General features: G+C 69.1%; 54 protein-coding genes and 1 pseudogene (1 of these 55 running past the window's edge). 30 read left to right on the top strand and 25 right to left on the bottom strand.

Going from position 1 to position 55,766, the window contains the following annotated elements:
• The 13 genes from AC1D2E_RS09585 to AC1D2E_RS09525 all read left to right on the top strand — a co-directional run.
• On the top strand, positions 1-376 hold the 3' portion of the coding sequence (locus AC1D2E_RS09585; protein ID WP_478197191.1) for an SRPBCC family protein. It extends 284 nt beyond the left edge of the window; the window shows 376 of its 660 coding nt (coding positions 285-660); its start codon lies beyond the left edge, outside the window; it ends in the stop codon at positions 374-376.
• Between the two features lie 7 nt (positions 377-383).
• A complete protein-coding gene (locus AC1D2E_RS09580) occupies positions 384-1,301 on the top strand; it encodes an AAA family ATPase (RefSeq protein WP_478197190.1) in 918 nt (305 codons plus the stop codon).
• Positions 1,298-2,464, top strand: a complete 1,167-nt coding sequence (locus AC1D2E_RS09575) for a vWA domain-containing protein (protein ID WP_478197189.1) — start codon at positions 1,298-1,300, stop codon at positions 2,462-2,464. Before AC1D2E_RS09580 ends, AC1D2E_RS09575 begins: the two co-directional genes overlap by 4 nt.
• A 32-nt stretch (positions 2,465-2,496) precedes the next feature.
• The gene (locus AC1D2E_RS09570) at positions 2,497-3,384 is read left to right on the top strand and encodes an XdhC family protein (RefSeq protein ID WP_478197188.1); all 888 of its coding nucleotides are present in this window, start codon (positions 2,497-2,499) and stop codon (positions 3,382-3,384) included.
• A gap of 1 nt (position 3,385) precedes the next feature.
• Complete coding sequence (locus AC1D2E_RS09565) at positions 3,386-4,057, top strand: nucleotidyltransferase family protein (protein WP_478197187.1); 672 nt, start codon at positions 3,386-3,388, stop codon at positions 4,055-4,057.
• A gap of 15 nt (positions 4,058-4,072) precedes the next feature.
• Complete coding sequence (locus AC1D2E_RS09560) at positions 4,073-4,468, top strand: NAD(P)-binding domain-containing protein (protein WP_478197186.1); 396 nt, start codon at positions 4,073-4,075, stop codon at positions 4,466-4,468.
• 112 nt (positions 4,469-4,580) lie between these two features.
• Positions 4,581-4,745 (top strand): FmdB family zinc ribbon protein, encoded by a 165-nt coding sequence (locus AC1D2E_RS09555; protein WP_478175966.1) that lies wholly within the window; start codon positions 4,581-4,583, stop codon positions 4,743-4,745.
• 186 nt (positions 4,746-4,931) lie between these two features.
• Complete coding sequence (locus tag AC1D2E_RS09550; protein ID WP_478197185.1) at positions 4,932-5,591, top strand: redoxin domain-containing protein; 660 nt, start codon at positions 4,932-4,934, stop codon at positions 5,589-5,591.
• Positions 5,592-5,741: 150 nt separating this feature from the next.
• The gene (locus AC1D2E_RS09545) at positions 5,742-6,395 is read left to right on the top strand and encodes a hydrolase (RefSeq protein WP_478197184.1); all 654 of its coding nucleotides are present in this window, start codon (positions 5,742-5,744) and stop codon (positions 6,393-6,395) included.
• Positions 6,396-6,410: 15 nt separating this feature from the next.
• Positions 6,411-6,710 carry a XapX domain-containing protein gene (locus AC1D2E_RS09540; RefSeq protein WP_478197183.1) on the top strand — a complete coding sequence of 100 codons (300 nt, stop codon included), beginning with the start codon at positions 6,411-6,413 and terminating at the stop codon, positions 6,708-6,710.
• Complete coding sequence (locus tag AC1D2E_RS09535; protein WP_478197182.1) at positions 6,703-8,586, top strand: amidohydrolase; 1,884 nt, start codon at positions 6,703-6,705, stop codon at positions 8,584-8,586. Before AC1D2E_RS09540 ends, AC1D2E_RS09535 begins: the two co-directional genes overlap by 8 nt.
• Positions 8,587-8,588: 2 nt before the next feature.
• Positions 8,589-8,996 carry a DoxX family protein gene (locus tag AC1D2E_RS09530; RefSeq protein ID WP_478197181.1) on the top strand — a complete coding sequence of 136 codons (408 nt, stop codon included), beginning with the start codon at positions 8,589-8,591 and terminating at the stop codon, positions 8,994-8,996.
• Positions 8,986-10,593 carry an MFS transporter gene (locus AC1D2E_RS09525; protein WP_478197180.1) on the top strand — a complete coding sequence of 536 codons (1,608 nt, stop codon included), beginning with the start codon at positions 8,986-8,988 and terminating at the stop codon, positions 10,591-10,593. Before AC1D2E_RS09530 ends, AC1D2E_RS09525 begins: the two co-directional genes overlap by 11 nt.
• Before the next feature lie 45 nt (positions 10,594-10,638).
• Here the strand turns inward: AC1D2E_RS09525 and AC1D2E_RS09520 are convergent, their stop codons facing one another.
• Complete coding sequence (locus AC1D2E_RS09520) at positions 10,639-11,574, bottom strand: LysR substrate-binding domain-containing protein (RefSeq protein ID WP_478197179.1); 936 nt, start codon at positions 11,572-11,574, stop codon at positions 10,639-10,641.
• A gap of 112 nt (positions 11,575-11,686) precedes the next feature.
• Between AC1D2E_RS09520 and AC1D2E_RS09515 the strand changes: the two genes are divergently transcribed.
• The 3 genes and pseudogenes from AC1D2E_RS09515 to AC1D2E_RS09505 all read left to right on the top strand — a co-directional run bounded on the left by AC1D2E_RS09515 (position 11,687) and on the right by AC1D2E_RS09505 (position 13,914).
• Positions 11,687-12,775 (top strand): tartrate dehydrogenase, encoded by a 1,089-nt coding sequence (locus tag AC1D2E_RS09515; RefSeq protein WP_478197178.1) that lies wholly within the window; start codon positions 11,687-11,689, stop codon positions 12,773-12,775.
• 49 nt (positions 12,776-12,824) lie between these two features.
• Positions 12,825-12,917, top strand: a pseudogene (locus AC1D2E_RS09510) (hypothetical protein); the annotation flags it as partial.
• 19 nt (positions 12,918-12,936) lie between these two features.
• Positions 12,937-13,914, top strand: a complete 978-nt coding sequence (locus AC1D2E_RS09505; protein WP_478197177.1) for a Bug family tripartite tricarboxylate transporter substrate binding protein — start codon at positions 12,937-12,939, stop codon at positions 13,912-13,914.
• 54 nt (positions 13,915-13,968) lie between these two features.
• On the opposite strand, the gene AC1D2E_RS09500 is transcribed toward AC1D2E_RS09505, so the two are convergent.
• Positions 13,969-14,958 (bottom strand): helix-turn-helix domain-containing protein, encoded by a 990-nt coding sequence (locus AC1D2E_RS09500; protein WP_478197176.1) that lies wholly within the window; start codon positions 14,956-14,958, stop codon positions 13,969-13,971.
• A gap of 301 nt (positions 14,959-15,259) precedes the next feature.
• On the opposite strand from AC1D2E_RS09500, the gene AC1D2E_RS09495 reads away from it, so the two are divergent.
• The gene (locus tag AC1D2E_RS09495) at positions 15,260-15,826 is read left to right on the top strand and encodes a hypothetical protein (RefSeq protein ID WP_478197175.1); all 567 of its coding nucleotides are present in this window, start codon (positions 15,260-15,262) and stop codon (positions 15,824-15,826) included.
• Positions 15,827-15,885: 59 nt separating this feature from the next.
• On the opposite strand, the gene AC1D2E_RS09490 is transcribed toward AC1D2E_RS09495, so the two are convergent.
• The 4 genes from AC1D2E_RS09490 to AC1D2E_RS09475 all read right to left on the bottom strand — a co-directional run bounded on the left by AC1D2E_RS09490 (position 15,886) and on the right by AC1D2E_RS09475 (position 19,467).
• Positions 15,886-16,173 carry an acylphosphatase gene (locus AC1D2E_RS09490; RefSeq protein WP_478197174.1) on the bottom strand — a complete coding sequence of 96 codons (288 nt, stop codon included), beginning with the start codon at positions 16,171-16,173 and terminating at the stop codon, positions 15,886-15,888.
• A 39-nt stretch (positions 16,174-16,212) separates the two neighbouring features.
• A complete protein-coding gene (locus tag AC1D2E_RS09485; protein ID WP_478197173.1) occupies positions 16,213-17,268 on the bottom strand; it encodes an RNA methyltransferase in 1,056 nt (351 codons plus the stop codon).
• Positions 17,269-17,291: 23 nt separating this feature from the next.
• A complete protein-coding gene (locus AC1D2E_RS09480) occupies positions 17,292-18,191 on the bottom strand; it encodes a dienelactone hydrolase family protein (protein WP_478197212.1) in 900 nt (299 codons plus the stop codon).
• Positions 18,192-18,747: 556 nt separating this feature from the next.
• Positions 18,748-19,467 carry a pirin family protein gene (locus tag AC1D2E_RS09475; RefSeq protein WP_478197172.1) on the bottom strand — a complete coding sequence of 240 codons (720 nt, stop codon included), beginning with the start codon at positions 19,465-19,467 and terminating at the stop codon, positions 18,748-18,750.
• Positions 19,468-19,609: 142 nt separating this feature from the next.
• Between AC1D2E_RS09475 and AC1D2E_RS09470 the strand changes: the two genes are divergently transcribed.
• Positions 19,610-20,515, top strand: coding sequence for a LysR family transcriptional regulator (locus AC1D2E_RS09470; RefSeq protein ID WP_478197171.1), 906 nt, complete (start codon positions 19,610-19,612; stop codon positions 20,513-20,515).
• 137 nt (positions 20,516-20,652) lie between these two features.
• On the opposite strand, the gene AC1D2E_RS09465 is transcribed toward AC1D2E_RS09470, so the two are convergent.
• Genes AC1D2E_RS09465 through AC1D2E_RS09455 form a run of 3 tightly spaced genes read right to left on the bottom strand, consistent with a single transcriptional unit; the run spans position 20,653 to position 23,688 of the window.
• Positions 20,653-21,558, bottom strand: coding sequence for a helix-turn-helix domain-containing protein (locus tag AC1D2E_RS09465; RefSeq protein WP_478197170.1), 906 nt, complete (start codon positions 21,556-21,558; stop codon positions 20,653-20,655).
• 28 nt (positions 21,559-21,586) lie between these two features.
• On the bottom strand, positions 21,587-22,675 hold the full coding sequence (locus AC1D2E_RS09460) for a maleylacetate reductase (protein WP_478197169.1): 1,089 nt from the start codon (positions 22,673-22,675) through the stop codon (positions 21,587-21,589).
• The gene (locus AC1D2E_RS09455; protein WP_478197168.1) at positions 22,672-23,688 is read right to left on the bottom strand and encodes a tripartite tricarboxylate transporter substrate binding protein; all 1,017 of its coding nucleotides are present in this window, start codon (positions 23,686-23,688) and stop codon (positions 22,672-22,674) included. Before AC1D2E_RS09455 ends, AC1D2E_RS09460 begins: the two co-directional genes overlap by 4 nt.
• 113 nt (positions 23,689-23,801) lie before the next feature.
• On the opposite strand from AC1D2E_RS09455, the gene AC1D2E_RS09450 reads away from it, so the two are divergent.
• A complete protein-coding gene (locus AC1D2E_RS09450) occupies positions 23,802-24,734 on the top strand; it encodes a LysR family transcriptional regulator (RefSeq protein WP_478197167.1) in 933 nt (310 codons plus the stop codon).
• A gap of 27 nt (positions 24,735-24,761) precedes the next feature.
• Here the strand turns inward: AC1D2E_RS09450 and aptA are convergent, their stop codons facing one another.
• Positions 24,762-26,114 carry an omega-aminotransferase AptA gene (aptA, locus tag AC1D2E_RS09445; RefSeq protein ID WP_478197166.1) on the bottom strand — a complete coding sequence of 451 codons (1,353 nt, stop codon included), beginning with the start codon at positions 26,112-26,114 and terminating at the stop codon, positions 24,762-24,764.
• A gap of 106 nt (positions 26,115-26,220) precedes the next feature.
• Between aptA and AC1D2E_RS09440 the strand changes: the two genes are divergently transcribed.
• Positions 26,221-27,162 carry a LysR family transcriptional regulator gene (locus AC1D2E_RS09440; protein WP_478197165.1) on the top strand — a complete coding sequence of 314 codons (942 nt, stop codon included), beginning with the start codon at positions 26,221-26,223 and terminating at the stop codon, positions 27,160-27,162.
• Positions 27,163-27,196: 34 nt separating this feature from the next.
• Here the strand turns inward: AC1D2E_RS09440 and AC1D2E_RS09435 are convergent, their stop codons facing one another.
• On the bottom strand, positions 27,197-29,332 hold the full coding sequence (locus AC1D2E_RS09435) for a putative bifunctional diguanylate cyclase/phosphodiesterase (protein WP_478197164.1): 2,136 nt from the start codon (positions 29,330-29,332) through the stop codon (positions 27,197-27,199).
• A gap of 102 nt (positions 29,333-29,434) precedes the next feature.
• The gene (locus AC1D2E_RS09430; protein ID WP_478197163.1) at positions 29,435-29,698 is read right to left on the bottom strand and encodes a hypothetical protein; all 264 of its coding nucleotides are present in this window, start codon (positions 29,696-29,698) and stop codon (positions 29,435-29,437) included.
• On the opposite strand from AC1D2E_RS09430, the gene AC1D2E_RS09425 reads away from it, so the two are divergent.
• The 3 genes from AC1D2E_RS09425 to AC1D2E_RS09415 are packed head-to-tail and all read left to right on the top strand — an operon-like array spanning position 29,697 to position 31,995.
• Entirely contained in the window at positions 29,697-30,293 is a 597-nt protein-coding gene (locus AC1D2E_RS09425; RefSeq protein ID WP_478197162.1) for a DUF2628 domain-containing protein, read from the top strand. The genes AC1D2E_RS09430 and AC1D2E_RS09425 overlap by 2 nt on opposite strands.
• A 2-nt stretch (positions 30,294-30,295) precedes the next feature.
• A complete protein-coding gene (locus AC1D2E_RS09420) occupies positions 30,296-31,477 on the top strand; it encodes a lipocalin family protein (protein WP_478197161.1) in 1,182 nt (393 codons plus the stop codon).
• Entirely contained in the window at positions 31,474-31,995 is a 522-nt protein-coding gene (locus AC1D2E_RS09415; RefSeq protein WP_478197160.1) for a hypothetical protein, read from the top strand. Before AC1D2E_RS09420 ends, AC1D2E_RS09415 begins: the two co-directional genes overlap by 4 nt.
• A 27-nt stretch (positions 31,996-32,022) precedes the next feature.
• Here the strand turns inward: AC1D2E_RS09415 and AC1D2E_RS09410 are convergent, their stop codons facing one another.
• From AC1D2E_RS09410 to AC1D2E_RS09400, 3 genes are all read right to left on the bottom strand, one after another.
• Positions 32,023-33,348, bottom strand: a complete 1,326-nt coding sequence (locus tag AC1D2E_RS09410; protein WP_478197159.1) for an aspartate aminotransferase family protein — start codon at positions 33,346-33,348, stop codon at positions 32,023-32,025.
• Positions 33,349-33,373: 25 nt separating this feature from the next.
• On the bottom strand, positions 33,374-34,858 hold the full coding sequence (locus AC1D2E_RS09405; RefSeq protein WP_478197211.1) for an amidase: 1,485 nt from the start codon (positions 34,856-34,858) through the stop codon (positions 33,374-33,376).
• 65 nt (positions 34,859-34,923) lie between these two features.
• Complete coding sequence (locus tag AC1D2E_RS09400; protein WP_478197158.1) at positions 34,924-35,910, bottom strand: Bug family tripartite tricarboxylate transporter substrate binding protein; 987 nt, start codon at positions 35,908-35,910, stop codon at positions 34,924-34,926.
• Between the two features lie 146 nt (positions 35,911-36,056).
• Here AC1D2E_RS09400 and AC1D2E_RS09395 point away from each other — a divergent pair, with 146 nt between their 5' ends.
• The 4 genes from AC1D2E_RS09395 to AC1D2E_RS09380 are packed head-to-tail and all read left to right on the top strand — an operon-like array spanning position 36,057 to position 38,666.
• Positions 36,057-36,968: a LysR family transcriptional regulator gene (locus AC1D2E_RS09395; RefSeq protein WP_478197210.1), complete on the top strand. Its 912-nt coding sequence runs from the start codon at positions 36,057-36,059 to the stop codon at positions 36,966-36,968.
• Between the two features lie 9 nt (positions 36,969-36,977).
• Positions 36,978-37,046: an SWIM zinc finger family protein gene (locus AC1D2E_RS09390; RefSeq protein ID WP_478197209.1), complete on the top strand. Its 69-nt coding sequence runs from the start codon at positions 36,978-36,980 to the stop codon at positions 37,044-37,046.
• Between the two features lie 8 nt (positions 37,047-37,054).
• Positions 37,055-37,408: a RidA family protein gene (locus tag AC1D2E_RS09385; protein ID WP_478197157.1), complete on the top strand. Its 354-nt coding sequence runs from the start codon at positions 37,055-37,057 to the stop codon at positions 37,406-37,408.
• A gap of 22 nt (positions 37,409-37,430) precedes the next feature.
• Positions 37,431-38,666 carry an NAD(P)/FAD-dependent oxidoreductase gene (locus tag AC1D2E_RS09380; RefSeq protein ID WP_478197156.1) on the top strand — a complete coding sequence of 412 codons (1,236 nt, stop codon included), beginning with the start codon at positions 37,431-37,433 and terminating at the stop codon, positions 38,664-38,666.
• Positions 38,667-38,681: 15 nt separating this feature from the next.
• Here the strand turns inward: AC1D2E_RS09380 and AC1D2E_RS09375 are convergent, their stop codons facing one another.
• From AC1D2E_RS09375 to AC1D2E_RS09360, 4 genes are all read right to left on the bottom strand, one after another.
• Positions 38,682-38,978 carry a hypothetical protein gene (locus AC1D2E_RS09375; protein ID WP_478197155.1) on the bottom strand — a complete coding sequence of 99 codons (297 nt, stop codon included), beginning with the start codon at positions 38,976-38,978 and terminating at the stop codon, positions 38,682-38,684.
• Between the two features lie 27 nt (positions 38,979-39,005).
• Complete coding sequence (locus tag AC1D2E_RS09370; protein WP_478197154.1) at positions 39,006-39,215, bottom strand: hypothetical protein; 210 nt, start codon at positions 39,213-39,215, stop codon at positions 39,006-39,008.
• A gap of 491 nt (positions 39,216-39,706) precedes the next feature.
• A complete protein-coding gene (locus tag AC1D2E_RS09365) occupies positions 39,707-40,723 on the bottom strand; it encodes a Bug family tripartite tricarboxylate transporter substrate binding protein (RefSeq protein ID WP_478197153.1) in 1,017 nt (338 codons plus the stop codon).
• Between the two features lie 26 nt (positions 40,724-40,749).
• Positions 40,750-41,985: a M20 aminoacylase family protein gene (locus AC1D2E_RS09360; RefSeq protein WP_478197152.1), complete on the bottom strand. Its 1,236-nt coding sequence runs from the start codon at positions 41,983-41,985 to the stop codon at positions 40,750-40,752.
• Positions 41,986-42,132: 147 nt separating this feature from the next.
• Between AC1D2E_RS09360 and AC1D2E_RS09355 the strand changes: the two genes are divergently transcribed.
• Positions 42,133-43,089: a LysR family transcriptional regulator gene (locus AC1D2E_RS09355; RefSeq protein ID WP_478197151.1), complete on the top strand. Its 957-nt coding sequence runs from the start codon at positions 42,133-42,135 to the stop codon at positions 43,087-43,089.
• Positions 43,090-43,122: 33 nt separating this feature from the next.
• Here the strand turns inward: AC1D2E_RS09355 and AC1D2E_RS09350 are convergent, their stop codons facing one another.
• The 3 genes from AC1D2E_RS09350 to AC1D2E_RS09340 form a co-directional block, all read right to left on the bottom strand.
• On the bottom strand, positions 43,123-44,898 hold the full coding sequence (locus AC1D2E_RS09350; protein WP_478197150.1) for a tannase/feruloyl esterase family alpha/beta hydrolase: 1,776 nt from the start codon (positions 44,896-44,898) through the stop codon (positions 43,123-43,125).
• Between the two features lie 42 nt (positions 44,899-44,940).
• Positions 44,941-45,117 (bottom strand): hypothetical protein, encoded by a 177-nt coding sequence (locus tag AC1D2E_RS09345; RefSeq protein ID WP_478197149.1) that lies wholly within the window; start codon positions 45,115-45,117, stop codon positions 44,941-44,943.
• Positions 45,118-45,318: 201 nt separating this feature from the next.
• Positions 45,319-46,044, bottom strand: coding sequence for a response regulator (locus AC1D2E_RS09340; RefSeq protein ID WP_478197148.1), 726 nt, complete (start codon positions 46,042-46,044; stop codon positions 45,319-45,321).
• Between the two features lie 173 nt (positions 46,045-46,217).
• Between AC1D2E_RS09340 and AC1D2E_RS09335 the strand changes: the two genes are divergently transcribed.
• Together AC1D2E_RS09335 and AC1D2E_RS09330 are read left to right on the top strand one after the other, a co-directional pair.
• Positions 46,218-47,708 carry a tetratricopeptide repeat protein gene (locus tag AC1D2E_RS09335; protein ID WP_478197147.1) on the top strand — a complete coding sequence of 497 codons (1,491 nt, stop codon included), beginning with the start codon at positions 46,218-46,220 and terminating at the stop codon, positions 47,706-47,708.
• Positions 47,709-47,710: 2 nt separating this feature from the next.
• On the top strand, positions 47,711-48,673 hold the full coding sequence (locus tag AC1D2E_RS09330; protein WP_478197146.1) for a hypothetical protein: 963 nt from the start codon (positions 47,711-47,713) through the stop codon (positions 48,671-48,673).
• Positions 48,674-48,772: 99 nt separating this feature from the next.
• Here the strand turns inward: AC1D2E_RS09330 and AC1D2E_RS09325 are convergent, their stop codons facing one another.
• The 3 genes from AC1D2E_RS09325 to AC1D2E_RS09315 all read right to left on the bottom strand — a co-directional run.
• Entirely contained in the window at positions 48,773-50,194 is a 1,422-nt protein-coding gene (locus AC1D2E_RS09325) for an FAD-binding oxidoreductase (protein ID WP_478197145.1), read from the bottom strand.
• A gap of 159 nt (positions 50,195-50,353) precedes the next feature.
• Positions 50,354-54,046 carry a PAS domain-containing hybrid sensor histidine kinase/response regulator gene (locus tag AC1D2E_RS09320; RefSeq protein ID WP_478197144.1) on the bottom strand — a complete coding sequence of 1,231 codons (3,693 nt, stop codon included), beginning with the start codon at positions 54,044-54,046 and terminating at the stop codon, positions 50,354-50,356.
• 104 nt (positions 54,047-54,150) lie between these two features.
• Positions 54,151-55,766: hypothetical protein (locus AC1D2E_RS09315; RefSeq protein WP_478197143.1), on the bottom strand; the 1,616-nt coding region annotated here is incomplete at its 5' end.

The raw sequence follows: 55,766 nt of genomic DNA, 5'->3' as shown, positions 1-55,766 counted from the left end.
CCGGGCCACGATCGAGGCCGGCGAGACGGCCGGCAGCTCGGTGCTGGTGGGCCATGCCGAGGTGATCGTCAACGGCAAGTTCGCGCAATTTGGCGGCCGGCTCATGGTGCAGGTGTCCGACATGCTGCTCGGCCAGTTCGTCGACAACTTCCGCGTGGCGGCGGCCGCCTTGCCGGTGCCGCAGGCGGCCGCCGTCGCGACGACCGCGACCGAGGCCGCGACCGAAGCCGCCGCCATGGCACCGGTCGAGCCGCCGGAGTCCTCGGCGGCCGCACCGGCGGCCGCGACGGTCAAGCCGGACGAGATCAATGCGCTCGCGATCTTCTGGCACCTGCTCAAGGGCTGGGTGGCCGGCCTGTTCGGCAAGCGCGCCTGAGCTTGCCATGACCGACGCCGAGCTGCGAGAGTCGCTCCACCGCGCCGGCTACATCGCCGACGAGAGCCTGGCGACCACGCTGTGGCTGGCCGGCGAGCTCGAGCGGCCGCTGCTGATCGAGGGCGACGCCGGTGTCGGCAAGACGGCGCTGGCCGGCGCGCTGGCCCGGGCCCGGGGACAGGCGCTGGTTCGGCTCCAGTGCCACGAAGGCCTCGACCTGTCGCAGGCCGCCTACGAGTGGAACTACRCCCGCCAGCTGCTGGCGATCCGCCTCGGCGAGACCCAGCCCCAGGGCCTGAAGGAGTCCGACCTGTTCGCGCGCGGCTACCTGCTGGAGCGGCCGCTGCTGCAGGCCATCTCGAGCGAGCAGCCCTGCGTGCTGCTGATCGACGAGATCGATCGCGCCGACGAGGCCTTCGAGGCCTTCCTGCTGGAGGTGCTGGCCGACTACCAGATCACGGTGCCCGAGCTCGGCACGCTGCATGCCAGGCACATCCCGCAGGTGGTGCTGACCAGCAACGGCACGCGCGAGCTGTCGGATGCGCTGCGCCGGCGCTGCCTGTACCACTACCTCGACTATCCGAGCCTGGCGCGCGAGATCGAGATCGTGCGCACCACGCTGCCGGAAGCCGAAGGCGCGCTGGTCGAGCAGGCGGTGGCCTTCGTGCAGCGGCTGCGGCGCGAAGACCTGGCCAAGAAGCCCGGCGTGGCCGAGACGCTGGACTGGGTGCGCGCCCTGCATCGCTTGACTTTCAAGGCGCTGCCCGAGGATCCGCACGCGCTCGCGGCCACGCTGGCCTGCCTGCTGAAAACGCGCGAGGACCGCTTCCAGTTCGGCGAGGATCGCGTGCGGCAGTTGATCGAAGGACGGCGCGCGGTCGGCGTCGCAGAGAAGGCGCCGCAATCGACGGCGGCGCCGACATGAACACCGTGGCGAGCCCGCTCGAGAGCATCGCCGGCTTCGCCGCGCTGCTGCGCGACCACGGCATGAAGGTCGGCATTTCCGAGCAGCAGGCCTTCGTGCAGGCGGCGCTGCGCCTGCCGCTGGAGCGGGCGGCGCGACTCGACCCGGCCTGGCGCGCGATCGCCTGCCACGACGCCAACGACTGGCGTCGCTGGCCCGAGCTGTTCGACAGCTACTGGTATCCGCAGCGCGCCAGGGGCCGCGCCAAGGTCGGCGGCCAGACGCGGCCGAGCCGAAGCCTGCAGCAGGTGGTGCAGAGCCTGCACGAGCGCATGGACGGCGCTGCGCCTTCGGCCCGGCCCGGCGCGGCCGACACCGCGCTCGACGCGCCGCCCGTCGTCGACGACCACGCTGCGCTGCAGCGGGCGCAAGGCGGGGCCAGCCGCACCGACGCGCTGCACGACCGCTCGTTGTCGCAATGGCTGCCGCAAGACCTGACGCAGCTGCAGAGCCTGGCCGAGCGGATCGCGCGGCGGCTGCGCAAGCGCTTGACGCGGCGCTGGCACGACGATGCGCGGGGGCGTCGTCTCGACATTCGGCGCACGCTGCGCGCCAGCCTTCGAACCGGCGGACTGCCGATCCATCCGGCATGGCGCGCCGCGCGGCGGGAATGGCCGCGGCTCTTCATCCTGGTGGACGTCAGCCGGTCGATGGAAACCCATGCCCAGCTTTTCCTGCGCATCGCGCGCGCCTTCGTCGCCGCCATGAACGCACGGGTGTTCGTGTTCCACACCCGGCTGGCCGAGGTCACGCCGCTGCTGCGCAGCGATTCGGCCGCGGTGCAGGAGAAGATCAATGCCGTGACGGCCGGCTTCGGCGGCGGCACCCGCATCGCCACCAGCGTGGCGGACTTCCACGCGGTGCATGCGCGTGCACAGCTGCAGCGCAACGCGCGCGTCTGGGTGCTGTCCGATGGCTTCGATGCCGATCCGCCGGAACGGCTGGCGCAGGAACTGGCGCGCGTGCGGGCGCGCGGTGCACGGGTGCACTGGTTTTATCCGTCCGAGGCGCCGCCGGCATCGCAGGCGATGCAGGCGGTGATCGGGAAACGCGAACTTGTGGACGGTTTTTCGCGTCTCAACAGTCTGCGTGATCTTGCCGATCTCGCGAAGCACCTGCGCTGAATCGCGGGCATCCCCCTGAAGGAGAAGATGACATGAACCACGCCGACACCGTCCTCGAGGCCGCGCGCCGGCTGCAGCAGGCCGGTACGCCCTGCGCGCTGGTCAGCGTCGTGAAGGCGCTGCCGCCCGCGTCCGCGCATCCGGGCGACAAGGCGGTCGTCACCGCCGCCGGCGAGATGCATGGCTGGGTCGGCGGCGGCTGCGCGCAGCCGGCGGTAATCCGCACCGTGCGCCAGGCGCTGGCCGACGGCCGCGCGCGGATGATCCGCATCGCGCCGGCCGAGGAGGGCCACGAACGCGACCTGGGCGACGTGCTCGAGTTCGGCATGGCCTGCCACTCCGGCGGCACGCTGGAGCTGTTCGTCGACCCGCTGCTGCCGCGCGCGGAGCTGGTGGTGATCGGCAGCTCGCCGGTGGCCGCGAGCCTGGTGCAGCTCGGGCCGCGCGTCGGCTTCTCGGTGACGCTGGTCGCCCAGGGCGCGAAGGCGGCGGACCATCCCGATGCCTGCCGGGTCATCGACCGCGACGATGCGGCCACCGTGCTGCCGCAGGTCGGCGCCGGCGCCTGGGTCGTCATCGCGACGCAGGGGCGCCGGGACCTGCAGGCGCTGGGACTGGCGCTGTCGTTGAATGCGCGGCAGGTGTCCTTCGTCGCCAGCGCGCGCAAGGCCCAGGTGCTGAAGGATTCGTTGATCACCGCGGGTGCCGATGCGGCCGCCGTGGCTGCGATCGTGGCTCCGGCGGGCTACCCGATTTCGGCGACGACGCCGGAGGAGATCGCGCTGTCGGTGCTGGCGGCGGTGGTGTCGAACCGACGCCGATCCGCCGCGTCGCCTGCGCATCACCCGGAGGGCGAGCTTGCGCTTCCTCGCCCGGCGGTGGCTGCGCTGCCGGCCAGGTCGCCGTGCTGCGGAGACTGACATGGGCTGCATCCTCAAGGGCGGCGGCGGTCTCTATTCGCGGCTCGTGGTGGGCGCCGTGCTACTGGCCGCAGGGGCCGGCAGACGGCTCGGCGGACGGCCCAAGTCGCTGCTCGAACTCGGCGGCGTGCCGCTGATCCGGCGCCAGCTCATCGCGCTGTCGGGCGCGGGCGTCGACGAGGTGGTCGTGGTGCTCGGCCATCACGCCGAGGCGATCGAGGCGGCGGTGCGCGAATTCCCGGTCACGCTGGCGCGCAACCCGGCGCCGGACGACGGCCAGGCCTCGTCGGTGCGCATCGGCCTGCAGGCGCTTTCGGGCCAGCTCGACGCGGTGGTCGTCGCGCTGGCCGACCAGCCGATGCTCAACGCGCAGGACATCACGGCGCTGATCGGCGCCTTCAAGAAGCGTGGCGAGGCGTCGATGGTGGTGCCCCGCGTGGCCGGCGAGCCGGGCAATCCGGTCATCTTCGAGGCCGGATTGCGCGACCAGTGGCTGGCCGGGGAGGTCGATGGCGCCTGCCGCCGCTGGCGCGAAGCCCATCCGGAGCAGGTGCACTGGCTCGACACCGACAACCAGCGCTATCGCGTCGACATCGACACGCCCGAAGACCTCGAGCGCTTCGCCGAGCGAACCGGTCACGTGCTGCGCTGGCCTGCGGCCGCAATGGCTTGAAACCGCACGGGCGAGGTGTGGATCGTCGAGACGCCGGCGGAGACCTTCCGCGCCAGGCATCTGATCAGCGCCACCGGCGCCCACAACCGCCCGTTTGTTCCCGAGCCCGAACGTGAATCCATCGAATTGCGTGAACTGCACTCTTCTCAGCTCCGCGAACCGGCGGATCTGACAGGTCGAGACGTGGTGGTGGTCGGCGGCGGTGCGTCGGCCTATGACTTGCTCGACCTGTGCTTCGAGTACGAAGCCCGCCGCGTCATCTGGGTCTATCGACACGCGCGGTGGATGATGCCGACACTCAAGCCCAAGAGCGTGGCGGGCAGCCCGCGCGGTTTGGCCAGGGCCCAGATGGAAGGCCTCCGGCTCGCCTTTGCTCATCCGGAAGACCAGCCGCTTCCGATTCCGGACTGACGAGATCGTGCAAGAGTTTCCAACTCGGCGGCATCGTCGTAGGATCAACGAGGAGGGGCGCCGGCATTCAAGGTTGCAACTGCGCCTCTCGCAACCGTCATGGAGAAGCGCCATGCCTACGTACCAGTATCGTTGCGTGAAGTGCGGTGAGGTTTTCGACCACATCGAACACGTCGCCGAGCATGAGACTGCCCGCTTGCAATGCCCGAAGTGCGGCAGTGATGCCGTTCAGCACCAGCCGACGCAGTTCTTTGCGAAAACATCCAAGAAGAGCTAGGCCGATACCGGCTGCATGAAGCAATGCTTCGATAGATTGCGAGTGCCTGCGCGACTCGGACGGCAGGTGGCGCGTCACGCGAGGTCGAGCGTTGTGCCGGCCTGCGACAAGTGATACGGTCGGCCTTGCGCTCTTCAACTGGACGACACCCAAAGGAGATGTTCCATGGGAGACCAGAGACGCCCCTTGCAGCCGGGCGAGCTTGCGCCCGCGTTCACGCTTCCCGCGGCCAACATCGAAGGAATGGTCTCCCTGGACAGCTTGCGCGGTCGCCCGTTCCTGATCGGCTTCTATCGCGGGCTGCATTGCCCGTTCTGCCGGCGCCAGGTGCTGCAGCTTGCCGGCGTACAGGCGCCCTTGCGCGCAATGGGGGTCGAGACCTTCGCCGTGATCAACACGCCGGTGGAACACGCCAGCCTGTATTTTCGCCATCGGCCGACGCCGGTCACGCTGCTGTGCGACCCGGATTGCCTCACGCACCGGGCCTTCGGCGTGCCGTATCTCGAGTTCCTGCCCGACGGCAGCAGCGAGCGCCCCGAATGGCCCTATCGCGCAAGCATGGCGCAATTCGAGGCGGCGCGAATCAATCCTGGCGGTGTGTTGCCGGAACCGATGCAGCCGATGGAAGCGAACACCGCACTCAACGCCAAGGACGGGTTCGAGCTTGACGAAACCGACGATGCCGTCTTCGCGAGCCACGGCACTCAGCTGGTCGGACACTTCCTGGTCGACGCGGCCGGCAGGGTCCGCTGGGTGCAGATCGAGGCGCGCGACGGGCCGAACAGCCTTTGCATTTTTCCGGATTCGGCGCAGATCGTCGCCGCCGCCGGCAGCCTTGCAGATTGACCTGCAGCGGACCGTCCGGCGCGTGCGTCGCCCGTCAGCGCACAAACGGTAAAAACGGCGCCACATTGTTCAAGCCGGCGAGGTCTGCGTGCCGTAGCCTCGGGCAACTTCCCATCGCAGACCTGCTCTGCTTCTCGAAAGGACCCCGCCATGCCGATCACCGCCAAGCCCACCCCGGGCGCCAAGCTCCTCACGCCGACCGACCACACGCTGATCATGATCGACTTCCAGTCGCAGATGGCCTTCGCGACGCACTCGATCGATGCCGTCACGCTGCGCAACAATGCGGCGCTGGTGGCGCATTCGGCCGCCGGCTTCGGGGCCTCGACCATCCTCACGACGGTGGCCGAGAAGAGCTTCTCGGGCCCGATGTTCGACGAGATCAAGGCCGCCTTCCCCGAGCAGGCAATGCTCGACCGAACCTCCATGAACACCTGGGAGGACGCCGCCGTGATCCAGAAGGTCAACGAGATCGGCAAGTCGCGCATCGTGCTGTGCGGGCTCTGGACCGGGGTCTGCATCGTCGGCCCGGCGCTGTCGGCGCTCGACCAGGGCTTCGAGGTCTTCGTGATCGCCGACGCCTGCGGCGACGTCTCGGCCGAGGCCCACAACCGGGCGATGGACCGCATGGTGCAGGCCGGCGCCCAGCCCATGACCTCGTTGCAGTACCTGCTGGAGTTGCAGCGCGACTGGGCCCGSACCGGCACCTACGACATGACCACCGGCATCGCGAAGAAGTTCGGCGGCGCCTACGGCCTGGGCATCATCTACGCCAAGACCATGTTCGGCGCCCACGAAGGCTGAACCGGAGCCACGCGAATGAAGCCCTACCTCGTTTCGTTGGCGCTCGGCGTGCTGGTGGGCGTCATCTACGCGCTCTTCAGCGTGCGCTCGCCGGCGCCGCCGATCATCGCGCTGGTCGGCCTGCTGGGCATCCTGGCCGGCGAGCAGCTGCCGCCGCTGGYCAAGCGCCTGTTCGACCGCAGCCCGACATCGACCTCCTGGCTGCAGCACCAGGTCAAGCCGCACATGTTCGGGCGCCTGCCCGAATGCGCCAAGGAAGCGCTCCCGCCGACCGCGGGCGCTGCCGTCGCCAGTGGGGAGCAGGGCCGTGGCTGAGTCGCCGTCGCTGGTCCTCCACAACGGGCGCATCACCACGCTGGACCGTGCCAACCCGGTCGCCAGCGCGGTGGCCGTCACCGACGGCCGCTTCAGCCGTGTCGGCCGCGACGAGGACGTCCTGCCGCTGGCCGGCCCCGCGACCCGCGTGATCGACCTCCAGGGCCGGCCGGTGCTGCCGGGCTTGATCGACAACCACCTGCACATCATCCGCGGCGGCCTCAACTTCAACCTCGAACTGCGCTGGGACGGCGTGCGCAGCCTGGCCGACGCGATGGGCATGCTCAAGCGCCAGGTAGCGATCACGCCGGCGCCGCAATGGGTGCGCGTGGTGGGCGGCTTCAGCGAGCACCAGTTCGCCGAGAAGCGGCTGCCGACCCTCGACGAGCTCAATGCCGTGGCGCCCGACACGCCGGTGTTCCTGCTGCACCTGTACGACCGCGCCCTGCTCAACGGCGCGGCCCTGCGCGCGGTCGGCTACACGCGCGAGACGCCGGCGCCGCCGGGCGGCGAGATCGTGCGCGACAGCGCCGGCAACCCGACCGGGCTGCTGCTGGCCAAGCCGAACGCGAGCATCCTGTATGCGACGCTGGCCAAGGGGCCGAAGCTGCCCTTCGACTACCAGCTCAACTCGACGCGCCACTTCATGCGCGAGCTCAACCGGCTCGGCGTCACCGGCGCCATCGACGCCGGCGGCGGCTTCCAGAACTTCCCCGAGGACTACCAGGTCATCCAGCAGCTGGCCGACGCCGGCCAACTGACCATTCGGCTGGCCTACAACCTGTTCACGCAGAAGCCCAAGCAGGAGAAGCAGGACTTCCTGAACTGGACCGCAATGTCCAACTACAAGCAGGGCGACGACTACTTCCGCCACAACGGCGCCGGCGAGATGCTGGTGTTCTCGGCCGCCGACTTCGAGGACTTCCGCCAGCCGCGTCCCGACATGGGGCCCGAGATGGAGGGCGATCTCGAGGAGGTGGTGCGCGTGCTGGTGCAGAACCGCTGGCCATGGCGCATGCACGCCACCTACGACGAGACCATCGAGCGTGCGCTCGACGTCTTCGAGAAGGTGAACCGCGACACGCCGCTGGCCGGGCTGAACTGGTTCTTCGACCACTGCGAGACCATCTCCGAGAAGTCGATCGACCGCATCGCGGCGCTCGGCGGCGGCATCGCGGTGCAGCACCGCATGGCCTACCAGGGCGAATACTTCGTCGAGCGCTACGGCGCGGCGGCGGCCGAGGCGACGCCGCCGGTCAAGCGCATGCTCGAGAAGGGCGTGAAGGTCTCGGCCGGCACCGACGCCACGCGGGTGGCTTCCTACAACCCCTGGGTGTCGCTGTCGTGGCTGGTCACGGGCAAGACCGTCGGCGGCCTGCAGATCACGCCGCAGCGCAACTGCCTGGACCGCGAGGCGGCGCTGCGCATGTGGACCGAGCACGTGACCTGGTTCTCCAACGAGGTCGGCAAGAAGGGCCGGATCGAGGCCGGGCAGCTGGCCGACCTGATCGTGCCCGACCGCGACTTCTTCGCCTGCCCCGAGTCCGAGATCGCCGACACCACGGCGCTGCTCACGGTGGTGGGCGGCAAGGTGGTCTACGGTGCCGGCGACTTCGCGGTGCACGATGACGGCGCGCCGCCGCCGGCGATGCCGGACTGGTCGCCGGTGCGCCGCTTCGGCGGCTACGCGGGCTGGGGCGATGCCGAGGGCGCGCCGCTGCAGGCCACGCTGCGCCAGGCGGCCCAGGCCTGTGGCTGCGCCAACGACTGCAACGTGCACGGCCATCGGCATGCCACGGCCTGGAGCAGCCGGCTGCCCGTGGCCGACCTCCAGAGCTTCTGGGGCGCGCTCGGCTGCGCCTGCTGGGCGGTTTGAGGATGCAGGCGCTTCGCCGTCTCTTCACCGTGCGGGCCGTGCACTGGCTCGCGCTGTTGTTGCTGTGCGCAGCCTACCTGCAGGGCGCCTTCGACAAAGCCACCGACTTCGCGTCGGCGATCGCCGAGATGCAGCACTTCGGCCTCGCGCCGGCGGCGCCGCTGGCCGTGGCCGTCATCGCCTTCGAGTTCGGCGCCTCGCTGATGATCCTGACCGGCTTCCACCGCTGGCTCGGCGCGCTGGGGCTGGCCGGTTTCACGCTCATGGCCACCTTCGTGGCCAACCGTTTCTGGGAGCTCGGGCCGCCCGATCGCTTCATGGCGGCCAATGCCTTCTTCGAACACTGGGGGCTCGTCGGCGGCTTCCTGCTGGTCGCCTGGCATGATCTGCGGGCACCCGATGCGCACTGACCCATCGACCCCGGCCTCTGCCGCTGCCGCCACGAGCGGCAGCTTCGCACCGCTGCGCCAGCCCGTGTTCGCGGTGCTGTGGGCAGCCACCGTGCTGGGCAACGTCGGCAGCTTCATGCGCGACGTCGCCAGCGCCTGGATGGTCACCGAGCTGTCGGCCAGCCCGACCGCGGTGGCCTTGGTGCAGACCGCCGCCACGCTGCCGATCTTCCTGCTGGCGATTCCGGCCGGCGTGCTGTCGGACATCCTCGACCGGCGCCGCTTCCTGATCTTCATCCAGTTCGCGCTGGCCGCGGTCAGCGGCACGCTGCTGCTGCTCGCGAGCACCAAGGCGCTGACGGTCGAATACCTGATCGCGCTGACTTTCGTCGGCGGCATCGGCGCCGCGCTGATGGGGCCGACCTGGCAGTCGATCGTGCCCGAACTGGTGCCGCGCGCCGACCTCAAGAACGCGGTGGCGCTGAATTCGCTCGGCATCAACATCGCGCGCGCCATCGGCCCGGCCGCCGGCGGCCTGCTGCTGGCGAGTTTCGGCGCCGCCACGGCCTACGGCGCCGATGTGCTGAGCTACGTGTTCGTGATTGCGGCGCTGCTGTGGTGGAAGCGGCCGCCGACGCCCGACAGCGGCCTGACGGAGCAGTTCTTCGGCGCCTTCCGGGCCGGCCTGCGCTACGCCCGCGCCAGCCGCGAGCTGCACGTGGTGCTGCTGCGCGCGGCCGTGTTCTTCCTTTTCGCAAGCTCGGTCTGGGCCTTGCTGCCGCTGGTGGCGCGCCGGATGCTGGGCGGCACGGCCGGCTTCTACGGCCTGATGCTGGGCGCGGTCGGCGTCGGGGCGATCCTCGGTGCCTTGCTGCTGCCCAGGCTGCGCACCAAGCTCGACGCCGACGGCCTGGTGCTGCTCGCATCGCTGCTGTCGGCGCTGGTGATGGCGGTGCTCGCGAGCGCACCGCCGCAATGGCTGGCGGTCCTGCTCATGCTGCTGCTGGGCAGCGGCTGGATCATCGCGCTCACCACGCTCAACGGCGTGGCCCAGGGGGTGCTGCCGAACTGGGTGCGCGGCCGGGGCCTGGCGATCTACCTGACCGTCTTCAACGGCGCCATGGCCGCGGGCAGTCTGGGCTGGGGGCTGGTGGCGCAGACGATCGGCGTGCCGGTCACCTTGCTGGTCGGTGCCGCCGGGTTGACGGCAGTGGCCTTCGCATTCCATCGCATCCGGCTGCCGACCGGCGAGGCCGACCTGCAGGCCTCCAACCACTGGCCCGAACCCTTGCTCGACGAGCCGGTCGCGAACGACCGCGGGCCGGTCATGGTGCAGATCGAATACCGCATCCGCAAGGAAGACCGGCCGGCCTTCCTGCAGGCGCTGAAGGCCCTATCGCTGGAACGCCGGCGCGACGGCGCCTACGCCTGGGGCATCACCGAGCACACCCACGAGCCCGAGCGCCTGATGGAGTGGTTCCTGGTCGAGTCGTGGGCCGAGCACCTGCGCCAGCACCAGCGCGTGTCGAAGGCCGATGCCGACCTGCAGCACGAGGCGGTGCGCTTCCACATCGGGCCCGAGGCGCCGGTGGTCCACCATTTCCTGGCGCTGGACTGAAACCCACCACGGTCCGCCAGGACGGCCGCGGTGCTGTGAGTCTGGCTATGGGCGGGAGGCCGCCGACGCCGCCCGCTGCGTGAACGACAGCGCCAGGAAATCCACGAAGGCCCGCACCCGGGCCGCAAGCTGGTGCCGTTGCGGATACACCGCGTAGATGTCGGCGTCCGGCGTGAAGTACTGCGGCAGCACGTGCACCAGACGGCCGTTGCGAAGGTAGCGTTCGATGTCCCACTCGGCCCGCATCAGGATGCCATGGCCATCAAGGGCCCAGTTCACCGCGATCTCGCCGTCGTTGGTGCTCAGGTTTCCCCGCGTCTTCACCGCTTCGTGGCTCGCATTCCGGCCCCTCCCGCTGGCAAGGCGCCAGACACCGTAAGCCTCCTCGCCTTGGCGGATCCCGATGCAGTTGTGCTTGACCAGATCGCTGGGGACCTTCGGGATTCCGTGCTTCGCCAGGTAGGCCGGCGCCGCGCACAGCAGGCGCCGGTTGGCCGCGATGTGCCTGGCGATCACCCGACTGTCCGGTGGAGCGCCGAAGCGCACGCAGACGTCGAACAGATCCTCGGTCGGAGCGGGCGGGTTGACGGAGAGTTGCAGCTGAACCTCGACTTCGGGGTACTTGCGAACGAAGCTCGAGATCAGCGGCGCCACGTGGCTGCGGCCAAAGCCCAGCGTCGCATTCACCCGCAGCAGGCCCTTGGGCCTCGCCTTCGAAACCCCGAGAAGCTCCTCCATCCCGTCGATCTCGCCAAGGATCCGGCGGGCATGCTCCAGGTACAGCTCGCCTTCAGGCGTCAGGCTCATGCGGCGCGTCGACCGATTGACCAGCAAGACCCCGACCCTCGACTCCATCAAGGCCAGGTGCTTGCTCACGGCAGGGGTGGTGACGCCGAGCTCGCGCGCGGCTGCGCTCAGGCTTCCAGCGCTCGCCAGCGTCGAAAAGAAGCCCAGATCGGCCGGCAGGATGGCGTTGGTCATGGCGGCTCCACTGTTGAACTCAAGTTAACAATGGATTCACTTTAGCGCCGAGCCGGCAGGCCGTCGATTTTCTACATTCACTGCACCCACCCACCACCCACGGAAACACACCATGAAGACATACAAGATCGCAACCATCCCCGGCGATGGCATCGGCAAGGAAGTCGTGCCGGCCGGCCAGCAAGTGCTGGAGGCGCTGGCTTCGACAAGCAGCAGCTTCAAGTTCCAGTTCGAGAACTTCGACTGGGGCGGCGACTACTTCCGCGAGCACGGCGTGATGATGCCGGACGACGGCCTCGACGCCCTGCGCGACAAGGACGCGATCCTGTTCGGCTCGGCCGGCGACCCGCACATCCCCGACCACATCACCCTCTGGGGCCTGCGCCTGAAGATCTGCCAGGGCTTCGACCAGTACGCCAACGTCCGCCCCACGCGCATCCTGCCGGGCATCGACGCCCCGCTGAAGCGCTGCGGCCCGGATGACCTGAACTGGGTCATCGTTCGCGAGAACTCCGAAGGCGAATACTCCGGCGTCGGCGGCCGCGTGCACCAGGGCCACCCGATCGAAGCGGCCACGGACGTCTCGATGATGACCCGCGCCGGCGTCGAGCGCATCATGCGCTTCGCCTTCAAGCTGGCCCAGTCGCGTCCCCGCAAGCTGCTGACCGTCATCACGAAGAGCAACGCCCAGCGCCACGCGATGGTGATGTGGGACGAGATCGCGCTGCAGATCTCCAAGGAGTTCCCGGACGTGACCTGGGACAAGGAACTGGTCGACGCCTCGACCGCGCGCATGATCAACCGGCCGGCTTCGCTGGACACCATCGTGGCGACCAACCTGCATGCCGACATCCTGAGCGACCTGGCCGCCGCACTGGCAGGCAGCCTCGGCATCGCCCCCACCGGCAACATCGATCCCGAGCACCGCTACCCGTCGATGTTCGAGCCGATCCACGGCTCTGCCTTCGACATCATGGGCAAGGGCCTGGCCAACCCGGTCGGCACCTTCTGGTCGGTCGTCATGCTGCTGCAGCACCTGGGCGAGACCGAAGCCGCCAAGCGCGTCATGCAGGCAGTCGAGGCCGTGACGGCCGACACCTCGCTCCACACCCGCGACCTGGGCGGCACCGCCACGACTGCACAGGTCACCAGGGCGGTGTGCGACCAAGTCACCGGCGGCGCCCAGCGCAAGGCGGCCTGAGGGCCGCCGTCCCCCGCCCGCACGCAGCGGCCGCGATCGCAGGCCGGTGTTGCCGCTGCCCATGATGAACATCATCAACGGCGGTGGGCATGCGGACAACAACGTCGACATGCAGGAATTCCTGATCGTGCCAGTCGCGTCACACCCACAAGGAGACAACCGTGAAGACTTCGACATTCCGGCCCCGCATCGCCTCGACGGCGATCGCCCTCGGCTTCGCTGCCTCGCTCGCTGCGGCGCAGGCCTACCCTGCCAAGCCCATCACCTTGGTCGTGCCGTTCCCGCCGGGCGGAAGCTCGGACGCGCTGGCGCGCGCGATCACCACGCCGCTGTCGCAGAGCATCGGTCAGCCGGTGATCGTGGAGAGCAAGCCGGGCGCCGGGGCGACGGTCGGCGCCGACTATGTCGCCAAGGCCAAACCGGACGGCTACACGCTTCTCATGGGGGCCGTGCACCACACGATCGCCACCAGCGTGTACAAGAAGCTGCCTTACGACTTCGAGAAGAGCTTCGCGCCGATCACCACCGTGGCCCTGGTGCCCAACGTGCTGGTGGTCAACGCCAAGTCCCCGGCGACCGACGTCAAGAGCCTTGTGGCGCTCGCCAAGGCTTCGCCGGGAAAGCTGTCGTATGGCTCGAACGGCAACGGCACGGTGCAGCACCTGATCGGCACGCAGTTTTCCGGCACTGCCGGCGTCGAACTCCTGCACGTCCCCTACAAGGGCAGCGCACCGCTGACCACCGACCTGCTCGGCGGGCAGGTCGACATGTCCTTCGATACGCTGACGCCGCTGGTGCAGCACATCAAGGGCGGCAAGCTGCGTGCCTTGGCCGTCACCACGGCCAAGCGGTCGAGCACGCTGCCTGATGTGCCCACCTTGGCCGAGGCGGGCATGAAGGACTTCAACCAGGGGACATGGTTCGGCATCCTGGCGCCGGTGGGAACGCCCAAGGAGGTGGTCGCCAGGCTCAACGCCGAGATGGTGAAGATCATCCAGTCGCCCGAGTTCAGGAAGCGCATGGAAGAGATCGGCGCCGAACCCGTGGGCGACACCCCCGATCAGATGGCCGCGCAGATCAAGGACGACACGACCAGGTACGCAAAGCTGGTCAAGGATGCGAAGGTCGCCATTGATTGAGGGGCGAAGCCGGGCGCTGCGCGCGGTGGAAGCGGCGCAGCTTCGCCGGGCCGCTCACGCCTTGCGGCTCTGCCCGTCGCCGTCCTGCGAACTGGCGCAGGTGCGGCCTCGCATCGTCTGTGACGGCAATTCTCCGAACAGCGCCTTGTACCGTTGAGCAAAGTGGCTCAGATGGCTGAATCCTCTGTCTGCGGCCGCCTGCGCAATGCTCAGGTCTACCGCTCGTGTCGACATCAACTGCCGACGCACGGCGTTCAGCCTCACACAGCGCAGATAGTGCACAGGCGTCGCGTCGGCGACCTGCCTGAAGCTGTTCTGCAAGGTGCGCCGGCTCGTGCGAAGGCGCAGGCACAGTTCCTCTACGCCAGGCGGGGAATCCCCGCTGCCTGCCACCATCCGATGGCATTGCGCGACGATGAAACTGGCCGAAGCGCTCCCGACGGGCTGCCTCGCGTCGGCGGCGCCATCGAACAGTTCGCAAAGCGCTTCGAACACGCCGCGAGACACTGACTGGTCGTTGATCGCTTCCGACTTGCATGGATCGGTTGTCGTCGTCTCATCGAACAACGAAAGCAGGTCGTGCCGCAATCGCTGCATCGCGCGACCCGGGGCTCGCAGCACGGAGCGGGACAGTAGCGCCCGGGCGCCCGGTGCCCACGGCCGTTCGTCAGACAGGCGACGAAATTCGTCGAGCTCGAACGTCACCGCCATCAGTTCCATCCCTTTCGGCCGTTGAAGCGTGAACTCGTCGCCGCCGCGAAGAACGACGACGCTGTCCTCGTGCATTTCGTGCCCTTGCATTCGGGGCGTTCCAGCGAGCTTCCCAAGTGGGATCGCGAAGCAGATCTTGCCGTTGGGCAGACAGCCCTGTTGAATCACCCGCTCACTCATCCACTTGCGAAAGACATGGATGCTGTCCGTCGTCAGCTCGGCGAGCGAACTGTGCATGGCCCCCGGCGATACCTGCAAATAGCGTTGATTCCACTCCGGCGCCGAGGCGCCATGCACGTGGAAGTCGTCGAATACGTCCAGTTTGAGTGTCATGCGGTGTTCGGTGGCGGCGCTGCAGTCGAAGAATAGCCAAGGGCCTGTTTACACTATTTCCGGGGATCGCGGAAATAGTGTGAACAGGCCCTCGACCGGGACGCCGTGTCGCTTTGCCGATTTGGGCTAACGGAGCAGGGCGCTCGCGCTTCACAATTTGCGCACCTTGTCAGGCGAGGACTCTTTCCAGATGTGGACACGACACATTTCGCGCCTCTTGGCGCTCGTGCCGGCGTTGACGCTCGCAGCCTGTGCGTCCGCGACCGACTCGCCCTCCCGCAAACCCGAAGGACGGACCGTCATGAATGTGGAACAGATCAAGGAGGCCCTCGTTGGTGATTGGGTCAGCATCGCCCCGGAGGTCCGCCCGAGCGCCAGCAAGAATCCCGACGGCACGCTGAAGCCGTTCTATCTGAAGCGTGAATTCAAGTACTTGGCCGGGGATCGATTCGAGCTGAACATCGTCAATTCGGCAGACCCGAACGGTGCGGTGCCCATCGCCCGAATCGCCATCCGGGGTCACATGATCTGGCGCGGCCCTCACGCGATCGCTCCAGGGGCGCAAAAGGTGGACTTCGTCGCTGACGAGGGATACGAGGTCGCGCCGCAGATCCAGGGGTTTGCCGATCTGCTGAATCAGGTGGCCGCCACTGGCTACGGAAAGTGGCAAGTCAACGACACGCAAAGTGTGTTCGGCAAGGCGTTTCCCCCGTTCGGGTTGACCGAAGGGAAGAACTTCATGGAATTCGATCTCGTCTACCTGAGCCACGACATGCTGTTCTGGGGCGCGCGCAACGTGGACGGTCGCGGGTTCGACAAGGAAGAGAACAGGCCGACCAACCTGCAGATCCCGCTTGCGCGCAAGTAGGTCTGGAGAACGAAGGTGAGTCTGTCCACTGGGGTCTTGAGCCGATCTCGTGCGTGGCGCTAAGTCGTCGCGCGCTGCTCGAATCCTTCGGGTGCATGCGCATGTCCATGCATCTCCAGAACCTCCACGCGTTCAACTCGCGCCTGCGGCGGGCCGCGGTGTGCCCACGCCACCAGCGCCTCTACCGCCGGGACATCGCCGATGGCAAGGGCCTCCACCGTGCCGTCGCGGCGATTTCGCACCCAACCGCGCACGCCCAGCGCCTCGGCGGCTTGCGCCATCGACCAACGGTAACCCACGCCCTGCACGAGGCCGTGGACGATCAGATGCTTTTGGACGGGCGTCATGCCGGCACTGTAGTGCGGCTGCCCCGCATCTGCAGCGTTCTATGCGCCGGCTGCGGGTGCCCGACGCCCGTCTTGGGCCCTTCGGAGCAGCACGGGTACTTCGGCTGCGCGCGCCCTCAACTGACCGCACCCGCCGTCGACATCCTGGCCGGCGGAATAGCGCAGCTTCGCGAGGATGCCCCGCCGGTGCAGCGTGGCAGCAATCTCTTTGCAGCGCTCCCATGACGGGCGACTGAACGCCGCGCCATCCACCGCGTTGAAGGGGATCATGTTCAGCACGCCGTACTTGCCGGAGAGGAGGCGGACGATGCCTTCGATCTCGTCTTCCCCATCGTTGACACCTTCCAGCAGCGTCCACTGGTACTGAATCGGGTAGCCGGTCGCCCGGGCATAGCGTTCGCAGGCGGCGACCAGTTCATCGGGCGTCATGTTCGGCGCGCGCGGAAGGAGTCTCCTGCGCAGCTCGGCCTTGGTCGTGTGCAACGAGAGTGCCAGCGCGGGCCTGACGCTTTGCTGGTGCAGTCGCTCGAACGCGCGTGGATCGCCCACGGTGGAGAACACCAGGTTCTTGTGGCCGATGCCGCCCGCCGTGCCGAGCAGGTCGATCGCCTCCATCACGTTGTCGAGGTTGTGGGCCGGTTCGCCCATGCCCATGAAGACCACCTTGCGCACCGGCCGTCGCATGCGCGCGAGGGCGACCTGGGCAATGATCTCGGCGCTTCCCAGTTGGCGCAGCAATCCGTCGCGACCCGTCATGCAGAAATGGCATCCGACGGCACACCCGAGTTGCGACGAGACGCAGAGACCGTCCCGGGGCAGCAACACGCTCTCGACGGTCTGGCCGTCCGCCAGGGCGACGAGCAGCCGCTCGGAACCATCGGCGCCGGGATGGACCGCGTGGATGCGCGCCAGTCCGGCGAGCTCGGCTTCGATGGACGGCAGGGCGGCCAGCAGCGACGACGGAAAGAAGCTCTCGGGTCGACGCCTGCCGCTGTCCCGGGGCAGCGCATGGGACCACAGCCGAAGGATCCGGTGCTCGTGGAGGGGACCCGCTCCGGCGTCCCGGAGCCGTCGTTTCAGTTCGTGGATTCGCATGCCCGTAAAGAGCGCCGATGGCGCTAGTCGCCTGCCAGTTGCGTCTTCAGGAACGCAACCGTACGCGACCAGGCCAGCTGGGCGGCCGCCGCATCGTAGCGCGGCGTGGTGTCGTTGTTGAAGCCGTGCTGGGTACCGGGATACTGATAGGCCGTGAAGCGCACGCCGGCGGAACGCAGGGCCGTTTCGTAGGCGGGCCATGCCGCATTGATCCGGTCGTCGATCTCGGCACGCTGGACGAGCAGCGGTGCCTTGACCTTGGCCGCTTCCGCGGGCGCAGGCGTGTTGCCGTAGAAAGGGACGCCCGCGTGGAGCTCCGGCAGCCTGATCGCAAGCTGGTGGACCATGCCGCCACCGTAGCAAAAGCCGACGGCACCGATCCTTCCGGTGGCATCGGGTCGCGATTTCAGCCAGGTTGCGGCCGCCAGGAAGTCGTTGAGGGCATGCGCCTGGTCGAGCTTGGCGAAGGCTTCGCGCGCCTTGTCCTCGTCACCGGGATAGCCACCGAGGGGCGTGAGTGCGTCGGGCGCGAAGGCCATGAAGCCATCGAGCGCCAACCGCCGCGCAATGTCCTCGATGTGTGGATTGAGGCCGCGATTCTCGTGAATGACCAGCACCGCGGGCAGGGGCTTCGCACCGGCATTCGCCGGGCGCGCCAGGTAGCCGTTGACGGTGCCGCTGCCGGAAGGCGAGGGATAGCTCACCCGCTCGACCTTGAGCCTCGGATCGGCGGGGGTTACCTGCTGTCCGGCCGCGAAGTCGGGGCTCAGCGCCGCCAGCAATGTCGTCGCGGCAATCCCGGCCTTGGCGAATTTCTGGGCCTGCCTCAGGAATGAGCGCCGATCCAGGTCGCCATGGACATAGGCGTCGAAGAGTATGAGCAGTTCCTGGTCGAAATCCTGGGCAGCAAGACGAGGCGGCATGGCAAGGCAGGTCATTGGGAGTGAAGTGCCGCAGCATAGCCGGGACGCCGGAAGACGTTCAAGGTGCGCCGGCAGATGCCCCTGGCCCTCAGACCCGGATACCGAGGTCGAAGCGCCGACGGTTTGCCCAGAGATTGACCAGCGCGTCGAGTTCCGTCGCATAGATCCCCACCTGGGGAGGGCCCAGGGCGCCGTCGCTTCGGGCCCTGCTGCACATGGAGGCGTGCCAGAAGCCATCCGACAGCTGCCTGTACTGACCCAGGATTGCGCAGCCCAGTGGCGCAGCAATCGAGAAGGCACATCGGCGAAGGAGAATGCCATCGCTCCTCGAGCCTTCCACGCCTCTCGTCGACACGAGCATGTGCACCCCGTCGTCTTGAAGAACGCTTTCGCTCGGGAGCTGGGTCCGCAGCTCGGGGGATCGGCTTGAATGTGGCTTGTCCATGACTGCCTATCTATCGGCAGCCATGAGGCAAGTTGTAGGCGACGCGTCATCAAAGCGTAAGCGCCGCTGTGGCCGGACCGCCACCCGCCAGCGCCGAGCCGCGCCGGCGACCTACATCGAGGGCCGTTCATGGGGCCGCAGGTCGAACACCAGCACTTCGGCCTGGTCGGCCTTCGCGAAGCGCAGCGTGCGCTCGTCGCGGATCCGCGCGCCGTCGCCCTGGCCGAGCCGTTCGCCGTTGACCTCGATGCTGCCGCGCGCGACGTGCACGTAGGCATAGCGATCGGGCTGGAGCTGCAGCGTGGCAGCCTCGCCGCCGTCGAAGAGGCCGGCATGCACGCGGGCGTCCTGGTGCACCGAGAGCGAGCCTTCGGCGCTCTCGGGCGAGACGATCAGGCGCAGCTTGCCGCGTTTCTCGGCGGCGCTGAAATGCACCTGCTGATAGCGCGGCACCGCGCCGCGGACCGAGGGCACGATCCAGATCTGGAGGAAGTGCACCGGTTCGCTGGCCGAATGGTTGAACTCGCTGTGGCGCACGCCGGTGCCGGCGCTCATCAGCTGCACGTCGCCCGGCCGGATGACCGAGCCGGTGCCCATCGAGTCGCGGTGCTCGAGCGCGCCTTCGAGCACGTACGAGATGATTTCCATGTCCCGGTGCGGATGGGTGCCGAAACCCTGTTCCGGCGCGACCCGGTCGTCGTTGATCACGAGCAGGTCCGAGAAGCCCTGCTGCTTCGGATCGTGGTAATGGCCGAAAGAGAAGGTGTGGCGCGACTGGAGCCAGCCGTGGTCGGCCAGGCCGCGATGGTTTGCCTTGCGAAGTTCGATCATGGGCGTTCCTTGTGAGGTTTCGTTCGACTAAATTCACGATTGAGTACAAGGAGTATCCGAGGCCGGAAGGGTGTCAATGTTGAGATATTCCGGCGCTGATGATCGATAATTTCGATCCTCTATTGAAAGCGAAGGAAGCGTGATGTTGAAGCTCAGCCTCGAGGCCATCGAACTGGTGGACGCGATCGCCCGCCACGGCTCCTTCGCGGCGGCGGCCGAGCGCCTGCACAAGGTGCCCTCGACCATCTCCTACGCGATCGGCAAGCTCGAGGAGCAGCTGGGCATCGCGCTGTTCGTGCGCCAGGGCCCGCGCGTCAGCCTGACGGCCGCGGGCCAGGAGATGCTCAAGGAAGGGCGCTGGCTGGTGGCCGCCGCCGCCGACCTGGAATCGCGCATGCGCCAGATCGCCACCGGCTTCGAATCCGAGCTCCGGCTGGTGCACGACTCGCTGATTCCGACCGCGGCCTTCAGCCACGACATCCGCGCCTTCGAGGATCTGAACTGCGGCACGCGCCTGCGCATCGCCTGCGAGACCCTGACCGGCACCTGGGAAGCGCTGCGCGACGGCCGTGCCGACCTGATCGTCGCCGCCGGCGACGGGCCGGCCGGCGGCGGCTACAAGGCGGTGTCGGTGGGCAGCCTCGACTTCGCGTTCTGCGTCGCGCCGACGCACCCGCTGGCGATGCTGCAGCGGCCGCTGGTCCGCGCCGACCTGCTCGAGCACACGGCCGTGGTGGTGGGCGACGGCGCCCGCTCGATGTCCGACCGGACCATCGGCCTGCTGGCCGGGCAGCGCCGCATCACGGTGCCGTCGATGGCGGCCAAGATCGCCTTCCAGGTCGAGGGGCTGGGCCACGGCTTCCTGCCGCGGGCCTGCGTGCGGGGGCCGCTGGCCCGCGGCGAGCTGGTCGAGCTGGCGCTGGACGAGTCGCGGCCCGAGGAAGACTTCTGGCTGGCCTGGAAGCCTGCCGCCGCCACGGGCGAGGCGTTCAAGTGGTGGCGCAAGCGCCTGCAGCGGCCGTTGCTGCCGGACATCCTGCCGGGCTGAGGCGCGCGCCGTTCACCGGGCAAGCTCCGGGCTTCGCACGACGGTGCGAGCTTGCTTGGGGCGGCCCGGCGCGCCGCTCACCGGGTAGCCTTCGCGCAGCAGCGCTTCGGCATTCGCCTTGGGAACGGCCCGGCGGCTCATGCGCGGCGCTGGCGCCGCCACGATGCCGGCGAGCTGCCGGTGCGGGCCCCGAACACGCGCGTCAGGTGGCTCTGGTCGGCGAAGCCGCAGGCGATCGCGATCTCCGACAGCGAAGCCGTGGATGCGAGCAGCATGCCGCGCGCCGCCTCGATCCTGCGCTCGACCAGCCAGGTGTGCGGGGACTGGCCGGTCGTCGCCTTGAACGCCTTGCTGAAATGGCCGCGCGACAACTGGCACGCGGCGGCGACCTCCGCCAGCGGCACGCTGCGTGCCAGGTTCGCGGCCAGCAGCTCCTTGGCGCGCCGCGCCTGCCAGGGCGCCAGGCCGGCCGTACGCGCGGGCCGCCGGCGGGCGCCGCCGTAGGCGCTGGCGAGGTGCGCGCAAAGGGCCAGCGCCATGTGGTCGAGGAACAGCCGGCAGGCCTCCGCGGGGCGCTCCAGCGATGGCAGCAGCGCCGCCGCAATGCCGGCCAGCACCGGGTCGGTCGCGCCGGGCGTGCAATGCAGCGCCGCGATCGGGGGCTCGCCGGTTTCGCGCGCGAACGCGTCCATCGCGGCACGCGGCAGGCGGAACAGCACCGAATGGAAGGGGCTGCAGACATAGGCGGAAGGCCGCTCGGCGAGGTCGGTGATGTGGACCGCACCGGGTTCCAGCAGGCCGACTTGGGTTTGCGCGCTGCCCTGGAAGAAGCGCCTGCCGCCGGCCCGCGCAAGCTCCACGCTGACGACGAAGGCGTCCTCGGCCGGCAGCGGCGCCAGCACGAAGAGATGCGGCTGGGCGTAGTGCATCCGCGCCATGTCGAGCGACAGCGAGGCCGACCGCGACGCCGGCACGTCATCGAGTCCGTACTGCTGCGCCAGCTGGCGCGCAAAGGGGCTGGGCAATGCGGCGACGTGGGTCATGCGGCAGGAACCTTGGGTGGCAGGCGGATCAAGTTCTGGGGGCCACGCCGTCGAAGGCATCCTGCAGCAACTGCCGCAGGGCGCGCGCCTCGATCGGCCGTGGATTGGCGTACGCATTTTGCAACGCCAGCGCGCAGGCGGGGTCCAGGTCCTCCTCGCGCATGCCGATCTGTTTCAGCGCCGTCGGCGCGCCGTTGCGCAGCGCCAGTTCGTGGACCGCCTGCGGGGCGCTGGCGGCACCGAGCGCGCCGGCGATGCGCCGCATTGCGCCGGGCGCGGCTGCGGCGTTGTAGGCCAGCGCATGCGGCAGCACGATGGTGTGGGTCTCGGCATGCGGCAGGTTGAAACTGCCGCCCAGCGTGTGGCACAGCTTGTGGTGCAGCGCCATGCCGACGCTGCCGAGCACCGTGCCGCAGAGCCAGGCGCCGTAGAGCGCGTCGCTGCGCGCCAGGGTGTCGGCCGGGTCCGCATGGATGCCGGGCAGGGCGCGGCCCAGCGCCGCGATGCCCTCGACCGCCATCAGTTCGCAGACCGGGTTGCCGTCCGCCGAATAGAGCCCCTCGGCCGCATGCGCGATGGCGTTGATCCCGCTGACCACCGACAGGCCGACCGGCAGGCCGAGCGTCAGGGCGGGGTCGTAGATCACGGTACGCGGCAAGACGCGGGGGTCTTTGCCGGTGCGCTTGAGTCCGTTCTCGGTGATGCCGTAGATCGGCGTCATCTCCGAGCCCGCGTAGGTGGTCGGGATGGCCAGGATCGGCAGGCCCGAATCGAGCGCGATGGCCTTGCCGAGGCCGATGGTCGAGCCGCCGCCGATCGCCACCGCGCCGTCGGCGCCGAGGCGCGCGGCGGCCTCCCGCGCCGCCCGTGCGCTCTCGATCGGCACGTGCATCACCGCACCGTCGAAGATGCCTGCGGCACGGGCGCCGAGCAGGTCGGCCACCCGTTCGGCCTGGGCGCGCTGCGGTGGCGTGCACAGCACCAGCGCCTTGCCGACCCCCATCCGCTCGATCTCGCCGGCGACCTTCGACAGGCTGCCGTGCCCGAACAGGACCCGCTGCGCGCGGCTCTCGAAGCTGAAGGACTGGATGCCGCCCGGTTCGGTGTCCATGCTCATTCGGCGACGATCTTGCGGGCCAGGATCAGCCGGCCCCAGCGCTCGCTCTCGCTGCGGATCAGCTGGTCCGTCGCCTTGCGGTCGCCTGCGACCACCTCGAAACCGCCGTCCGACAGGCGCCGGGCGACCTCGGGGTCGCGCAGGGTGGCGGTCATGTCGGCGGACAGCCTGTCGAGCACCGGCGCGGGTGTCTTCGCCGGTGCCACCATCCCGACCCAGGAATAGACCTCGAAGCCCTTGTAGGTCTCGGCCACCGCCGGCACCTCGGGCAGGGCGGCGTTGCGCTTCGGCGACGTCACCGCGAGCGCGCGCAACTTGCCGCTCTGCACCTGCTGCAGCACCAGCGGCAGGCTGGCGATCATCGAGTCGACGTGTCCGCCCATGAGGTCCGTCAGAGCCGGGCCGCCGCCCTTGAAGGGCACGTGCAAACCCTGGCTGCCCGCGGTCTCGTGGAACAGCTCGGCCGCCAGGTGGTTCGAGCTGCCGGCGCCGACCGAGGCGTACGACACCGCGCCCTTGACCTTGGCGGCGGCCACGTAGTCCTTCAGGGTCTTGTAGGGCGAGCCGGCCGGCACCACCAGCACCATCGGCGAGCGCGCCACGTAGCTCACGCCGGCGAAGTCGCGCAGCGTCGCGTAGGGCAGCTTCGGATAGATGTGCTGCTCGGTCGCGTAGGAGTCGAACACCAGCGCGACCGTGTAGCCGTCGGGCGCGCTCTTGGCCAGTGCCGCCATGCCGATGGTGCCGCCGGCGCCGCCGCGGTTGTCGATCAGCAGCTGCTGCCCGAGCCGTGCCCGCAGCGGCTCCTGGATCTGACGGGCCACCTTGTCGACCGTGCCGCCGGCGGCGAAGGGCACGATCACCGTGACCAGCCGCGAGGGGTAGGTGTCCGCCGCGACGGGGCCGGCCGCGGCCAGCGTCAGGCCGAGCGCCAGGCTGCAGCCGATCGCGCGGCGACGGGAGACGGGCAGGGGAAGGCGAGCGGGAAGGGGTGTTGTCTCTTGCTCGAACATGGTTCGGATCCTGGTGCTGATGCTGGTGCTTGTGGCGCGAGTCGATGCTATCCTTTGCGCCTCGTCATGGGAATCCGGCGTCAGGGCCAAATGCCTTTGCGTTGTTTGCACAAATGGAATCGATCCGCTTTGCCGAAAGCCTCTCCATGTTCGTCGACGTGGCGCAGGCGAAGAGCTTCTCGGCCGTGGCCCGGCGCAAGGGCCTGGTCGCCTCGTCGGTGGCGCGCCAGATCGATGCGCTGGAACAGGACCTCAAGGTGCCCTTGTTCACGCGCTCGACCCGGGCCCTGGTGATGACCGAGGCCGGCACGCTGCTGTTCGAGCGCGCCGTGAAGATCCTGCACGACATGAGCGATGCGCGCAGCGAGGTGGTCTCGCTCGACGGCAGCGTGCAGGGCCTGCTGCGCGTGAGTTGCGTGCCGGCCTTCGGCCGCCGCCACGTGGCGCCGCACCTGGGTTCGCTGTTCGACAAGCATCCGGCGCTGAACGTCGAACTCGAGCTCACCGAGCGCGTGGTCGACCCGGTGCTCGAGCGCTTCGATCTCGTGATCCGGATCGGCGACCAGCCCGACAGCAGCCTGATCTGCCAGCGCATCGGCAGCCAGCGCTACATCATGGGCGCCTCGCCGGCCTACCTGCAGCGCCACGGCCATCCGCGGCGCTTCGCCGACCTGGCGCAGCATCGGCTGATCGACCGCCAGCACAGCACCGGCGCGCGCGGCTGGCGCGAGCTCGAAGGCTTCGACTGGAGCCGTCCGCCGCAGTTCGCGCTCGAGAGCAACGACTGCGACGCCCGCCGCATGTGCGCCGCGCAGGGCCTGGGCATCGCGCTGATGCCCAACTGGGCGATCGGCGAAGACCTGGCGGCCGGCCGCATCGTCGAGCTCGACCTCGAAGGCGCGCCGCGCCAGGAGGCGAGCGGCATCTTCCTGGTGCGCGCCGCGCCGCGCGCCAGCGTCAAGGTGCGGGCCTTCACGGAGCACCTGCTCGAGAGCATCGGCCGCTCGGCCAGCTGGGTCGGCGACGCGGCGACGGCGAAGGAGTGAGGGCGCCGGGCCCTGCCGAGCCGAGGCTCAGGCGGTCTCGGCCAGCGCCTYGCCGAGCGCGTTGACCAAGCGCTCGATCTCCGCTTTCTCGACGATGAAGGGCGGGGCGAGCTGGATCGTGTCGCCGCCGTAGCGCACATAGAAGCCCTTGCGCCAGCAGGCCATGGCGACTTCGTAGGGGCGGCGTGCCGGCTCGCCGGGCAGCGCCGCGAGCGTGAGCCCGGCGGCCAGGCCGTAGTTGCGGATGTCGACCACGTGCCGTGCGCCCTTCAGGCTGTGGACCGCCGCCTCGAAGAAGGGCGCCAGCGAAGCGACCCGCTCCACCAGCCCGTCCTTCTGCAGCGCGTCGAGGGCGGCAATGCCCGCGGCGCAGGCCACCGGATGGGCCGAGTAGGTGTAGCCGTGCGGGAACTCGAGCATGTAGTCCGGGCCGCCGGCTGCCATGAAGGTGTCGTAGATGTCCTTGCTCGCGATCACGGCGCCGAGCGGCTGGGCCCCGTTGGTGACCTGCTTGGCGACGTTCATGATGTCGGGCAGGACACCGAAGGCGTCGGCGCCGGTCATGGCGCCGCAGCGGCCGAAGCCGGTGATGACCTCGTCGAAGATCAGCAGGATGTTGTGGGCGGTGCAGATCTCGCGCAGGCGCTGCAGGTAGCCCTGCGGCGGCACCACGACGCCGGCCGAGCCGGAGAAGGGCTCGACGATCACCGCGGCGATGTTCGAGGCGTCGTGCAGCGCGATCAGGTCGAGCAGCCGGTCGGCCAGTGCCGCGCCGTGGGCCGGCATGCCGCGGCTGAACGCGTTGTCGGCCAGCTGCGTGTGCGGCAGGTGGTCGGCCTCGACGCCCTGGCCGAAGGTCTTGCGGTTGCCGCCGATGCCGCCGACCGAGATGCCGCCGAAGTTGACGCCGTGGTAGCCCTTCTCGCGCCCGATCAGGCGCGTCTTGCTCGCCTGGCCCTTGGCCCGCCAGTAGGCGCGCGCCATCTTGAGCGAGGTGTCGGCCGCTTCCGAGCCCGAGCCGGTGAAGAACACGTAGTCGAGGCCCGCGGGCGTCAGTTCCTTGAGCCTGTTGGCGAGCTCGAAGGACAGCGGATGGGCGTGCTGGAAGGCCGGCGCGTAGTCGAGCCTGGCGATCTGCCGGCTCACCGCCTCGGTGATCTCGGGCCGGCCATGGCCGAGCCCGGAGCACCACAGGCCGGACAGGCCGTCGAAGATCTTGCGGCCGTCGCCGTCGGTGAAGTAGGCGCCGCGGGCTTCCACGATCATCCGCGGGTCGGCCTTGAACTGCCGGTTGGCGGTGAACGGCATCCAGTGGGCGTCGAGCCAGGCGGCATCGGTGCGCACGGCAGGCGCCGGCGAAGAAGAGGTCAGGACGGTCATGGGATCTTCCCGCGGGGCAGGCGGGCGTTGTGTTGCGGTGGCGATCATTGTTGGCATCCTTCATACTTGGAAAAAGAAACCGATATCAATGTTCACTTGACGAATCATGAAAGTAACGAAGGGCGCGAAATCGAAGGCCGTGCTGGGCCAGATCAGCGACATGGACCTGCGTTTGCTGCGGGTCTTCAAGAGCGTGGTCGAGTGCGGCGGCATGGCGGCCGCCGAACTCGAGCTCAACATCGGGACCTCCACCGTCAGCCGACACGTCAAGGACCTGGAAACGCGGCTCGGGGTGGTGCTGTGCCGGCGCGGTCGCGGCGGCTTCGCGGTCTCGCCCGAAGGCGAGCGCGTCTACCGCGAGACCCTGCGCCTGCTGGCGTCGGTCGATGCCTTCCGCGAGAGCATCGATGACATCCACCAGCGCATGGGCGGCCGGCTCGAGGTGGCGGTGTTCGACAAGACCGCCACCAACCCGCAGGCGCGCATCGGCGAGGCCATCGCGCTGTTCAACGACCGGGCGCCGGACGTCAGCCTGAGCATGCACGTGGCGACCCTCAACGCGATCGAGCGCGGCATCATCGACGGCAGCTTCCACGTCGGCGTGATCCCGGCCCACCGCAGCTCCACCAGTCTCTCCTACACCGACCTGTTCGGCGAGCAGATGCTGCTCTATTGCGGTGCCGGCCATCCGCTGTTCGACGCCCCGCAGGGCGCGCTCACCTGGGCGCGCCTCAAGGGGCACGCCTTCGCCGGGCTCGGCTATCACTCGCCCAACATGGACCTGAGCCACCAGGCGCGCCTGGTTCGCACGGCGACCGGCTTCGACCAGGAGGCGATCGCCACGCTGATCCTGTCCGGGCGATTCCTGGGTTTCCTGCCCGACCACTATGCCGAGGCCTTCGAACGCCGAGGGCAGGTGCGGGCGGTGCGGCCGGACCGTTTCCGCTACAGCTGCAGGTTCGTGTCCATCGTGCGCCGGGCACCGCAGCCGTCGCGGGCCGCGCAGTTGTTCGCGCAGTGCCTGGACGCGGCGCACGCGCGGGGCTGAGCCTGGCGCGGCGCGTCCGGCGCGTCCGGCGCGGCTACGAGGCCGGCGTGAGTGCCGAGGACGCGTCCAGCGTCCAGCCCAGCACCGCCGACGCCCGCATCGGCCGCGCATAGAAGTAGCCTTGCAACTCGTCGCAGCCGAGGTCCAGCAGGACGTCGCGCTGTCCCTGCGTCTCGACGCCTTCGGCCACGACCGTGAGCCGCAGGGCATGGGCCAGCTTGATGACGGCCTCGACCACGGCGCGCGCGTCCTCCTTGCCCTCGATGTCCTTGACGAAGCTGCGGTCGATCTTCAGCTGCCGTGCCGGCAGGTCGCGCAATTGGCTGAGGCTCGAGTAGCCGGTGCCGAAGTCGTCGATCGACAGGTGGACGCCGATGCGGGCCAGGCCCTCGAAGATCCGGGTGGTGATCTCGCGCTCCTGGATCGCGACCGACTCCGTGATCTCGCAGATCAGCTGCGAACCGAGCAGGCCGTGCCGCCGGAGCGCTTCCTCGACCGAGTCGACCAGGGAGACCTCGCGCAGCTGATGCACGGAAAGGTTCACCGCCACGCGCATGTGGCGGCCTTCGTCGCCCCAGGCCGCGACCTGCCGGCAGGCTTCGTTGATGACCCAGTGGCCGAGCCGCACGATCAGGCCGAAGCGCTCGGCCAGCGGGATGAAGGTGTCGGGGCCGACGACGCCCAGGCGGGGGTGGTTCCATCTGACGAGGGCTTCCAGTCCGCTCAGGCGATGGCGCCTTCCATGGATCTTCGGCTGGTAGTAGAGCTCGAGCTGGTCGTCCTCCAGGGCCTGGCGAAGATCGCTCTGCAGTTGCAGCTGGTCGGCCGTGTCGACGGACATGTGCGCCTCGAAGAAAGCCAGGCTGGAGCCGCCCGTGCGCTTGGCCGCATACATCGCGGCGTCGGCGTGGGCGACCAGCTTCTCGCCATCCCCTTTCAGGGCGTGCATCGCGATGCCGATGGAGCACGAAATGCGCAACTGGCGGCCGGCGACTTCGAAGGGCTGCGCGAAGGCGCGCAGGATCCGGTTGGCCACCTGGACGCAGTCCTCGATGGCGTGCAGGCCTTCCAGCAGCAGCACGAATTCGTCGCCGCCGACCCGTGCCACCGTGTCGCCCGCGCGCGATTCGGCGATCAGCCGCTGCGCGGTGGTGACCAGGATCTGGTCGCCCGCGCCATGGCCGAAGGTGTCGTTGACCGGCTTGAAGCCGTCCAGGTCGACGAACAGGACGGCCAGCTGTTCCACCACCGCCTGCTCGTTGACACGCTCGAGCCGATGCACGGCCTGGCGCAGCCGGTCCTCGAACAAATGCCGGTTGGGCAGTCCGGTCAGCGGGTCGGACAAGGCCCGCTGGAGCAACTCGTCGTTGGCGCTCTGGAGTCGCGCGTTGGATTCCTGAAGCGATTGCGAGAGCTGGCGCGCAACCCGCTGAAGCCGGGCTTCCACCATCGAGGCGACCAGGGTGCCCAGCAGCAGCATGAAGGTCGTGATCGCGACGATGGCGGCCAGGTTCTGTCCGCGCAGCGCGTGGGCGCTCAGGCAGACCGAATCGAGCGGGAAGCGGGCCGCCGCCATGCCGGTGTAGTGCATGCCGCAGATGGCCGCCCCCATGACGGTGGCGGCCAGCACCTTGAGCGCGAATGTCTGCCGGGTGTGGACGTGCTGGAGGAATCGGAAGATGACCAGCGCCGCGGCGGAGGCGGCGACCGCGATGAGCGCCGAGACGGCGACCAGGCGCAAGTCCCAGACGATGCCGGGCTTCATGTCCAGGGCCGCCATGCCGATGTAGTGCATGCCGCAGATTCCTGCGCCCATCGCGACCGAGGCGCCCACCACCGAGGCGAGGCTGTAGCGACCGGCGCTTGCGACGCCGAGCGCGACCACCGAGGCGGCCACCGCGGCGAGCCAGGAGGCGAAGGTCATGAGGCCGGTGAAGCCGAGCTCGATCGGCAACGAGAAGGCCAGCATGCCGACGAAGTGCATGGACCAGATGGCCGTGCCCATGACGAGGGAGCCGGCGGCCCACCACATCTTGCTGACGCCCCCGTCAGGCGTGCGGACCTTCAGGGACAGGTCGAGGGTCACGTAGGACGCCAGAATGGCCACAGCCACCGAAGCGACGACGATCCAGGGATCGTGGTCCGAGGCAAGGAAGCTGACATCGTTCATGAAGGCGCGCCGTAAATGAATCCCAATCTATCGGCATTTGGCGGCAATAGTTGAGGCCGGCGGGTCTCGAACGCTTCGGCAACCGCCGGCGTTGCCAAAAACTCACGCACCACCCATGCCAATTTCCTGCTTCCGGATGTAACTGATACGCTCGGGGCCAGTCTGACCTGCGATGACCTGGGGATCGTTGACGATGAATTGCGCTCGATGCGGCACCTTGATGCCCTCCGGGGCCGGCGCTTGCGCGCGATGCGGCGCCGCAGCCGGCGGTGCTTCGCAGGAGGCGGCCGCCGTCGGCCCGCCTCCGGGCGATGCAATGGGCAGGGTGGAGCCGGCGATGGGCAGCGAGAGCGCTTGGCAGCGCATGCGGACACCCACGGCGCCCCAGGGCCGGTCTTCGTCGCGGGTCGCGCAGAGCCAGGAAGAGCTCTATTCGCTCGTGATCGGCGACGCCAATCTTCAGCACTACCTGCGCAAGTTCGCCCAGTTCGATCGCGACGGAAAAACCTCGGCGGGCTGGCACTGGCCGGCCTTCTTCGTCACCTTCGGCTGGTTGCTCTACCGCAAGAGCTGGTTGAACGCGGCGCTCTATGCCTTCGTGCCCGGCGTCGTCGTCGGCTTCGCCACCGCGATCGCGGCCCCCTTCGGTCCGGCGGCCGTCGCCGTCGCGACGCTGGCGGCCGGGCTCCCTGTCCTGCTGCTGCCACCCTTGTACGCGGATGCCGCCTACTATCGGCTGTGCAGGAAGCGGATCGCCACGGTTCTGAGCCTGCCCGGCAAGGACCCTGACACCCTGCGTGCGCTGCTGCTCAGACAGGGCGGCACCAGCCGGGTCGTGCCGATCCTCATGGTGCTGCTGACGATCCCCGCGGCCGTCGTGGGAATGATGGCGGCGATCTCGACGTCGGCCGGCCCGGACGACGCGGTGCGCGCCAAGGCCGCAAGCCAAAGGATGCCCTGACCATGAAAGCCGACGACCTGGCCCGCAACTACCGACGCTCCGGTTCGGGCCGTTCGCGTTCGTCCCGCAGACGGCGGGCCCGAAGGAAGGGGCTGTGGATCTTTTTCGCCGCCATGGTCGCTGTCATCGCGGTGGTCGGTGCGGGCCTGCTCTACCTGTCGGAGTCCGAGCGGCTGCCGCTCGCCGCCGCGCCGGCCGCGCCGGTCGAAGCGGGCAAGAAGCCGGCGGAGCGCACGGCGGCCCTGGCGCCGCTGAACCTGCCGGCCGACCATGCGCCGCATGGCTCCGGCATGGAATGGTGGTACTACAACGGCATCCTCGATGCCAAGACGGGCAATCGCTACGCCTTCCATGTCGCCGTCTTCGTCGCCAACGGATTGGTCAAGCAGACGGTCATGCACGCGGCGTTGACCGACCTGCAGACCGGCAAGCGCTTCACCAGCCAGAACCGCACGGGCGGCCTCCCCGCCAGGAGCGTCACCAACGGATTCGATTTCAGGCAGGATGGCTGGCAGGTCGTGGCATCGGGCCCGGCGCATGCCCTGCGTGCATCGTTCGAGGGTGCTTCCCTCGCGCTCGACCTCGAGGACACGCACCCGGTGGTTGCGCACCGGGCCGCGGATTCGGCCACGCCGGGGCTGCTGGACTTCGGCAAGAGCGGCATCAGCTACTACTACTCGCGCCCCCGCATCTCGACCCAGGGCGAGATCTCGATCGGCGGCAAATCGGTCCCGGTGAGCGGCGACGTGTGGTTCGACCACCAATGGGGCGACTTCGATGTCCTGACGCTGGGCTGGAACTGGTTTGCCCTGCACCTGGCGGACGGCTCCGACGTGATGCTCTATGAACTGTTCGACATGGAGGGGCGCAAGGTGATGACCGCCGGCACGGTGTCGAACGCCGTGGGAGCGGTGCCGCTGAAGGCGGGCGACGTCGAGTTGAAGCCGGGCAGCACCTGGACCAGCCCGAAGACCGGGATCCGCTACGTCGTCGAATGGGGCCTCAAGCTGCCGTCCGGGACCTACGCCATCAAGCCCTTCCATCCCGATGGCGAATTCGATTCGTCCCAGACGACTGCGAATGTCTATTGGGAAGGGCCGGTGAAGGTGACCGGCAGTTCCAATGGCGAAGGCTTCCTCGAATTGAGCGGCTACGACCGCGTCAAGCCGCCGAATCGAAAATGAATCAAGGATTTGAAGTGGTTCTGGGCGTGGCGGTCGGTGCCCTCGCCGGGATCGTCGCAGGCGCGCTCGCGGGTTGGCGGCAGTCGAAGCTCGAGCGGGAAAAATGGACGCGCAGCCGCGAAGACCGGGTTCGCTCGGAGACGCGGGGCGCGGTGGCGGCGCTGGCGAGAACGCTCGCCTCGACGGCCCATTCGATGATGTGGGCCACCTTCAAGGCCCTCACTTCAGGCAAGGCCAGCCTCGAGGCGCTGGCCTCTTTCGAGGTCGAGTTCCATGCCGAAGTGGCCGAGCTGGTGGGTGCCCAGATGCGTCTGGCCGAACTGGACTTCGCGCTCTACGAAAAGGTCACGCCGTACGTCGGCCAGGTCATCTCGATGGGCGGCGGCACCTATGCCGCGCTGAGAGCCTCGATGGAGAAGGCGCTCGACGCCGAGGAGCAGCTGCGCGCCAGCAACCAGGAGGCGCTCGACCTGCTCAGGGAGGTGCCGAAGAAGGTGGCCGGCCTGTTGGCGGCCTAGGGATGCGCTGCACGCAGGGTCGGTCCGTCATCCGGCCGCACGGCGAGGCAGCAGGCCCGCATGGACCGCGAGGAAGTCGGCCACGGCCTGCTCGAAGCGCGCGATCGCATCGTCTTCCAGCGGCAGCGACAGCACGATGAAGCCACGCGGCGAGGCATAGATGCCCCGCGCCAGCAGGTGGAAGAAGAAGAGCCGGCGCAAGCGCGGGTCGACCGCGGCGAGGTCTTCGGGCCGCAGGATCTCGCCGGCCACGAAATGGGCGTTCATCACCGAGCCGACGCCGGTGAACTGCAGCGCGACGCCGGCCTCGGCGCAGCGGGCGTTGAGCCGCTCCCGAAGTGCCGTGCCGCGCGCCGCCAGCGCGCCGGCGGCGGCGGGCGGAAAGAGCCGCGTCAGGCCGGCATGGCCCGCCGCCATGGTGACCACGTTGTTGTTGAAGGTGCCGGAATGCGCGAGCGGCCCGCTGCGCGGGTCGAACAGCGCCATGATGTCGGCGCGTCCGCCGAAGGCCCCGAAGGGCATGCCGCCGCCGATGTACTTGCCCAGGGTGCTCAGGTCGGGCCTGATGCCGTGGCGCGCGGCCAGCCCGTGCGGCGCCAGGCGCGAGGTCATCACCTCGTCGATCACCAGCAGGGCGCCGGCCTCGGTCGTCAGCGTGCGCAGGGCCTGCAGGAAGCCGGGCAAGCCCGGGATGCAGCCGCTGGCGCCCAGCATCGGTTCGACCAGCACCGCCGCGATGTCCCGGCCTTCGCGCGCGAAGGCGGCCCGCAGGCTCGCCTCGTCGTTGTAGGGCAGCACCAGGAAGTCGAAGGGCACGGTGGTCGGCGACGGCTCGGCACCGAAGCTCAGCACGCCGCCGTGGTAGCCGCCCGAGAACACCATGATCCGCTTGCGTCCGGTGAAGCGCAGTGCCGCCGTGATGGCCATCAGGTTGGCTTCGGTCCCCGAATTGGTGAAACGCACGCGTTCGATCTGGGGGAAGCGTTCGCAGATCAGCTGCGCCAGCTGGCCCTCGCGCAGGTTGTGGCCGGTGAGGTTGATGCCGCCCTCCATGGCCTCCAGCACGGCCTGGCGGATCTCCGGCGCCGAGTGGCCGTACACGCCGGCCGTGTACTCGGCGATGAAATCGTCGTAGCGATGGCCGTCCACGTCCCACAGGACGGCGCCTTCGCCGCGCGCGATCGTGAGCGGGAAGGGGGCGTAGAACAGCACCGATCGGCTGTTGGCGCCGGGCAGGAAGCGTGCATGGGCGTCGAAGCGCTCGCGGCTGGCGGGGTTGGACGCGGTGAATGCATCCAGCCGCTGCGCCAGCGCCTGGTCGAGGTCGGGGAGGGCGAGGGAGGTGGGTGCCATGGGTTCGTGCGAGCGGGATTTGAATCTACACGACCGAGGTGGCGCCGCCGTCGGCACGGCCCGGCTCGCGCCAGTTCGCGGGCGGGGGTGCGGTGACGATCGAATCCAGCGTCGGCTGCGGCATCCGCAAGGCGGCCAGGTCGGGGCGCGGGCGGCGCAGCGCCGGGTCGGCGGCAAAGGCCTGCTCCAGCGCCAGCGCCGCCGACAGCACCCGCAGGTCGCCGCGGAAGGGGCCGACCACCTGGAGGCCGAAAGGCATGCCCTTGGCGTCGGTGCCGCAGGGCAGCGTCAGCGCGGGATGGGTGGTCAGCGTGGTGACGTAGGTCAGCGCCAGCCACCGGTAGTAGGTGGACTGCGGCTTGCCGTCGACGACCCGGGCGTAGGGCTGGGTCCAGGGAAAGGGCGAGACCGGCGTGGTCGGCGCCAGCACCAGGTCGTAATCGGCGAAGGTGGCCTGGAAGCGCTGCAGGATGCGGGTCTGCTCGGCCTGCGCCCAGGCGCTGTCGAGCAGGCTCATGCCGGCGCCCAGCTCGTAGTTGGCGCGCGGGTTCTCGCCCAGGCTCGCGGGGTCCTTCTCGTAGCTCTCGCGCATGCCGGCGACGAAGGCCTCGGCGCGCAGCACGTCGAAACAGCGGTGCACCTCGCCGAGGTCGAAGCGCACCGCGTCGCAGCGGGCGAACAGGTGCCGCATCGCCGCGATCCGGGCGGCGAAGGTGGCGCGGATGTCGGGGTCGACGTCGCAGCAGTCGAAGTCGGTGGTGTAGGCCACCCGGAGCCGGCCCAGCTCGGCCGCCTGCGGATTCAGGAAGGCCAGCGGGTCGAGCGGATAGCTGAGCGGGTCGCCGGCATGCATGCCGGCCGTGGCGGCGAGCTGAAGGCAGGCATCCGCGACCGTGCGGCCCATGGGGCCGACGACCGAGATCGGTGTCCAGCCCAGCAGCTTGCGCACGCTCGGCACCACGCCGGGCGAGGGGCGAAAGCCGACCACGCCGCACTTCGATGCGGGAATGCGCAGCGAGCCGCCGGTGTCCGAGCCGGTGCAGACGGGCAGCATGTCGCAGGCCAGGGCCGCGGCCGAGCCGCCCGAGGAGCCCCCGGCATTCAGGCGGGGATCGAAGGGGTTGCCGGTGGCACCCCACACCGGGTTGCGCGAATTGGCGCCGGCGCCCATCTCGGGCACGTTGGTCTTGCCGGCGACGATGGCGCCGGCGCGGCGCAGCCGGGCCACCAGTTCGATGTCCTGCGCCGGCACGTGGTCGCGGAAGGCGGGAGAGCCATAGGTGGTCAGCAGGCCGGCGGTGGGCTCCAGGTCTTTCACGCCCAGCGGCAGTCCGTGCAGCAGGCCCAGCGGCGCGCCCTTCAGCACCGCCCGCTCGGCGGCGCGGGCCTCGTCGCGCGCGCGGTCGAAGCAGGTTGCCGTGACGGCGTTGACGAAGGGGTTGACCGCCTCGATGCGTTCGATGCACGCCTCCAGCAGTTCGACTGGCGAGATTTCCCGGGTGGCGATCATCTGCCGCAAGGCGACGGCCGAATGCTCGACCAGGGCGACGGGGCGGGCGGCGCTGTTCACCCGGCTCACTCCGGCTGGATGTTGGCGCGGACCGCGATGGCGCGCATCAGCGGCAGCTCGGCCTCGAGGTGCGCGGCGGCCTGGGCCGAGCCGATGAAGCCGGGCTCGACGCCCTGGTCGGCGAAGCCCTTGCGCACCGCCGGGTCGGCGAGCGTGTCGGCCAGCGCCTTCTCGAGCCTGGCATGCACCGCCGGCGGCAGGCCGCGCGGGGCGACCACCATGCCCCAGCTGTCGAGCACCGCCGCCGGATAGCCCGACTCGGCGAAGGTCGGCACGTTGGGCAGCAGCGGGGAACGCTTGGCCGTCGTGATCGCGATCGCCTTCACCTTGCCGGCCTTGATCTGCGGCAGGGCGGCGGTCACCGTGTCGAAGGAGAAGGGCACTTGCCCGCCGATCAGGTCGGTCATGGCCGGGCCGCTGCCCTTGTAGGGCACGTGCATCAGCTGGATGCCCATGGCCTGCAGCGCCATTTCGGCCGCGAAGTGCGAGCTGGTGCCGGCGCCGAAGGAGGCATAGGCGTACTTGCCGGGTGCGGCCTTGGCGGCCGCCGTCAGGTCCTGGAGGTTGTTCACGGGGACGCCGGGGTTGGCCAGCATCACCAGCCCGACCCGGCTGACGATGCCGATCGGCTCGAAGCTCTTGATCGGGTCGTAGGGCAGCGACTTGCGGATCGCGGGGTTCAGCGTGTAGGTGGAGGCCGAGCTCATCAGCAGCGTGTAGCCGTCGGGCTTGGCATTGGCGACGTAGGCGGCGCCGATCGCGGTGCCGGCGCCGGGCCGGTTGTCCACGATCACGTTCTGGCCCAGCTTCTCGGCCAGCTTCTGTGCCAGCAGCCGGCCCTGGGCGTCGCCGCCGCCGCCCGGCGGGAATGGCACCACGATCGTGATCGGCCGCGAGGGGTAGGCCTCCTCGGCCAGGGCGGCGCCGGGGGCGTGGAGACCGAAGGTGCAGAGGGCGGCGATGCCGACGGTGCGCAGGAAATGGGCGTGCATGGCGGGCGGTGGAGTGGGTTTGAGGGGCGAAGCGAAGCGGCGAGACCTCATCGTAGGAAGGCGAATGCGCTGCAGCAATATCAATGTTTGGAACCTTCTATTGCGATAATGGCAATCTTCATGAGGGTAATCCCGTGCCACAGAACATCAGCCAACGGGTCTTGCAGGAAGCCGCGTTGCGCCATTTCCTCGAAGTGGTGCGCACCGGCTCCGTCACGGCCGCGGCCGAGCGCCTGAACGTCGCGCCTTCGGCCGTCAGCCGCCACATCGCCCGCCTGGAGAGCGAACTGGACACGCTGCTGTTCGAGCGCCGGGCGCGCGGCATGGTGCCCAATGCCGCCGGCGAGCTGCTGGCCGCGCATGCCAAGCGGGCCTGGCAGGACATCGAGCGCGTGACGGACGACATCCAGGCGCTGCGCGGGCTGCAGACCGGCCGGGTGCGGGTGGCCAGCACCGAGGGCTTCGCGTCCGAATTCCTGCCGAACCTGATCGCCGACTTCCAGCGCGACTACGCGGGCATCCGCTTCGTGCTGGATGTGTGCATGCAGGCCGAGATCCCGCAGCGGGTCCGCGACGGCGACGTCGACATCGGCGTGACGCTCAGCACCAGTTCGGAGCGCAACATCAACGTCGAGCTGCGCCACCCGTCGCCCATCCTGGCCATCATGGCGAAAGACCATCCGCTCGCCTCGCGGCGGCAGCTGGCGCTGTCGCAGCTGATCGGCTATCCGATGGCACTGCCCGGTCCGTACTCGACGCTGCGCCAGCTGTTCGATATCAGCTGCAGCCGCCAGGGCCTGCAGTGCGAGCCCGCCTTCCTGAGCAATCGGCTCGACGCCATGATCTCGTTCGCCGCGGCCGGCGGCGGCATCGCGCTCAGCGGCGAGGCCGCGCTGCGCACGCGGCTGAAGGCCGGCTTCGTGGTCGGCGTCCCGTTGCGCGATCGCGAGATGAACGAGCGCCATTTCGAGGTCCAGACCATGGCCGGGCGGACCCTGCCGGGGTCGTGCCGCGCCTTTCTCGGTCACCTGCGGGAAGTGCTGCGCAAGGAGGGGTAGGAAGGTTCATTGCGTTGCGAATGTCGCAATGGATCATTCAATAGATTGCCATGCCGGCATAGCCGTGGGCACCCATAATCGACCCAATGACCCCAACCCCCGCACTTCCGTTCTCCAAGCTTCGCCTCGCCAAGGGCCTGGCCTTCCTGTCGGGCGAGATGCCCTTTGCCGAGGACGGCAGCATTCCGGACGGCATCGGGCCGCAGACCGCCCTGGTTCTGCAGCGCATCGGCGCCACGCTGGCCACGGCGGGCCTGGGGCTGGACGATGTCGTTCAGGTGGCCGTCCACCTGGTCGACGGGGCCGATTTCGCCGCCTTCAATGCCGAGTACCGCCGGCATTTCCAGGACCCGCTCCCGGTGCGCACCACCGTCGTCGCCAGCCTGCTGGCACCCGGTGCGCGCCTCGAGATCACGGTCACCGCGGCGCAGCGCGACTGATCCGGGGCACGGCGCGACACCGATGTCCTGCGATGTCCTGATCCTCGGGGCCGGCATGGTCGGCACCTGCACCGCCTTGCAGCTGGCGCGGCGCGGGCACGCCGTCGCGCTGGTCGACCGCCAGGCGCCCGGGCGCGAAACCTCCTATGGCAATGCCGGCATCATCCAGCGCGAGGCGGTGGAGCCCTATGCCTTTCCGCGCGACTGGTCGGCGGTCTTCGATGTCGCATTCAAGCGCGGCATCGACGTCAACTACCACTTCGGCGCCTTGCCGGCGGTGCTGCCGCGCCTGGCACGCTACTGGCACGCCTCGGCACCCACGCGCTACGCGCGCATCGCGCTCGACTACAGCCGGCTGATCGAACACTGCCTGAGCGAGCACGCGCTGCTGATGGCCGAGTCCGCCGCCGGCGACCTGGTGCGCAAGGAAGGCTACCGGGTCGGCTTCCGTACGGCGGCGGCCATGGACCTGGCTGCGGTCCGCGCGGCCGACCTGACGCAGCGCTACGGCATCCGGCACGCGCTGCTCGACGGCGACGCGCTGGCGCTTGCAGAGCCGGGTCTGCGCCAGCGCATGGCGGGCGCGCTGCATTGGCTGGACCCCTGGTCGGTGAGCGACCCCGGCGCGCTGGTGGCGCGCTATGCGCAACGCTTCGCCGAGCTGGGCGGACAGCTGCTGACGGGCGATGCCGCCAGCCTGCGGCCCGACGCCGGCGGATGGCGGGTGCAGACGGCCGCCGGGCCGCTGGTCGCGCGCCACGCGGTCGTGGCGCTGGGCCCCTGGGCGGACGAGGTCATCACGCCGCTCGGTTATCGGTTGCCGCTGTTCGTCAAGCGCGGCTACCACCGGCACTACCTCGGCGGCCCCGGCCTGCGGCTGCCCATGCTCGATGCCGAACGCGGCCTGGTGCTCGCGCCCATGGCGCAGGGCATGCGAATCACCACCGGGGCGGAATTCGCCCGCATCGGTGCGCCGGCCACGCCGGTGCAACTCGGCAAGGCGGAGGCCGCCGCGCGCGAGCTGATCGATCTTCCGCAACCGGTCGAGGCCGAGCCCTGGGTCGGCAACCGCCCCTGCACGGTGGACATGAAGCCGGTGATCGGTCCGGCGCCGAAGCATCCGGGCCTCTGGTTCAACTTCGGCCACGCGCACCAGGGCTTCACGCTGGGGCCGGCGAGCGGCCGCCTGCTCGCCGAGCTGATCGAGGGCGCGGCGCCCTTCATCGACCCCGCGCCCTATTCGGCGACCCGGTTCTAGCGGGGGAAGGCACAGCTACTCGAAGGGCTGGGATCTTTCCTCGTCCGACGGCGGTCCCGCCTCTTCGATGCCGACGGCCCTGTCATTGCGCAGGGTCGTCTCGACGGAGACGCCGGACTGCTCGGTCGACCGCTCGATGTCGACGCGACCGCTATCCGGGTCGTGCAGGGGGCGGCGGTCTTCGGATTCGCCTGCCGCTTCGTCGGGCTGCGCGGTGGCGCCGGACGCGCGCTTGCGCCTGGACGGCGTGTCGGAGGGGGCGCGGACCGCGGCCGACTTGCCTGCCTTCGGGGTTCTGGGATTCCTGCTCATGGATTTCACCCTCCGGTTGCCTGGGACTCAGTGCGGCCCGCTCGGACGCACGTCCGGCCAGGACACTTCCAGGCCCATCATTGCGCGGGCGTACAGGTAATTGACGCGCGCCCGCTCGCCGAGCGTGTCCATGTCGACACGACCCGTGGCGTCGCAAGGAAAGGAGAAGGAACGCCGGTCGCCGAAGAGCGCGTTGAAGTGCAGTTCGTAGGCGCTCGATGCTGCTGAGGTGTTCATCATGATCTCCTGCGCCAGCGGTGATGGCACGGCTTCAATCTAGGCGCGCCGGTTGGCAGGACCGCGAACGGAGCGCATCAGCGTGAAACAGTGTGTCAATCGTCCGTGTCGCGGCGCCTCGTGGTGCCGTCGGCGGCGTGCGGAGATCTCAGTGGTCCGGCGCCATGCGCCTACCGCGACGGATGAAACCGGCGCAGTCCGATATCAGAGATACCGCGGATGCGGCTTGAAACCGGCGCAGCCAAATGCCAGGGATACCGCGGAACCGGCTTTGCCGGGCCGCCGGTATCGCCCCCCTTGAGGGGGGAGGCGCCGCAGGTGCTTCGGGGGGTGTTTCATTTCAGTGCTCCACCACGTGATCGCGTGACCCACGACGCATGAAACCGGCGCAGCCAAATGCCAGGGATACCGCGGAACCGGCTTTGCCGGGCCGCCGGTATCGCCCCCCTCGAGGGGGGAGGCGCCGCAGGCGCTTCGGGGGGTGTTTCATTTCAGTCGCGCATGTGGGCGAACTCCACCAGCTTGCCGTACTGCGCCATGTCGGTGCGGATGAGCGCGGCCATGTCCTCATTGCCGCTGGCGGGCACCATGCCGGCGTCGGTCAGGCGACGCCTGACCTTCGGGTCCTGCATGACGGCCTGCAGCGCCTGGCCCAGCCGCTGGTTCAGCTCGGGCGGCAGATTGCGCGGCGCGGCCAGCGCGAACCAGCCGACCAGTTCGTAGCCCTTGAGCAAGGGATGCTCGCCCAGCGCCGGCACGTTGGGCAGCTCGGGGTTGCGCTTGGCGCTCGAGATGCCGAGCGCGAAAAGGCGGCCGTTCTGCACGAAGGGCATGGCCGCGGTCGGCGACATCACGGCGAATTCGATGGTTCCGCCGGCGAGGTCGCTGGTCAGCGGCGCCGTGCCGCGGTAGGGGATGTGGGTCATGAAGAGAGCCGCCCGCTGCTTGATCAGTTCGCCCGCGAAGTGCAGCGTGGAGCCCACGCCGGAGCTGCCATAGCTGAACTTGCCCGGGTTGCGCTGGGTGGCGTCGACGAACTCCGCCAGCGTCTTCACGCCGGCCTTGGGGCCGGCCACCAGCAGCACCGGCGCCGTGGCGATCAGGCCGATGGGTGTCAGGTCCTTCTGCGGGCTGTACTTCTGGGCCGGGTTCACGAGGCCGGTCGCTGCCATCTCGTTGCTGGAGCCGACCAGCAGCGTGTAGCCGTCGGCCGGGCTGTTCGCTACGCGCTGAGCGGCGATGGCGCCGGCCGCGCCGCCCTGGTTGTCGATCACGAGGGTGGCGTTGAGCTGCGGGCCCAGGGCATCGGCGACGATGCGGGCCGCCATGTCCACCGAGCCGCCCGGCGGATAGCCGACGACGATCTTGATCGGCTTGCTCGGATAGTCGCTCTGGGCCGCTGCCCAGGGTGTCGCGAGCGCGGCGGCCGTGGCGGCCAGCAGCGCGAGCAGGTTCCGGTGGAACGGCAGGCGAGGAGCACGGAGCGGGGAGGGGGAGGGGGAGGACATCGCGTGAGACCCGGAAGTGGAGAAAGTCAGTCGGCGCACGATGGCGCCAGGAAGCGCTGCGCCAGCTTGACCCAGAAGGTCGAAGCAATGGGCAGGCAGGCATCGTTGAAGTCGTAGCCGGGGTTGTGGACCATGCAGCCGCCGCTGCCGTGGCTGTCGCCCTCGCCGTTGCCGATGATCAGGTAGCTGCCGGGGCACTGCTCCAGCATGAAGGAGAAGTCCTCGCTGCCGGTCAACGGCTGCAGGTCGGCGATCACGCCCTCGTCTCCCAGCCAGTCGAGTGCGACCTGGCGTGCGAAGTCGGTGCGGGCGGCGTCGTTGACGAGGGCAGGGTAGCGCCAGCGGTAGTCGATCTCGGCCTGGACACCGAGCGTGGCGGCCTGCGCCTGCACCACCTCGGTGATGCGCGAGCGCAGCATCGCGCGCACCTCGGGGCGATAGGCGCGCACCGACAGGCGCATCTCGACCCGGTCGGGAATCACGTTCGGCGCATCGCCGGCATGGATCGCGCCGACCGAGATCACCGCCATGTCGCGCGGGTCGACGTTGCGCGAGACGATGGTCTGCAGCGCCAGCACGATGTGCGCCGCCGCCACCACCGGATCCGACGCCAGGTGCGGGGCCGAACCGTGGCCGCCGCGGCCCTGCACGGCGATCAGCACGGTGTCGGACGACGCCATGAAGGAACCGCTCTTGAAGCCGAACTTGCCCACCGGAAAGCCCGGCATGTTGTGCAGGGCGTAGATCGCGTCGCAGGGGAATTTCGTGAACAGGCCGTCTTCGATCATCTTGCGGCCGCCGCCCAGTCCTTCTTCGGCCGGCTGGAAGATGAGGTGCAGCGTGCCGTCGAAGCTGCGCTCGCCGGCCAGGTGCCGCGCGGCGGCCAGCAGGATGGCCGTGTGGCCGTCGTGTCCGCAGGCGTGCATCTTGCCGGGCACGGTGCTGGCGTAGCGCAGGCCCGTGGCCTCGTGGATCGGCAACGCGTCCATGTCGGCGCGCAATCCCAGCACGCGCGGGCTGCTGCCCAGCTTCAGCGTGCCGACGACGCCGGTGCCGCCCAGGCCGCGCTCCACCGCATAGCCCCACTGGCCCAGCTGCTGCGCCACCAGATCGCTGGTGGCGAACTCCTCGAAAGCCAGTTCGGGATGCGCATGCAGGTGGTGGCGCAGCGCCACCATGTCCTGCTCGATCGCGCGGATGCCGGGCAGGACGATGTCGGCGTCGGCAGTACGGCGTGCAGTGGCTTCCAGGACCTGGGTCATGACCTTGTCTTTCTCGTTGGGTATGGCCGTGAAGTCTAGGAAGCAGGGGGGCCGCACGGCAGACAGGCCTTGCCTGTCGCCGTGTTGCGCCGCCTGTCTTGCCACGACGGCGCAACCGTGCTGGAGCAGCTATCGATAATCGCGAACATGAAGCTGCACCAGATTCGTTACCTCGTCGCGGTGGCGGCACAGGGCAGCATTCGCGCGGCGGCGCGCACTCTCGGCGTGACCCAGGCGGCGGTGACGCAAGGCATGCGCGAGCTGGAGGCCGACTGCCGGCTGGCGCTGTTCGTCCGCCGCAGCGGCGGCATCGACCTGACCGATGCCGGACGCGACCTGCTGCAGCACGCCCAGCGCATCCTCGAGCAGTTGCACCAGGCCGAGCAAGCGCTGGCGCGGCACCGCGACGCCGGCGCGCCGCAGCACCTGTCGATCGGCGTCACGCCCTGGGTCGCGCAGACCTTGCTGGCGCCGGTGCTGCGGCAGTTCCGGGCCGAGATGCCGCACGTCCGGCTCGAGCTGTTCGACGGCTTCTCGGCGCTGGCCTACCCCAAGCTGCGCGAAGGCAGCCTCGACCTCATGATCGGCCGCATCGCGACGGCCGACGAAATGCAGGGCCTGCAGGCCACGCCGCTGTTCGCCTACGAATCCACGGTGATGGCCCGCATCGGCCACCCGCGCGCGCAGGCCGGCTCGATCCACGAGCTGCTCGAGGACGATTGGCTGCTCAACTACGCGCCCGATGGAGAGCAGGCGCTGATGGAGCAGCTCTTCGGCCAGCACGGGGCGCCCGTGCCGCGGCATCGCATCCTGCTGGCACAGTCGGCATCGCTGATGCTGACGCTGGTGCAGCAGAGCGACATGCTGACCTTCTGCCCCTGGCCGCTGGTCGAGACCGCCTACCTGCGCGGCCGGATGGTTGCCCTGCAGCTGCGCGAGCGCTTCGCGCCGCGCACGGTCGGGGTGATCCGGCGCAGCAACGAAACGCCTTCGCTGGCGGCCCAGCGCTTCCTGGCGCACTTCATGGCGCAGGTGCAGGCCAGCGCCGCATCGAACGATCCGGAGATGCGGCGGGTGTTCTATTCGGTGGAGTTGCAGGCCTGACATGGGGCCTGCGCGCCCGCCGGCCCGCGGCGTCTATCTGCAGCTGAAGCTGACTGCGTCTTCCGGATTGCTGCCCGTGTACGTCGCCACCTTGGGGTAGGGGCACAACGGACGGGTGCGGCTGGCGGACCAGGTGGCAGGGACTTCGGTATTCACCACGTTGGCACCGGCGCCGCGCGCCGTGGCCTTGATCGTGTCCGGCGCCTGGCCCTGCTCCACCCAGGCGACCAGCGGCGTGAGCATGTCGAACTGGTCGGTGGCAGGGCCGCCGGAGCAATGGTTCATGCCCGGGACCGGGAAGTAGCGCGCGAAGCTCGAAGCGTCGCCGCCGTTGTTCGCGCGCAGTCCCTCATACCAGTTCGCCGTGTCGTCCGAAGAAAACACCGGGTCGCTGGTCCCGTGGTAGACGAGCAGCTTGCTGCCCCGGTCGCGCAGCGTCGCCAGCCTGGTCGGGTTCGGCGGCGTCATGAAGGTCATGGCGGACTCGGTGTAGATGCCGCTGGCCGCGTAGATGCTCGGCGCGTCGGCGTCCATGCTGAATGCCAAAGCGAAGTCGATGCCCGAGGGCCGGCTCGGACCCAGGGGCAGGGTGCTGAATACGAAGCCCACGGCGCCGGTGTCGAGTGCCTGGGAGTTCGCGAACTTCCATTGGCGCCAGTTCGCGCCGTTGATGCCGGCATCGAACGGGAAGCTGCTGTAGATCGACGTCCCGGCGCTGTCCCGGGCGCCGGCGAAGACCTTGGCAAGCACCGTCTTCTGGGTGTCGGTCAGGCAAGTGCCGTCGCGCGTGCCCGAGCAGGAGGGCACGTCGGCAGCCAGGCTGAAGGCCGTCCGGCACCTGGGCAGGTCGGCCACGATGCCGTCTGCCAGGCCGTCGAGCGCATCGCATCGCCTCGCGACCGCCTTGGCGACGAGGTTCAGTTCGGCCTGGGTGAAGGCGGTCTGCAGGTCGGGTTTGCCGGCCGCCGTGGTGGCGGTCGTGACCGTGGCGTACTGCTGCACGCCGTAGAGCTGGGCCACTGCCGCTTGCGGCAGATTGAAGCCAGGGTCGCCGGCCAGGATCCCGTCGTACTGATCGGCGAAGCGCGAGGCCGCGACCATCGCATGCCGGCCGCCGTTGGAACAGCCGCCGAGGTACGAGCGATCGGGCCCGCGGCCATAGGCCTTGGCGATCAGGTTCTTGGCCATCGGCGTGAGCTGGGCGACGGCGTTGTAGCCATAGTCCAGTCTCGCTTGCGGGTCGAGGCCGAAACTGGGCGTGGGCGACGGATGGCCGGCATCGGAGCTGATCACGGCGAAGCCCATGTGCAGGGCGGTCGATTGCGGAGCACCGCCCCCGATGCCGCCGGTGGCTGTCACGACGCTTCCATCGAGGCCGCCATTGGCTTGATAGAAGAAGCGGCCGTTCCATTCGACGGGCAGGCGCACTTCGAATCCGATCGCGTAGGTCTGGCCGTCCACCGGGCCGGTGCGTTCGTTCATCTTCCCTGTGACGAGGCAGTGAGCGGGCACCTGGGTGCTTGCGGTGGCCACGGTGAGGCCTCCGGCTGCGACCGACGTGACGGCGCTGTAGACGGTGCCTCCGAACGCGGCCTTCGACGCGAGGTCCTCGCAAGACGCCAGCTTGCCGGGCTGCGCCTGGGTGCTGCTCGTGGCGGGGACGGCGGCCGGCGGGCTGGCGGGCGTTGTCGCTGAAGGAGTCGGCAGGAAGAACCCGCTGCCGCCGCCACCGCCGCACCCGGAGAGAAGCGCGGACGCGCTCAACAGGAAAGCCGTCGGCGCAAGCGCCGGCCAATCGATTCGTACCATGGTTGTCTCCTCTGGAAGGAAGTCGGAAGTCGCTTTATAAAGTTATGCGACATAACCAATATAGTTTCCAGATTGAACTAAATAATCAGTGCAAACCCGCGTGAGGCGGCGCATCGCGCAGCGTGGATTCGATCGTCGCCGACGTCGCGTCCAGGGCGAGGTCGTTCGCACCGGTGTCATCGGCCCGATCGAATCGACCAGGCCGAAGGGCAGGAGCACGCAGTACAGGTAGATGGTGCGGTGAACGATGACCGCGCAGGAGTGCCGGCGCTGCGTTCGCAGCCGCCCAGTACCTCGGTCAAGCGTCCGAGCGGTCCGATCGCCAGCGTCAACCCGATCAGCGAGAAGCGAACGAAGTTGAGCGGGATCTTCCGCGCCAGACGAACAGCATGCGCGGCCAATGCGGACGGGGTCGAATGATCATGTCTGCGGCACATACATGTAGCCGGCATTGCGCACCGTACGGATGCAGCGCGGCTCGCCCGCGGGCTCGGGCTCGATCTTGCGGCGCAGGCGGCCGATGCGAATGTCGATGGAACGGTCGAAGGGCTCCCACTCGCGATGGCGCGTGTGCATCAGCAACTGGTCGCGCGACAGCACGCGGTTCGGGTTGGCCAGGAACACCTGAAGCAACTCGTACTCCATGGCCGTCATTGCCACTTCCGCTCCATCGGCTTCGAACAGGCGGCGGGCGTCGATGTCCAGCTCGCAGCGGCCGAAGCGCTGGCGAGCGCTCTTGAGCGTGGCCGGCACCGCAGCCTCCGCCGGCGGTTTGGCCTGCAGCCGGCGCAGCACGCTCTTCACCCGCGCCAGCAACTCGCGCGGGTCGAAGGGTTTGGCGATGTAGTCGTCGGCCCCGATCTCCAGGCCGACCACGCGGTCGATCACGTCGCCCGATGCAGTGACCATGATGATGCCCACGTCGTAGCGTTCCCGCAGGTACTTGGCCAGGCTCAGGCCATCCTCGCCGGGCAGGCGGATGTCCAGCAGCACKGCATCGGGCAGTTCGCGCTCGATGCATTCGCGCATCTGCGTGCCGCTGCCGGCCTCGGCCACGCTGAAGGCGTGGTCTTCGAGGTACTCGCGCAACATCGCGCGCACCGAGGGATCGTCGTCCACGATGAGCAGTCGCGAGATCGTGTCCATGGCCGCGATTTTGCGCCGCCGACTCGGGTTTGCAACAGTGCTTCCGGCCAGGGTCGGGGCCCGCGCCGACAGCGCCTCGCCGGCCGCTACCCAACGGCTACACAAGCGCGTCGGCTTGTTGCACGCCGGATACCAGCGCCGCGCAAAGTGGTCGGCCTCACGAGGAGCCCACCATGCAACGCGCATTGCAAACCGTCACCGAATTCGACGACGCGGCCGCCGCCGAGGCCTGCCGCGAGGCGCTCGACCTGCTGCACGCCGGCCAGGGCGACCCGCAGGCCGTCGTTGCGAGGGTGCTGAGCGCCCGGCCCGACTTCGTCGCTGCGCACTGCCTGCGTGCGGCCGGCCTGGTCATGGCCAGCCGCGACGACGCGCTGCCGGCACTGGACGAAACCTTGCGAACGGCGCGGCTGCATCTGGCCCGGGCCGGCGAGCGCGAACGTGCCCATCTCGCCGCCGCGCAGGCCTGGCTGGACAAGGACATGAAGCATTCGTTGCGCCTGTACGGCGAGATCGCCGAGCGTGACCCGAAGGACACCCTGGCGTTGCGCGTGGCGCAGTTCGGCGACCTGCAATGGGGCCGCACGGACCTGCTGCGCGAGCGAATCGCCGCCGCGCTGCGGCACTGGCACCCCGACGAACCCGGCTACGGCCATGTGCTGGCGATGTATGCCTTCGGGCTGGCCGAGGCGGCCGACCCGGTCTCGGCCGATGCGGTCGGACGCGAGGCGCTGCGCTTCGAGCCGCGCCAGTGCGGCGCCGTGCACGCCGTGGCGCACGCGCTCGAAATGCAGGGACGCAGCGCCGACGGCGCGGCCTGGCTCGAAGGCACGCGCGGCGTCTGGTCCGGCAGCACTGCCTTCTCGACGCATCTGTGGTGGCACGAATCGCTGTTCCGGCTCGACCAGGGCGACCTGGGCGCTGTGCTGCGCATCCTCGATCAGCGCTTGATGCATGGCCGCAAACCTGGCACTTCCACGCTGGTCGATGCCTCGGCCCTGCTGTGGCGCCTCCATTTGCGGGGCCTGGACGCGGCCGACCGCTGGCAGCGGATCGCAGACGCTTGGGAGGGACACCGGTGCGCCGGCTTGCGGCCCTTCAACGACGTGCACGCCATGCTTGCATTCGTTGCCACGAATCGCTGGGGCAGTGCGCGCCGGTTGCTCGATGCGCTGCGCGACTTCGCCTTGCGGGCACCGGATCTGCGACCGGCTGTGTACGACGCCGCGCTGCCGGTGTGCGAGGCCTTCGTCGCCTTCGGTCAGGAACGCTATGCGGTCGCGGCGCAACAGCTGGATGCGCAGCAGCGCCTGGTGCGCGGCTGCGGCGGCAGCCGCGCGCAGTGCGACCTGCTGCACCTGACCTGGCTGGAAGCGGCCTTGCGCAGCCACCAGCCGACCCTGGCACGGCAGCTGCTGTGCGAGCGCATCGCCAGCCGGCCGCAGAGTCCGTACAACGAGCGCCTGCGCGAACGCATTGCGCTGGCGCTACACGACGGCGACAAAGGCGCGATCCGCGGATGCACGGCGGATACCAGCGCTGCCCAGACTACCTCCCATGCCGTGATCCCGCTGCGCCAGACCGGCGCCGGACCGGCAAGGGGGCCCATGGCCCGACTTTCTGCAAGGCGCGGCCTTGTCACTGCAATCAGCAAAGGAGCATGAGCATGTCCATATCCATCCCCACCGACCGCTACGCCAAGGTCATCGAGGTGTCCAAGCGCGTGCGCTGGGAAATCGAGCGCGACGTGATTCGCGGCCGCCAGTTCGACTACGGCAAGACCTTCCTGCCCAGGGGCCTGTCGCTGGTCCACGAGATCGGGTCCCTGAGCCCGGCCGACGAGCGGCTGCTGAGCCAGGTGCAGGGCCGCACCTATGCCAACATCTTCGGGCTGGTCGAACGCTTCATCTCGTCGAAGGTCATGGACCTGAGCCGGGAACACGTCTTCGGCGACCAGGTGGCGCTGGAAGCCCTGGTGCGCATGACCGACGAGGAGATCAAGCACCAGGCGCTGTTCCGCCGGCTGGAAGAGATGATGGCCGCCGACATGCCTGCGGGCTATGTCATGACCGCCGAGCCGAATGCGGTGGCGCGGGCCGTGCTGGGCAAGCGCACCTGGGCGGTGCTGGCGCTGACGCTGGACATCGAGCTGTTCACGCTGGCGCACTACCGCGCCAGCATCGAACCCGACGACAACGCGTCGGCACTGTGGAAGGACGTCTTCCTGTTCCACTGGCGCGAGGAGTCGCAGCACGCGATCCTCGACGAGATCGAGTTCGTCGCCGAGAACGCAAGGATCGGCGCCGCCGAACGCGATGCCGGGGTTGACGACCTGATCGCGCTGGTCGGCGCGGTCGACGGCATCCTGCAGGCCCAGGCCGCGGCCGACGCGCGCTACTTCTGCGCCATCGCCGGCACGCCCTTCAGCGATGCGCAGCAAGGGCAGATCCACGACACGGTGCTGAAGGCCTACCGCTGGCAGTACATCGTCTCGGGCGTGACGGCGCCGCGCTTCCAGAAGGTGTTGTTCCCGATGCTCGACGATGCGCAACGCGCGCGCATCGACAACGCGCTGGCGCCGCTGGCCTACGCCATGCCGCGGCAGGCCGAGATGCAGATGACAGCCTGACAGGCGCGCAAAAAACGGGTGCCGGCGGGGATGGCCCGCCGGCACCCGTTTCGCTTGTGGACACGAGCGGGCGTTGGCGCTCGCCCGCTCCCCGATCGCTCAGGCTCCCGGCCGGATGTTCTGGTTCTGGCTGAACAGGTTGGCCGGGTCGTACTTGGCCTTCAGCGCGGCCAGCCGCGCATAGTTGGGGCCATAGGCGCCGGTCGCCACGCGCTGCATCTCGTCCTCGGGCATGAAGTTCACGTAGACGCCTCCGGTGGCATGCGGCGTCAGCGCATCGAACAATGCGCGCGCCCAGTCGATGCACTTGCGGTCGTCCGCGGCGTCGCGCCAGCGGGTGTGCACGTTGACGACGAACTCGGCATCGCGATGCGGGTAGGCCGTGTCGCCGACCGCCGTCCGGTTGATCTGCCCGCCCAGCTGGCCAATGAAGGCCTCGCACTCGTCGCTCGGCAGACCCGCGGTGGCCTCGCACAGGATGCGCTCGACATCGGCGTTGAGCGACTTGAAGTCGTGCGACTTCCAGTAATTGCGTGCGCCCGGCTGCAGCAGCGGGTCGAAGGCAGTCTGCCAGCCGGCGAAGGGCATGGGCCCGACATGCGCGCCGGCCGGCTTGCCGAAGCTGTGCAGCGGCCTGGCGAGCTCTTCTCCCCGAGCCAGCTCGCCGACCCAGCAGAAGGCGATGACCACCACCTCCTTGCCATGCACCTCCTGCGGCAGGAAGGGCAGCGGCGGCGCCTTGCGCAGCACCATCCAGGCGGTCATCTCGTCGCTCGCCGCGGCGGTGAAGTTTCGATAGCCTTCGAACACCTGCTTCGCCTGTTCGAGCGGATAGACGATCAGCCCGGCCAGCACCTCGGGACCGAGCGGATGCAGCCGGTACTCAAAGGAGGTCACGACGCCGAAGTTGCCGCCGCCGCCGCGCACCGCCCAGAACAGATCGGCGTTCTTCGTCGCGTCGGCCTGCACGAACTCGCCGGAGGCGAGCACCACGTCGACGGCGTTGAGGTTGTCGATGGTGAGCCCGCGCTTGCGGCTTTGCCAACCGAAGCCGCCGCCGAGCGTGAGCCCGRCCATGCCGGTGGTCGAATTGATGCCGGTGGGGGTGGACAGGCCGAAGGCCTGCGTCTCGCGGTCGAAGTCGGACAGCAGCGCCCCGGGCTCGACGCGCGCCAGCTTGGCCGCCGGGTCGACACGCACCGACTTCATCGCCGACAGGTCGATCATCAGGCCGCCGTCGCAGGCCGCCTTGCCGGCGATGTTGTGGCCGCCGCCCTTCACCGCCAGCAGCAGCTGGTGCGCTCGCGCGAAATTCACGGCCTGGATCACGTCGGCTGCGCCGGCGGCCCGCACGATCGCCGCCGGCCGGCGGTCGACCATGCTGTTCCACAGCGTGCGCGACACGTCGTAGCCGTCGTCGGCCGGCATGAGAAGGCTGCCGCGCAGCGCCGCGCGCAGCGCCGCGATGGGCTCGTCGGCGATGCCGACCTTGCCGCCTTGGGTGGTGTGAAAGTCAACCATGGAACTGTTCTCCTCGAAGGTGCGGCCGGATGGGGGATGGGTGCGCCGCGCAGCGTCCGGTCACGCTGGCGGCGAGAAACGAAGTCTGCGAGGCCTTGGTATTGCCCGCGTGTCGCGACCCTTCGCCTTTGTATCGCGCCGGTATCCGCCGGCGCCGGCTCAGCGGCCGGGGCCGCCCGCTCTCTGCAGGCACGACTTCATCAGCGCGTGCAGGGACTCGTTGTCGATCGGCTTGCGCAGCACGCCGCAAACGCCGTGGCGCTTCGCTTCGGCCTCGTCGACGCCGTCGGCGTTGCCGGTGTACAGCAGGACCGGCAGGCCCGGGCGCAGCGAGGCCGCGCGCCGCGCCAGCTGCAGGCCGTCGAGTTGCGGCATGGTCTGGTCGGTGATCAGCAGGTCGAGCGCCTGGCCCTTGTCCTCCAGCCATGCCAGTGCCTGCAGCGGGCTGCGCTGCAGCACCACCTCGATGCCCCAGCCGGACAGCAACTCGGCCATGAAGTCGCCTACCATGGCCTCGTCGTCGACGACCATCACGCGCGCGCAGAGCGCTTCGCCGGCCGCTGTCGCGACGGCCGGCCCATCGGGCGCGTCGGCCGCGGCGCCGCTGGCCGGTGGCAGCAGCACCCGGAACACCGAGCCGGTGTCCGGCGAAGTCTCCACCAGCACGTGGCCGCCGTGGTCATGCACGATGCCGTGCACCATCGCCAGGCCCATGCCCGAGCCACGGCCGACCTCCTTGCTGGAGGTGAAGGGCTCGAAGATGCGTTCGATCAGGTCCGGTGCGATGCCGCTTCCGCTGTCGGCCACGCTCAGCTCGACCCAGCGGCCGGCCTCGACCTGGGCGCGGCACGACGCGCAGGTGCCGCCGCCGCCATTGCGGCCCAGACGCACGCGGATCCAGCCCGAGCCGGCGATGGCGTCACGGGCATTGATGCACAGGTTGAAGAGCACCTGTTCGAGATGCACGGCGTCGACGGTCACGTTCATGTCGTCGCCGCCGGCCGAGGCAGGCGCAGCGAAGTCCAGCGATACCGAAGACGGCAGCGTGGCGCGCAGCAACTGCAGAGTCTGGCCGACCAGCGGGCCCAATGCCAGGGTTCGCCGCTGGCCTCGCTGGCGCCGTGCAAAGGCCAGCATCTGCGCGATCAGCTCGCGTGCCCGTTGTGCCGCGATGTGCGCCTGGCTCAGCTGGCGCTGGAGCTTCGGGTCGCCCAGGCGTTCGGCGCGCTCCTGGCCCAGCACCAGGTAGCCGATGACGCTGGTCAGGATGTTGTTGAAGTCATGCGCGATGCCGCCGGTGAGCTGGCCGATGGCCTCCATCTTCTGTGCCTGCCGCAGCTGCGCCTCGAGCCGCCCGCGCTCGTCCTCGGCGGCCTTTCGCTCGGTGATGTCGCGCGCCGCATACAGCACGTGCGGCTCGCCGCGGTAGGTCACCGGCATGCCGCTGACCTCGAGGTAGAAGGGGCTGCCGTCCTTGCGCACGCCCGGCGCCTCGAAGCGCACCGGCCGGCCGGCCAGGATCTCGGCGTGCTGGGCCCGATGCCGCTGCTGGAGCGCCGCATCGGGCTGCGTCAGCACCCGGGTCGCGCTCAGCACCTCCTCGCGCGTGAAGCCGCTCATGCGCAGGTAGGCCGGATTCACGTCGACCGCGCGGTAGTGGGCGTCGCGCACCACCAGACCGTCGGCGGAGGCGTTGAAGATCGCCCGGTACTGCTCCTCGCTGTTGCGCAGGGCGCGCTCGGCGCGCTTGCTCTGCGTCATGTCGCGGCCGATGTACAGCACGTGCGCTTCGCCGTGGTGCAGGATCGGGACGCCGCGCAATTCGAGGTCGTAGCGTTCGCCGTCGCGCCGCACGAGCTCGGTTTCGAGTCGAACCGGCTCGCCGGCCAGGGCCTGCTCGTGCAGGCGACGGATCGTGGCCATGATCTCGGGCGGGTTGGCCAGCACCCGGTCCACCCCCAGCACCTCGGCCAGGCTATAGCCGCTCATGCGCTCGTAGGTCGCGTTGGCATCGACGATGCTGAAGTTGGCTGCGCGCAGCACCAGCGCGTCGGCCGAGGCGTTGAAGATGCCGCGGTACTGGGCCTCGCTGGCGCGCAGCGCACGTTCGCTCGCGAGCCGCTCGCTGACGTCGCGGCCGACGCCCAGCACGTAGGGCCTGTCGGCCAAGCGCACCGGGATATAACGCAGTTCGATGTGGAAAGTGGTGCCGTCGGCGCGCGACACCGGTTCGACGGCCTGTGTCTCATGGCCTTGCAGCGCCGCCTCGATGAAGCCGATCAGGCGCTGCATGTCCTGGGCATCCGGGCGTTCCGTCCAGTGCCTGCCGACCACCTGCTCGCGTGTCATGCCGGTCATGCGCACGAAGGCCTGGTTGACATCGACGGTGCGCAGATCCTCGCTCCACAGCACCATCGAGTCGACGCTGCCGTCGAAGATGGCCCGGTACTTCTGCTCCTGTGCCTGCAGCGCCGCCAACGCCGCCTTGCGCTCGGTGATGTCGCGCGTGAAAGCCACGATGTGATGGCGCCCGTCGATCATCGCCGGTTTGAGCCGGACTTCGTCCCAGCGAAGCTCGCCTGCGCGGTTGCGCCGCTGCCACTCGAACGGCGGGCAGCGCCCCAGCTTGGCCAATTGCATGTGCTTCAGCCCCTGTTCAGCGGTGTAGGGGGCTTCGCCCGAAGAGATGTCGGTCAGCGACAATCGGCAGAGCTCGTCGCGGCTGTAGCCATAGACTTCGCAGGCCTTGGGGTTGGCGTCGAGGATCACGCCGCTGTCCCAGTCGTGGATGAAGATCGAATCCTCCGACGCCTCGAAGATGGCCCGGTAGCTGGCCTCCGAACGCTGCAGCGCCTCGCGCGCTCCCAGCTGTTCGATCTCGGCCGCGGCGCGTCCGGCGAAGATGCGCAGCATCGACTCGATCCGCTCGACGTTCGCCAGCGGGTGGCGCGAGACGACGCCGATGGTGCCCAGCGGCTGGCCTTGCGCATCGTTCAGCGGAAAGCCGGCATAGCTCTCGGCACCGAGCAGCCGAACGTCCTCGTCCAACTCGAACAGCTCGCCCAGTTTCGACGGGTAGGCGCGGAACTGCTGGCCGAGCACATGCTCGCAAGGCGTGCCCTTGACCGGGTAGCGATGGCCGCGCCGGACCTCGCCGTCGCTGACGATCGCCAGCATGTGCAGGGTATCGCCGTCATCGGGCCGGTGGCGCGAGATGAACGCCATCTCGACCTGCAGGATCGTCGCCAGGTAGCGTGCCAACTCGACGAACACCGACTCGCCGCTGGCCGCGGACACGGCCAGGGCCGCCGCGCGCAGCGCCTCGTCGGCACTGCTGCGCTCGATCTCGGCGATGATGCGGCTGGCGAATATCTTCAGCAGCGCCTCGGCCAGGGCGGCGTTGGCCATCGGCTTGCGGTCCATCGCCACCAGCAGTCCGAGCGGCTTGCCGTCGGCGTCATTGAGCGGAAAGGCGGCGTACGAATCGAAGCCTGTTTCCGCGAACACGGTGCCGGGGCTCAACTCGGCCGCGACGCCGCTGGCGACGAAGCGGTATGCACGGCCGACCACCTTCTCGCATGGCGAACCCTGCAGCGGGTAGTCGAAGTTGCTCAGCGCCTGGCCATCGAGCACCGCTGCCAGCGTGCGCAGCATGCTGCGTGAGCCGTCAGTGAACACCGCCACGAACACGGTCGCCACGCGCAGGATCTGCGCCAGTTCCTGCACCAGTGCGGCCATGGTGCCGGGGCCGCTGGCGCCGGCCACGGCCTGTGCGGCGCGATACATCGCTTCGGCAGCGTCGGTCCACGCCGGGGTGTCGGTCGAGCGAAGACGGCGTTCCGTGACAGCCATGACCCGCAGTCTAGGCCGCCGCGCCCTCGTGCGTTGGGTCATTGCCTTGGCGATACCGCGCGGATACATGCCGAATACACGCCGACGCGGCAAGTGCCGGCAGCTCACAGCCGCGCCAGATCGGGCCCGTCCTTGGGGCCGAACCAGGCGCGACGGTAAGCCTCGCTGGCGGCCCGCGCCGCTCGGGCGTCACCCTTCCTGCGCTCGACTTCGGCCAGCCCCGCAAGGGCCCAACCGTTGTTTCGGACGCGCACGAGTGAACCCCTGAACGCCTGTTCCGCTTCGTCGAGCTTGCCCTGGCGCAGCAGCACCGAGCCCAGCGATTGCCGCACCGGGTAGTACCAGTAAGGGGGCTCCGTGTAGGTGAGCGCGTCCTCGATGGCGATGGCCTCGGTGTAGGCCTTGGCCGCACCCTCCAGGTCCCCCGTGGCGTCGGCCAGGCGCCCGGTGGCGACCAGGCCCGCGGTGCGCACGATCTCCTTGGCCGGCAGCCCCCAGGGCTCGAAAGGCTTGAAGTCGGCCCCGCGCTCGATCGCGGCGATGGCGTCGATTTCCTGTCGCGCGCCTGCCTTGTCCTTGCGTTCCGCGAAAGCAACGGCGCGCGCGTAGTGGTACATGGTCGATACCAGCACCACTTCCTCGGACGGCGCCGCAAGCTTGAGGATCGTGTCGGCGTCGCTGAACTGCGCACGGGTCGTGTAGTGCGCCGCCTTGATCGGCTGCAGGATCGGAAACAGCTTCACCAGCTCGCCCGGCACCGATGCATCCAGCTTCGAGGCCGCATCGATGGCCGTCTTCGCGTCGCCCCCCATCTGTGCGGACACCATCACGAAGTGAATGTTGTGCGGGTAGTAGGCGGCCTTGTACAGCGGATCCGATGGGGACGTCTTGAAGTAGTTCTCGTCGACCTGGATCGCGCGCAGGTTGGCGTCCAGCGACTCGCGGTACATGCCCACGCGGTAGTAGATGTGCGCGGGCATGTGCACCAGGTGGCCGGCGCCGGGCACCAGCGCACCCAGCCGCTTCGCATAGGGCAGCGCGCGCTCCGGCCGCGTGGACGCCTCCACCGCATGGATGTACAGGTGGATGGCGCCGGGGTGTGTGGGGTTGCGCTTCAGCACGGTCTCGAGGGTGCCGACGATGTCTGCGCCGCGTCCCTTCGGCTGGGCGCCTCCGGCTTGCCAGTAGTCCCAGGGCTGCGTGTCCATGGCGGCCTCGGCGTACAGCGCTTGAAGCGTGTCGTCGGCCGGAAATGCCGCCGCCACGGTCTTCATGGCGTCGGCATAGGCACCGTCCAATCCGCTGCGGTCGGGTTTGGCATCGGCGGCATAGCGCTTCTCGAGTGCGCCGATCAGCATCCGCTCCTTCTCGTTCGCTTTCCCCTTGAGCGCCGATGCCCTGGCAAGCGCGGCCAGCGCCGGCGCGTTGGCCTCCGGCATCATCGGGACGTTGATGTTCGGTCCCAGCACCAGCGCCTCGCCCCAGAAGCACATGGCGCAATCGGGATCGAGCTTCTGCGCGGCCTGGAACGCACGTTGCGCCTCGGCGTGGTTGAAGGCAAAGGACAGGCGCAATCCCTGGTTGAAGTAGGCCTGCGCCTTGGGGTCCCGGGTGCTGATCGGGAAGGCGAGGGCGCCGAGGTTCCGATAGAGCGGCACCGTGCCGTCGGCAGCCTGCATGGGCACGGGCTGAAAGGGTGCCGTCTCGCTCTTGACACGGA

Source organism: Variovorax sp. P1_H2, from assembly GCF_056405295.1.
This window is presented reverse-complemented; position numbering and strand designations above follow the sequence as displayed.

Bases quoted from the DNA above. Each gene is read 5' to 3' on its own strand.
- AC1D2E_RS09575 (WP_478197189.1), top strand. From the start codon at position 1,298: ATGAACACCGTGGCGAGCCCGCTCGAGAGCATCGCCGGCTTCGCCGCG.
- AC1D2E_RS09570 (WP_478197188.1), top strand. From the start codon at position 2,497: ATGAACCACGCCGACACCGTCCTCGAGGCCGCGCGCCGGCTGCAGCAG.
- AC1D2E_RS09565 (WP_478197187.1), top strand. From the start codon at position 3,386: ATGGGCTGCATCCTCAAGGGCGGCGGCGGTCTCTATTCGCGGCTCGTG.
- AC1D2E_RS09555 (WP_478175966.1), top strand. From the start codon at position 4,581: ATGCCTACGTACCAGTATCGTTGCGTGAAGTGCGGTGAGGTTTTCGAC.
- AC1D2E_RS09530 (WP_478197181.1), top strand. From the start codon at position 8,589: ATGCAGGCGCTTCGCCGTCTCTTCACCGTGCGGGCCGTGCACTGGCTC.
- AC1D2E_RS09525 (WP_478197180.1), top strand. From the start codon at position 8,986: ATGCGCACTGACCCATCGACCCCGGCCTCTGCCGCTGCCGCCACGAGC.
- AC1D2E_RS09520 (WP_478197179.1), bottom strand. From the start codon at position 11,574: ATGACCAACGCCATCCTGCCGGCCGATCTGGGCTTCTTTTCGACGCTG.
- AC1D2E_RS09515 (WP_478197178.1), top strand. From the start codon at position 11,687: ATGAAGACATACAAGATCGCAACCATCCCCGGCGATGGCATCGGCAAG.
- AC1D2E_RS09500 (WP_478197176.1), bottom strand. From the start codon at position 14,958: ATGACACTCAAACTGGACGTATTCGACGACTTCCACGTGCATGGCGCC.
- AC1D2E_RS09495 (WP_478197175.1), top strand. From the start codon at position 15,260: ATGAATGTGGAACAGATCAAGGAGGCCCTCGTTGGTGATTGGGTCAGC.
- AC1D2E_RS09490 (WP_478197174.1), bottom strand. From the start codon at position 16,173: ATGACGCCCGTCCAAAAGCATCTGATCGTCCACGGCCTCGTGCAGGGC.
- AC1D2E_RS09485 (WP_478197173.1), bottom strand. From the start codon at position 17,268: ATGCGAATCCACGAACTGAAACGACGGCTCCGGGACGCCGGAGCGGGT.
- AC1D2E_RS09480 (WP_478197212.1), bottom strand. From the start codon at position 18,191: ATGCCGCCTCGTCTTGCTGCCCAGGATTTCGACCAGGAACTGCTCATA.
- AC1D2E_RS09475 (WP_478197172.1), bottom strand. From the start codon at position 19,467: ATGATCGAACTTCGCAAGGCAAACCATCGCGGCCTGGCCGACCACGGC.
- AC1D2E_RS09470 (WP_478197171.1), top strand. From the start codon at position 19,610: ATGTTGAAGCTCAGCCTCGAGGCCATCGAACTGGTGGACGCGATCGCC.
- AC1D2E_RS09465 (WP_478197170.1), bottom strand. From the start codon at position 21,558: ATGACCCACGTCGCCGCATTGCCCAGCCCCTTTGCGCGCCAGCTGGCG.
- AC1D2E_RS09460 (WP_478197169.1), bottom strand. From the start codon at position 22,675: ATGAGCATGGACACCGAACCGGGCGGCATCCAGTCCTTCAGCTTCGAG.
- AC1D2E_RS09455 (WP_478197168.1), bottom strand. From the start codon at position 23,688: ATGTTCGAGCAAGAGACAACACCCCTTCCCGCTCGCCTTCCCCTGCCC.
- AC1D2E_RS09450 (WP_478197167.1), top strand. From the start codon at position 23,802: ATGGAATCGATCCGCTTTGCCGAAAGCCTCTCCATGTTCGTCGACGTG.
- AC1D2E_RS09440 (WP_478197165.1), top strand. From the start codon at position 26,221: ATGAAAGTAACGAAGGGCGCGAAATCGAAGGCCGTGCTGGGCCAGATC.
- AC1D2E_RS09435 (WP_478197164.1), bottom strand. From the start codon at position 29,332: ATGAACGATGTCAGCTTCCTTGCCTCGGACCACGATCCCTGGATCGTC.
- AC1D2E_RS09425 (WP_478197162.1), top strand. From the start codon at position 29,697: ATGCGGACACCCACGGCGCCCCAGGGCCGGTCTTCGTCGCGGGTCGCG.
- AC1D2E_RS09430 (WP_478197163.1), bottom strand. From the start codon at position 29,698: ATGCGCTGCCAAGCGCTCTCGCTGCCCATCGCCGGCTCCACCCTGCCC.
- AC1D2E_RS09420 (WP_478197161.1), top strand. From the start codon at position 30,296: ATGAAAGCCGACGACCTGGCCCGCAACTACCGACGCTCCGGTTCGGGC.
- AC1D2E_RS09415 (WP_478197160.1), top strand. From the start codon at position 31,474: ATGAATCAAGGATTTGAAGTGGTTCTGGGCGTGGCGGTCGGTGCCCTC.
- AC1D2E_RS09410 (WP_478197159.1), bottom strand. From the start codon at position 33,348: ATGGCACCCACCTCCCTCGCCCTCCCCGACCTCGACCAGGCGCTGGCG.
- AC1D2E_RS09405 (WP_478197211.1), bottom strand. From the start codon at position 34,858: ATGATCGCCACCCGGGAAATCTCGCCAGTCGAACTGCTGGAGGCGTGC.
- AC1D2E_RS09400 (WP_478197158.1), bottom strand. From the start codon at position 35,910: ATGCACGCCCATTTCCTGCGCACCGTCGGCATCGCCGCCCTCTGCACC.
- AC1D2E_RS09385 (WP_478197157.1), top strand. From the start codon at position 37,055: ATGACCCCAACCCCCGCACTTCCGTTCTCCAAGCTTCGCCTCGCCAAG.
- AC1D2E_RS09380 (WP_478197156.1), top strand. From the start codon at position 37,431: ATGTCCTGCGATGTCCTGATCCTCGGGGCCGGCATGGTCGGCACCTGC.
- AC1D2E_RS09375 (WP_478197155.1), bottom strand. From the start codon at position 38,978: ATGAGCAGGAATCCCAGAACCCCGAAGGCAGGCAAGTCGGCCGCGGTC.
- AC1D2E_RS09370 (WP_478197154.1), bottom strand. From the start codon at position 39,215: ATGAACACCTCAGCAGCATCGAGCGCCTACGAACTGCACTTCAACGCG.
- AC1D2E_RS09365 (WP_478197153.1), bottom strand. From the start codon at position 40,723: ATGTCCTCCCCCTCCCCCTCCCCGCTCCGTGCTCCTCGCCTGCCGTTC.
- AC1D2E_RS09360 (WP_478197152.1), bottom strand. From the start codon at position 41,985: ATGACCCAGGTCCTGGAAGCCACTGCACGCCGTACTGCCGACGCCGAC.
- AC1D2E_RS09355 (WP_478197151.1), top strand. From the start codon at position 42,133: ATGAAGCTGCACCAGATTCGTTACCTCGTCGCGGTGGCGGCACAGGGC.
- AC1D2E_RS09350 (WP_478197150.1), bottom strand. From the start codon at position 44,898: ATGGTACGAATCGATTGGCCGGCGCTTGCGCCGACGGCTTTCCTGTTG.
- AC1D2E_RS09335 (WP_478197147.1), top strand. From the start codon at position 46,218: ATGCAACGCGCATTGCAAACCGTCACCGAATTCGACGACGCGGCCGCC.
- AC1D2E_RS09330 (WP_478197146.1), top strand. From the start codon at position 47,711: ATGTCCATATCCATCCCCACCGACCGCTACGCCAAGGTCATCGAGGTG.
- AC1D2E_RS09320 (WP_478197144.1), bottom strand. From the start codon at position 54,046: ATGGCTGTCACGGAACGCCGTCTTCGCTCGACCGACACCCCGGCGTGG.